The sequence below is a fragment of the Acinetobacter nosocomialis NIPH 2119 genome (genome assembly GCF_000368085.1).
Classification (GTDB): Bacteria; Pseudomonadota; Gammaproteobacteria; order Pseudomonadales; family Moraxellaceae; genus Acinetobacter; species Acinetobacter nosocomialis.
In genome coordinates this window covers 2,171,403-2,225,358 of the sequence record NZ_KB849239.1, presented here as the reverse complement: position 1 = coordinate 2,225,358, position 53,956 = coordinate 2,171,403, and the positions used below count along the sequence as shown (strand labels likewise).

Genomic DNA, 53,956 nt, shown 5'->3' with positions numbered 1-53,956 from the left:
TGGCAGGGGCGGCTGGATTCGAACCAACGGATGGCGAGATCAAAACCCGCTGCCTTACCACTTGGCGACGCCCCTAACTTGCAACTTTAAAATGATGTAAAGGAGATTCTTTTAAACTATGTACCAAGTAAGCTTTACATGGTGCACGTTTAAGAATGTCATCAACATTCATTTCATCGGTTACTTCAGTAAAAACACAAGCACCTGTACCTGTAAGCTTTGCATGACCAAATTGATCAAGATATTGCATTGCTTCTTCAACTTCAGGGTATAACTTTCTAGCCAAAGGCTCAAAGTTATTTCCAAAATTAGAAGGTTCTAACTGATAGGCGCAAAATTTAGTGGTCTTAGTGTCTCTTGTCAATGTTTTTTGTGAAAAAAGCAATTGAGTGCTGATAAAACAATCAGGTTTTAAAATAATGAACTGTTTTTGATCTAAGTCTATGAATGTTAAATGTTCACCAATACCTTCAGCCCATGCATTTTTACCATAAATAAAAATAGGAACATCAGCACCAAGTTTTACACCATAGTCAGCAAGCTCTGTCTGAGTTAGGCCACATTGCCATAATTGATTTAAAACAATGAGCGTTGTGGCGGCATTCGAAGAACCTCCGCCTAGACCTGCACCCATTGGAATATTTTTTTCAATGCTAATGTGTAGGCCACACAATTTTTTTGCATGCGGTTTTAATATTTGAGCAGCCCGATAAATCAGATTCTGCTCAAGTTGAACCTCACCTAAACCTTCAATCTGGATTTCATCTTTCTCAATAGGGGAAAAAGTCATCCAGTCATATAAATCAATGAGTTGAAAAATGGTTTGTAATTCATGGTAACCATTTTCACGACGTCCCGTTATATGTAAAAACAGGTTGAGCTTGGCTGGAGAAGGAACTCGAATCATAGATTTATATAGTTAGACTTAACGGTTTTGGATAACCATTGTAATACGGTTTTCTTTATCTTCAGCAAGCGCCTGCTTTAAAACCAGTTTATTTGGTAAAGTTTGTTCACCATCATAACTAAAATTAACCGTCCAACCATCTTCAATGAGTTGGCTCACACGGTTTGCATTATCTTTGCTAATTTGGGCATTTAAAGTTGCAGGTTTCGCTAAAATCCAGCTGGTTAAATGAGTAATTGGTGCTTGCCAACCAGTAGCACGCTCTAAAAGCTCTTCAGGAGATGCTGCTGTAATAACGCCAGTTTTAGCGCTGTTTAGAGTGACTTCACCCGGTTTTCCTTGAATTTGTGTTTTTCCAACACCTAAAATTCCACTTAACTCGATATCAAAATTATCTTGCTGTTGAACCCATGTGAAAAAAGCACTACCACTTTGTTGGGGAGTACGTACTCCAATTTTACCTTGCAAATTGAAGTGTTTTTCATCTTGTACTTGGTGGGTAACTGCGGGTTTAGGCTGAGTAAAATGCTGACAACCGGTTAAGAATAATACACTTGATCCACAGATCGCTGTGCACAGTTGGGCAAGTTTGCTCATAAATTTAACTCTTTTTTACAGATGTAGGTAAAATTAACGCATCAAGCTGATGCAATTGTGGATCATTCGCGTGCTTTTGTTTCAGTTGTTGTAACACGGTACTAAATTGAGTTAACGATCCTTGCATATACAATGCTTTAGCGTAACGAATGCCAATATTTATGTTATGGCTGAGTTCATATGCTTTGCCTAAAGCTTCCGCTGCTGCTTCATAATCATTTTGTAAAAATGCAATATAGCCTAGCGTATCAAGAATTGAGGCTTGTTCAGGTGCATATTCCAATGCTTGTTCAGCATACTGTCGTGCTTCTTTTAATCTACGGTTTTGTAAAGCCAACGTATACGCATAAGCATTTAGATAAGTCGGGCTATTCGGTTCTAACTGTAATAATTGCTTAAGTGTTTTATCAAGTTTGTCGCGGTCGGTATAAGGGTCTAATAATAAAACTTCTGCATAGATGAGTTCTGGATCATCTGGTAAGTTTTTGATCGCTTCATCTAATAAATTTAATGCAGCTTTTTTATTACCCATCTTCTTTAAAATTTCAGCTTGAGCTTGATAGAGAAAGCTTGCATGCTGCGGATAATTGACTCGCTCTTGAGTTAAAAAACGTAATGCATCATGTAAATTTTCTTGCTTATCATAAATCGCAATAAGATTACGTCTGGAAACAATGTAAAGACTACCATCTACTAAACGGTAATAGGCTTTAGCAGTCTCATAGTGCTGTTTTCGTTCAGCATTGATTGCTAGGTAGTAATACGCTTCATTTTGATACTTTGCAGAGTTGCGTAAATCAACCAAATATTGTTCAGCTTTATCATATTGCTTCAGGTCAATACTGGTTAAGCCCGCAATAAATAATGCTTCTTCAGCACGAGGATTACTCTCAATAATTTTTTCTAATTTTTCAAGAGCAAGCTGGGGCTGATTAATCTGAATGAGATATCGTACTTCAGCTAATCGTATATCTAGATTTTTCTTATATTTACGGCTGGATTTTGCATACCATTTTAAAGCACTTTCTTGATCACTTAGGGCAATCAACAGGTTGGCTTTCATTAAGATAAAACTGGTTACTTTAGGACGACGGCGTAGTGCACGATTAATGGTGTTTAGTGCTGGTTCTAATTGGCCATTTTGTGCTTCCAGATTAGCGATAAGCGCTAAAATAGAAGGATTTTCCTTTTCTGCACTTGAACGTAAAGCGGTTAATAAAACTTCTCGATCTTGTGCATTTTCGGGTGCAATACTTGCCAAAATTTGTTCAAGATCGGCAGTTGGATCTATTTTTAAAATTTTATCCAAAGTTTCAGCAGCAAGCTGATATTCATGTGTTTTTAATGCAATATGCGATAAATAAAATAAAGCAGGGACGTCTTTAGGCTCTTGAACTACCCAGTGTGTTGCAATATTTAGTGCAGCTTGTAAGTCGTTGTATTCAAGTGCAACATCTAAAGCGCGCTGTTTAATGGTTGTTGAGTTACTTCTAATTGCAAGTACGGTGTAATTATGCAGTGCCGTAGGAATATCGTCATAAGCTAAGGCAAATTCAGCGACCATACTCTGTTGCAGAGCCTGATCAAATGAATGCACGGCATAGGTCTCTTGCAACGGACGTGCATAGACATATGAGGACATGCTACCTAACAATAAGAATGTGGTAGAATACTGTCTTATCGAAGCACCGTTAAAATTAATACGGCTATTCATTTGACGCAATTTTTATTGATCCAAAGTAATGCTTTTTATGACACCGATGTTGCACAATAGCATAAATTTAGCGAAATGATGATCTGATATGTCTTTCTTTGCATTGGGTGTCAACCATCAAACAGCTTCTGTAGAACTCCGCGAGCAAATTGCTTTCAATGCAGAGCGATTAAGTAATTTGCTTGCCGAGCAACGCCATCATGAGTCTTTAAAAGACTTAGTGGTTGTCTCAACCTGTAACCGTACAGAAGTCTACGCCATGGCGGAAGATGCCGAAAGCCTTCTGAAATGGTTAGCCGATGCCAATAATATTGATGTAAAGCAGTTAATTCATCATGTTTATCGTTACGAGAATGCTCAAGCGATCACACATTTAATGCGTGTTGCAAGTGGTTTAGATTCCTTAATGTTAGGTGAACCACAAATTTTAGGGCAGGTAAAAAATGCTCTAGCATTGTCTAAAGAAGCGCAGACGGTTTCTCCTGAGTTAAACAGTGTATTTGAATACGCTTTTTATGCGGCAAAACGTGTGCGTACAGAAACAGCTGTAGGTAGTCATGCAGTTTCAATGGGTTATGCTGTTGCACAATTAGCCTTACAAGTCTTTAGTAAACCTGAAAAACTCACTGTTATGGTGGTTGCAGCAGGTGAAATGAATAGTCTGGTGGCCAAGCACTTAGCGGAAATGGGTGTTGCCAAGATTATTATCTGTAATCGTAGCCGTGAACGTGCTGACCTGCTAGCTCAAGAAATTGCCCATCAAGTTGAAGTTGAGATTATTGATTTTTCAGCTTTATCAGAAAATTTATACCGTGCAGATGTTGTTTCAAGTTGCACAGGTAGTTTGCATCAAGTTATTGCATATGCAGATGTCAAAACGGCATTAAAAAAGCGCCGTTATCAACAAATGTTAATGGTTGATTTAGCTGTACCGCGCGATATTGACCCTAAAGTGGAATCACTTGATGGCGTATATCTATATGGAGTTGATGACTTACAAAGTGTAATTGATGAAAACCTAGCCCAACGCCGTCAAGCAGCTGTTGAAGCTGAGGTGATGGTGAATCAATTAGCAACCCAATTGATTACACATCAAAAAGTCAAAGAAGCAGGCAGCACAATCCATGCTTACCGCCACCATAGTGAAGAATTTAGTCAGCAAGAACTTGCTCATGCTTTAGATGCATTGCACCATGGCGGCAATCCAGAGCAAGTACTCAAAGAATTTGCTCACCGCTTAACACAAAAGTTAATGCATCCAATGTCTATGTTGTTACGTGAAGCTGCTAAAGCAGAAAGTCCTGATTATTTCGAGTGGCTCCAACAGCATCTACAGGATGTATTTGATCATGAGCGAAAACCGAAACGTTAAGACAATAATCTTAAGCTAATTTGTTTGGTGAGCTCATTGAGTTGTTGTCTTAGGTTTCTTGACTCAACTAAAGAAATTTTAGATTTTAGCTTTTGACGTAAATATCTTTCTTGTAAGCCTAAGGCATATTCTTTAGCGAGTTTATCTGCTACTTCTGGTGCTTGAGTTAATGCCTGAATATTAGTTCTTTGCATAATATCTGCAATTTCATGGCAATAACTGCTACATGCACCTAACACATAATATGTCGCTAACTCTTGGTCATCAGGCAATTCATCAAATATACGATTTAGAATTGCTAATATTTTAGCCAATAACTCATCTTGTGGAATATAAGCCCGTAATCCTTCAAAATGAATATAAAGAAACGGATGGTGCATTAAAATTGCGACAGCAAAGTCTTCATCTTTTGTCTGAATATTAAAAGATAACGATGCATCATGACTAATTTGTGGGGTAAGGCGTTTACCTAACCCTAACTTTTCACGGAAAGATTGGGTTAATAGATAACGGAAAGATCCCTGTTTGGGTAATAACTCGGTAAGTTCTCTTAGTTCGCCCATGACAAGACTTTTGCCTTCAGGCGTACTAATGTCATGTTGGCCAGTAAGATGGGCAAAAACAAAGTCAGAGAGCAGGGGCGCTTGCTGTAAAAGTCTTTGGAAGTTTTCGAGGCCTTCACGTCGAATTAATGAGTCTGGATCGTGATCATTTGGTAATACAAAGAACTTAAGCTCACGTCCATCATTTAGAAGTGGTAACGCAATTTCTAAAGTTCGACGTGCTGCTTTTTGACCTGCTATATCGCCGTCAAAGGCAATTGTAATTCGATTATTTTGTTTAAATAAAATATTAAGGTGTTCTGTATTACTTGCCGTTCCTAAAGTCGCGACAGCGCCTGTAATACCATATTGCTGTAAAGCAATAACATCCATATATCCTTCAACCATTAACCAGTCGTTAGACTTTAATTTTCTACCTTCATATAAACCATAAAGTAATTGGTTTTTATGGAAAACTTCTGAGTCTGGTGAGTTGATGTATTTAGGTTTAATTTCGTCATTGAGTGCACGACCACCAAAACCAACTACACGACCCTTCGGGTCTCGAATTGGAAAAATGACACGATCACGTAAAAGGTCAAAGTCACGACCACTATCGCTTGAACGGATGAGGCCAAGTTGCTTTAAGCCCTCAATATCATAAGGAAAAGCTTTTTCTAGATGCTGCCAGTCTTCTGGTGCATAACCTAAACGCCAGAACTGAATAGTCTGGTCACTTAAACCACGTTGCTTAAAGTAATTTTTGGCTTTTTGACTAGTCGGTAATTGATGCTCATAAAACTGGGCAACATTTTCTAGAAGGTCGTATAAATTACCTTCTTGTACAGGTTCCTCAAAATTAAATGGCTGTTCGAACTGGGCAAAAGGATCATCAAAATACACTGGTTCAAGTGTATTGTACTGATCATCTACAGGTGCTTGAGTACTGGGTTCAACAACTGTTTTTGCTGGAACTGGTGGTTTGGTAACCTGGCGTGTATAAGACAGTTTTTTATTATCGGTATTATCTTTGGGTAATTCGACACCTGCATTGCTCGATAACTCTTTCATTACATCGATAAAGTTTCGGTTATCAATATCCATTAGGAAACGGATGGCATTGCCGTTTGCTTGGCAACCGAAGCAATGATAGTACTGTTTATCGCGATAAACATGGAAAGAAGGGGTTTTCTCTTGATGAAAAGGGCAACAACCAGAATATGTTCGTCCGGTCTTTTTCAATTTCACACGTTGACCAATCAGATCGACAATATCTGTCCGATCTAGAATCTGATCAATCGTATGCTGTGGAATTGCCATAATTCAGATAACCGTGTTTAAACTAATGATGCGATAGGTCAGATTATTCTGACATGATGAAACGAGATATGCCCGATAAATATTTTACTATTTTATAAAAACAAACAGGCAAGTCATATCACTTGCCTGTTTGTTGGTTATTTTTAAGCTGTTATGACTTATTGAGCAGCGTCGTCCGGTTCAGTTGAAGATGCTGCAGGTGCAGTGGTTGCACCTTCTGCTGCTTTTTCAGGCTTATCAAGTAAACCGAAGCTTAAACGGTTAGTCCAGCTACGTTCAGTTTTTGGAGTCTCAACCGGTGCTTTTGTTGTTTCTTGAGTTTCTTCTTTGCCAGAATTACCCATTAAACCAAAGCTTACACGGTTCAGTAGACTACGTTTAGGTTCTGTTTCAGTAGTCGTAGTATCAGGTGTTGTAGACTTAGATTCACGGCCGAGAATACCCAAGGTAGCACGGTTAATCCAGTTGCCTTCTTTACGGGCAGCACGCATGTTTACTGTGCCATTTTTATTAACAAGGCTAGGATAATTAAGCTTTAAAACTTCAATGTATTGTTGTGAAGTTGCTTTGTCACCCAACTGGTCATAGCTATATGCCAAAGTTGCTAATGCTTCTGGTATTTGAGGTGTTTGTGGATAGTGTTCAATAACCCATTGTGAACGCTCAGCTGCTGCAACCCATGCTTTACGTTTAACGTTAAAGCGTGCAGCATTCATTTCGCTTTCAGCAAGCTCTTGACCAATAAATTTCATACGCTGTGCTGCATCGACAGAATATTGGCTGCTTGGGAAGCGGCGAATCAGATCAACAAAGTTTTGATAAGCAACTTTTAAATAACTGATGTCACGGTGTGATTGTTGCAAAGATGTGTAGCGCAATAAACTGTCATAGTTCAGCTCCATGTTAGATACGCCACGTACATAGTAGGCATAATCTACATTTGGATGCTGAGGATTTAAACGAATAAAGCGTTCAGCTAGAGCAATCGCCCCTTCATAATCTTTTTGTTTAAATTTTGAATAGAGAAGTTCGAGTTGTGCTTGTTGCGCGTATTGTCCAGTTGGATAATAGGTGTCAATCGCTTCTAAAGATTTAGTAGCTTCAAGATATTGACCACGATCAAGAGATTTTTGGGCCTTTTCAAAATATGCTTGTTCACTAGATTGCGGGCCAGTATCGACCACTTCTTTTTTACTTGGATTGCTGCTACAGCCCACAAATGCAGACGCTACACCTAGAGATAAGGCAAGCATCGTAATTTTATAACGTGGTAGCGACATAAAAACTCCTCTGTTATGTTGGGCAATGAGCTACAATTGCGCTATTAAACCACTTTTATCTCAATGATCAAATGACTTCAGCACAATCTTCAAACACAAACTTCTCTGAAACCGACTTCAATTTACTTGAAGATTCTGAGGATGCAGATAACCATACTTCTGATACAACTGCAACACGTTTATCGTTGCAAGTTCAGTTAGATGAAAGCTACTTAGGGCAACGTATCGACCAAGTTGCAGCCATGGTGTGGAGTGAGTTTTCGCGTGAAAAGCTCAAGCAATGGTTGAAGGATGGCCATCTGTTGGTGAATGGTAACATTGTTAAACCTAAGCATCGTTGTGAAGGGACAGAGCTACTTACGCTCGAAGTTGAGCTTGAAGCTCAGACGACGAGTCAACCTGAAAACATTCCACTTAATATTGTTTATGAAGATGATGATATTTTAGTCATTAATAAACCAGTAGGGATGGTAGTGCATCCAGGAGCAGGTAATACCTCTGGAACTTTAGTGAATGCCTTGCTTTATCATTTTCCAAAATTGGCAGAACTTTCTCGTGCTGGTTTAGTACATCGTATTGATAAAGACACCAGTGGACTATTAGTTGTTGCTAAAACACTAGAAGCGCAATTTTCTTTAAGTAAACAGTTGGCAAATAAGTCGGTTTATCGTGTATATGACTTAGTTGTTTATGGAAATATTATTGCTGGCGGTACGATTGATGAGCCAATTAAACGCCACCCAGTTGACCGTGTGAAAATGGCGATTTTACCGGGTGGGCGTGATGCAGTGACGCATTACAACGTAAAAGAGCGTTTTAAAGATTTTACTCGTGTGCAAGCTCGTCTTGAAACAGGCCGAACTCATCAGATTCGTGTGCATTTTAGTTATATTGGTTACGGCTTGATTGGTGATCAGGTTTATATGAACCGTGTACGTGTACCTGCTGGTGCATCTGAATTACTCATTGAAACTTTACGTGGTTTCAAACGTCAAGCATTGCATGCAGCTAAGTTGGGTTTAAAACATCCGCGTACTGGTGAAGAAATGTTATTTGAAGCACCTTGGCCTGAAGATTTTACTCAGTTGGTTAATGTGCTACGTTCAGAAAACGCTGCATATTAAGGACATGCATATGGAATTTGTTCAAGGTTTACCGCAAGGCGTATTTGTAGGGCAGACACGTGTTCAACATCCTTTGGCTTTGCCAACGGACCAAACCGAATTAACTGGGTTTAATCTTGCTTTACACGTTAAAGATGAAGCTGCACGCGTTCAGCAGCATCGAATGATGCTTTTAGACGAATTTGCTCAGTTTGGTGTTAAGAAAATGACATGGATGACCCAAACGCATAGTACGATTTGTCATACGGTAAATGAACAAATTCCCTTTACAGCCTTAATTGGCGATGGATTGATTACTCAAACCAAAGGTCATGCGTTAATGATGATGACAGCCGATTGTTTGCCTGTAGTACTTGGTAACGCAGAGGGCACTGAAGTTGCCAACTTACATGCAGGGTGGCGAGGTTTGGCGGGCGGTATTATTGAAAATACAGTTGCTGCAATGCAAAGCCCTCCAACTTGGGCGTGGTTAGGAGCTGCGATTAGTCAACCTTGCTTTGAAATTGGAGCCGAAGTAAAAACTGCTTTTTGTAGTAAATATCCTGAATTGGAAACTGCATTTATTGATGGAGCAGCTCCAGATAAATTTCATGCAGATTTATACGCGATTGCTCGTTTTATTTTGCAAGGCCTTGGTGTTAAGCAAGTTTTAGGCGGCGATCAATGCTCATATCAACAGCAAGAAGAGTATTTCTCTTACCGCCGTGATGCTAAAACTGGCCGTATGGCAACTTTTGTTTTTATGTAATTTATAAAAATCGTATTTAATTTTAGAAGTACGATTGTTGTGATATTACTCTCTTATGTTATTTAAATTTAAAAATAATATAAGGGAGTTTTTTATTTTTTGTATTTTCAGTATTTACTTAAATAAACTGCTTAAAAGCTAATTTTTGATATTCTTAGATCACGGTTTAGCAACTTTTAATAAAATGATAAAATACAAAAAATCGCTCAAAATATTAAGCTTATGTCTTTGCCTGAAAAACATCTTTCTATTGTCTATCACAGTCCATATGGTCATACCGCAAAGGTAGCATCTGCTATTGCTGCTGGTGCACAAGTGATGGGTGTTAAAGTACATGTGATGAATATTGAGCACATTGACTGGGATGTTTTAGATGCCTCACAGGGTATTATTTTTGGTTCTCCAACATATATGGGGAGTGTAACTGCCGACTTTAAAAAGTTTATGGATAGTACCTCCAAACGCTGGAAAAATCGTTTATGGCAAGGCAAATTAGCAGCGGGTTTTGCAAATTCAGGTGGCCTGAGTGGTGATAAGCTAGCGGTTTTGCAACAACTTAATATTTTTGCGATGCAGCATGGCATGCTCTGGTCTGGTTTGCCTTTAATGACAACAGGCCATACCGAAACTGATTTAAACCGTTTATCGAGCTGTTTAGGGTTGATGACTCAATCAGATAATGCACCAGTTGAAATTACACCGCCACAAGGTGATTTAGATACTGCTAAATGGTTTGGTGAATATATTGCTGGACTTTTATATAGATTAAATTAGTAAAAAATAAAAAAGCCTCTTTATAGAGGCTTTTTAGTCTATTATTTATGAAATATACGGGCTTTATCACGTTGCCAGTCACGTTCTTTTTCAGTCGCACGTTTATCGTGGAGTTGTTTACCTTTCACGAGTGCAATTTCAAGCTTGACCAGATGACCTTTCCAGTAACATGCTAATGGAACGCACGAATAACCTTTTTGGTTCACTGCACCCATAAGCTTTTCAAGTTCACGACGAGATAATAATAATTTACGTGTACGTGTAGCTTCCGGCACGATATGTGTAGATGCAGAAAGGAGCGGTTGAATTTGTGCACCAAATAAAAATGCTTCACCGTTTTTAAAAATGACATAACTTTCTGTCAAACTCATACGACCAGCACGTAAAGACTTTACTTCCCAGCCGAGTAAAGACATGCCAGCTTCAAATTTTTCTTCGATAAAATAATCATGACGGGCACGTTTATTTTGTGCGATGGTTCCGCCATTATGTTTCTTTACTACAGTTGCTTTCGCCATAATTCAAACTTCCACAATTGCCCCTATTGTGCCGTAAACTGATGCCAAGGTGAAGTTTTTTCCCACATATCAATATTTCGCCTCATGTATAACTTTTGCTAAAATAGGTGCACAATACAATTAGAGTACTAGCGGATGTCTAAAACGCGTGTAATTTATCCTGGAACATTTGACCCTATCACAAATGGGCACGTTGATTTAGTTACTAGAGCATCAAGAATGTTTGATGAGGTCGTAGTAGCGATTGCAATTGGACATCATAAAAATCCTTTGTTCAGTCTAGAAGAGAGAGTTGCACTGGCACAGTCATCATTAGGCCATCTATCAAATGTTGAATTTGTAGGTTTTGATGGTTTATTGGTTAATTTTTTCAAAGAACAAAAGGCTACAGCAGTACTTCGCGGTTTAAGAGCAGTATCTGATTTTGAATATGAGTTTCAATTGGCTAATATGAATCGCCAGTTGGACCCACATTTTGAAGCCGTGTTTTTAACACCTTCTGAACAGTATTCTTTTATTTCTTCGACGTTGATTCGAGAAATTGCACGCTTAAAAGGTGATGTAACCAAGTTTGTTCCGCAAGCTGTGGTTGAAGCTTTTGAACGTAAACATCAACAAGGTTGGTAAAGTGTCGTTATATATCACCGATGAGTGCATAAACTGTGATGTTTGTGAACCAGTTTGCCCAAATGAAGCTATTTTTATGGGTGAAGTGATTTATGAAATTAATCCAGATTTATGTACCGAGTGCGTTGGTCACCATGATCAGCCACAATGTCAATTATTTTGTCCAGTCGACTGTATTCCTAAAGATCCGCAGCATGAGGAAACGGAAGAACAGCTATTAGACAAATATAAAAGATTAATTGCTCAAAAAAGCACAAGCAATTAGTGAATAAATTTGTTAATATGCGCCCTCGAAGTGAGCCGGATGGTCGCTGCTGTGGAGGTCTCCGTGACTGAAGCAGGAGAGGAAAGTCCGGGCTTCATAGGGCAGGGTGCCAGGTAACGCCTGGGCGGTGAAAGCCGACGGAAAGTGCAGCAGAGAGTAGACCGCCTCATTCGTGAGGTAAGGGTGAAAGGGTGCGGTAAGAGCGCACCGCGTGTCTGGTAACAGTTCACGGCATGGCAAACCCCACCAGAAGCAAGACCAAATAGGAATCCTAGGTGCGGCCCGTACTGGATTCGGGTAGGTCGCTTGAGCGTATGAGTGATTGTACGCCTAGAGGAATGACCATCCTCGACAGAACCCGGCTTATAGGCTCACTTCACCTCATTTTATTTAAAATTTTTCTTGACGCGCGGTAAAGAAGCTAAGATAATGCGCGCACAGTTTACGGCTATGTAGCTCAGTTGGTTAGAGCACCGCACTCATAATGCGGGGGTCACAAGTTCAAGTCTCGTCATAGCCACCATTTTACAGACCACGCTCCTGCGTGGTCTTTTTTTATGCTTATTTTTTGATTAAACACAGTTTGTAAAGACCGACTTTATAGTTCTGGCATTGTTTGTCTAACCCAATTTCTTCATGTTCTTATAACACTTAACAAGGATGTTGAAGACATGAAAAGGTCATTATTATTTTTAGGAATTCTAAGCTTAACTGCTGGAGCACAAGTTTCTGCGGCTGATTTGAGTTGGGGTGATCCAACTTTAGATTCGGGTCAATTTAAAGTGTCTGGTGCGGTACGTTCCCGTTATTTACATAAGGACTATGTGGTTGGGGCCAATGAAGGCTCTCAAAATGATGACTGGCGACTCACAGATATTAAATTAGTGTTGGGTTACGAAAATCCAGATTGGATTGCGGGCTTAGATGCTCGTTGTTACCAATATAATCGCCTGTGTGATGCAATTTTTCTAAAAAAAGCATGGGCAGGTTATAAACTGTCTGACCAACAAAGAGTTACAGTAGGTTTACAACCTGTTGATTTTGGCTTTGGAGAATTTTGGGGCAGCAGTTATTACGAGACACTTTTAAATACCGTTGGTTTAGAAGATATTGATAATTTAGGAATTAAATATAAATTTGCAGATGATAAATATAATTTGACCTTAGGTTTTTATCCATCTGATGGTGGAAATTATAAGGGTACTTCAAAGGACTCAAGCCGATATAGTGGTAATTTTGTTGAAGCTGATGACTTGTCCAATGGCACTAATATTGAAGAAAAAAATATGTGGATTGGCCGCGCATCTAGAAAATTTGAAATTGATAAAGCTCAAAATTTTTCAACAGAATTGGGTGGTTCGTTTTGGTATTCTGATTTAGAAAATAAAAGAACAAACATAGATGGACATCGTAAGTCATGGAATGTGTTTGCTCAAACACAATACCAAGCTTGGCAATGGATGTTCTTAGCAGGTAAGCAAGATGTCACGAATGGAGATGATTTATTTCCAAATAGTTCAACTATTGGTGCTTTCGACTATCCATATCAAGTAGCGAATAAGGGTAAGTATTTGGTTAATGAAATTAATTACACCTTCGCTCAGCCATTTCATCAACTTACCAATATTAAGCCTTATATTTCTCATAGTCGCTTTTTCAAAGATGAGGATGGCTATAAAGACTCTGAGCGTTTAATTGCAGGCGTTTATTTTAATTACAAAGCTATTGGTATTCAAGGTGAATATATTATGAGTAAAAATGATCCAATGGTAGGTGGTGGGGCAAATGGCCTTGCACAAGGTAGTAGTAATGACTGGGATAAACTGTTTTATCTTTCAATTGGATATTATTTCTAATATTTAAAAGCAAACGATTACCCTAAGTGAATAGGCTCACTTAGGGTTTTTTTATAGAAAGACTTTTTCAGGCGGTGGTTCTCGTTTGACGGCTGGTGAAATGAGTTGTCCGCGGTTTAGGTTTTGTACATGCTGTAAACGATTCAGTAATTCATTTTGAATAAACAAAATACAGGTTTGCAGTTTGGAAGAGCTTTTCAGACGGGATGGATAAACCGCCCATACATCTGCGTCTTGCCAATATTCAGGCAAAATATGCTGAAGTTGGCCGGTAATCAATTCATCTGCAACATCCCAAATCGAACGGAAAATAATACCGTGGCCTTCTATGGCAAGCTGATGAATAATCTCGCCGTTATTAGAAACAAAACGTGGTTTGATATGCACTGAAACATCTTCAGAAGCATGTCTAAATTTCCATAGTACAGATGATTGATCACGTTCACTAATCGTTAAACAGTCATGTGTTTGCAAATCTTCAATACTGTCAGGTACGCCGTGTTTAAGTAAATAGCTAGGTGCTGCACATAAAATTCGAAAATTAGAAGCTAACTTCTTTGCAATCATGTTTGGCGCAATTTCATTACCAATTCTGATGTCTAAATCAATACTGTGTTGAATCAAGTCCTTGGTATTGTCGATGGTGTCAAAATGTATTTGAAGCTTTGGATAAAGCATCATTAATTTAGACAAAATTGGTGCGATATGTTTTCTGCCAAAACCAAAGCTACTAATAATATCCATACGACCCGTAGGTGTACTGAGTGGGTTATTGACCAGTTCACAAACTTCATCAAATTCCTCAAGAATATTTGAAACTCTCTCAAGAATAAGTTTGCCATCTTCCGTCAGGCTAACGTGACGTGTACTGCGATGAAAAAGTTTGCAGCTTAACGTGTTTTCTAAAATATTAATTCGCTTGCTAATAAAAGCTGGCGATGTCCCAAGTTCCTCAGCAGATTCGACAAAACTTTTTAGTTTGGCGACTGTGCAAAAAACCTTTAAATCCGATAGGTTAGGTAGATTATTCACGATCCGTGTCCATTGGATTGATAGTTCCGTTGTTGATCATTTTTGCTTAAAACATCATGTTTAAGCCATACAAGGATATTAGTCGAAGGTGTGAAGGAAGCTTATGGCAAAAAGATATAAAGTTGCCACGATTGCAGGCGATGGCATTGGTTTAGAAGTTCTACCAGAAGGCATTAAGGTTGTAAAGGCAGCAGCAGAGAAGCATGGCATTGAGCTTCAGTTAGATGCTTTCGATTGGGCAAGCTGCGATTATTACCTTGAGCACGGCAAAATGATGCCGGATGACTGGTTTGAAACTTTGCAGGGCTACGATGCAATTTATTTTGGCGCTGTAGGCTGGCCAGATAAAGTGCCTGACCATATTTCGCTTTGGGGTTCACTGCTCCAGTTTCGTCGGGGTTTTGACCAGTATGTGAATTTACGTCCAGTACGCTTAATGCCTGGGGTGAAATGTCCATTAGTGGGTAAAAAACCGGGCGACATCGATTTTTATGTGGTTCGTGAAAACAGTGAAGGTGAGTACTCAGCCATTGGTGGCAAAGCTTTTGAAGGAACAGACCGAGAGTTTGTTTTACAAGAGGCTGTATTTACACGTCATGGTGTAGATCGCATTTTGCGTTATGCATTTGAATTTGCAAATCAACGTGATGCGAAAAAAATTACTGCAGCGACTAAATCAAATGGTATTGCTGTCAGCATGCCGTACTGGGATGAGCGCGTTGATGCGATGGCAAAACAATATCCACAAATTCAGGCTGATAAACAGCATGTTGATATTTTGGCGGCTCGTTTTGTGTTGCAACCTGAGCGTTTTGATGTGGTTGTGGCATCGAATTTATTTGGCGACATTCTTTCCGATTTAGGTCCTGCATGTACGGGAACCATTGGTTTGGCTGCTTCAGCAAATTTAAACCCAGAAAGAAAATTCCCATCACTGTTTGAACCTGTACATGGTTCAGCACCAGATATTTACGGTAAACAAATTGCCAACCCAATCGCTGCGATTTGGTCGGGTGCCATGATGTTCGAGTTCTTTGGTGAAGAAGACGAGCGTTGTATCCAAGCAGGTCAGGATATTATGCACGCGATTGAGAATGTCTTAATTAATGGGCCAAAGACAGCCGATATCGGCGGTCAGGCGAAAACTTATGAGGTAGGAGATGCAATTGCATCATGTGTAGCCCAAACTAAAATGGACGTATTCGCTATGGAATAACGCCATCCAAAAATGGATGTATGGATATGGATAATCAAAACACAAAAATTTATACGGATAAAGTTCTTGCCGTAACTAGCTTACTGTTTGTATTTATTTCAGTTGCTGGTTTGGCGATTTATTCGCAAGAGTCGATCAAGATTGCTGCAACGTGGATGCAATGGACGACATCGGTATTTACAACCCCAGTATTACTGTTTGCTTTTTTAGCCATCATTTTTACTTTTGGTCTTGCCTTTAGTAAATACGGAAAAATTAAGCTTGGAGAAGGAAAACCTCAATACAGCACAATGTCATGGATTTTTATGTTCATCTTGTCAGGTATTGGTTCTTCCACACTGTACTGGGGCTTTTTGGACTGGGCTTACTATTATCAAACTCCGGGTTTGAGCTTACCGCCTGAGTCAGCAGAAGCATTGAAATATAGCGTGGCTTACTCGTTTTTTCATTCTGGCTTAAGTGCTTGGGCAATTTATGCTTTGGCATCAATTTCTTTGTGCTACAGCTATCATGTGAGAAAAAACAAGGGATTAAGCTTAGCTTCAGTAATTGAGGCTGTGACAGGTTTTAAATCAACTGGCGTGGTTGGTCGTTTAGTCGACTTAATGTTCTTGCTTTGCATGTTTGGCGCATTGACGATCTCATTGGTACTCACTGCCGTGACATTTACCAATATTTTGTCTCAGCTCACAGGTATTCCAAATACCTTTATGACCAAGGTTATCATTATTTTGGCAGTTTCAGTTCTGTTCGCACTAAGTTCTTATGTAGGTATGGACAAGGGCATGCAGCGTTTAAGCCATATGGTGTGTTTGGGTGTAGTGTTATTTGCAATTTATGTACTTTGCTTTGGTCCGACTCAGTTCATTTTGAATAACTCATTAATGAGTTTTGGGTTAATGGCAACCAACTTTGTCGATATGAGTTTGTTTACCGACCCAATGGGTGACGGCAAGTTTACTCGAGAATGGACTGTTTTCTACTGGTTATGGTGGATTTCATATGCACCGGGTGTGGCACTCTTTGTAACGCGTGTTTCTAAAGGTCGTACCATTAAAGAAGTGATCTTTGCCATGGTAATTGGCGGCAGTGTCGGTCTTTGGTTCATCTTTGGTGTGTTTGAAAACTACAGCGTTTATAGCTTTATTCATGGGGCTGTCAATGTACCGCAAATCTTAAGTCAACAGGGTGGTGAGGTTGCGATTGGTCAATTGCTCAGTCTGTTACCTGCCGGAAAATTAATGATGTGGATTTTCCTCGGCATCATGGTGGTGTTCTTGGCAGCGCATATGGATGCGGTCGGATATGCGGTTTCAGCAACATGTACACGCGGTTTAAGTGAAGGACAAGATCCATCGCCAAACGCTCGTCTGTTCTGGTGTGTCATGCTGACTTTAGTTCCAATTGCTATGATTTTTAGTAAAGCACCATTAGACACCATGAAAACGGCAACTATTGTGACGGCTTTACCATTCATCGTGATTATTCTGATTCAAACCTATGGCTTAGTGAAATGGCTAATTCAGGATTATGCCAAAGTCCCATCGCATTTAATTGAGCAACAAGGTTATGATGATGCGGAAATTGGTTTAAACCAGTCTCAAGATGAACATGCAAAACGGATGCAGCTTGAGCTTGCAAGCTCAATCAAACTGGATAGAAAAACCAGCTAGAGGGAACGGTAATGACGACACGTGAACAGACTACTTATGTCTTAAGTGAAGAAATGCAAAGCCTAGTGTACTGGAGCAGCATTTATTCACCAGCAGATGCAAATATTGACTCAATTCGTGCAGCATATGACGCGATGTGCCGACACTACACTTTGCCACGTGATGGCAAGATTGAAGTAGAAGACCGAGTTGTTGCAAATGATGAGCATCAAGTTCCTGTTCGTGTGTATTTACCAAAAACAAATCGACCTGAAGCTGGTTGGCCAAGTGTGTTGTATTTACATGGCGGTGGTTGGATGGTCGGTGGACTCGATTCACATGAGTTTATTACCAGTTATTTATGTCAGGACTTAAATGCAGTTGTCATTGGTGTAGATTACCGCTTAGCACCAGAACATCATTTTCCTGCAGCTTTTGAAGATTGTTTAGCGGTATATCAATGGCTTAAACAGCATGGTTCAGCTTGGCAAATCGATAGCGAAAATATCGTTCTAGCAGGTGATAGCGCAGGCGGTAATTTAGCAGCCGCTCTTGCAGTAGATCTACAACATAGTGGTTTGCAAGCTCAAGGGCTGGCATTGGTTTATCCATGTTTAACGACAGCATTTGATACCCCAGCCGTGCAAAAGCACGCCCATGCACCGTTGTTAACGGCTGAAGATATGCATTTTTATTTAAAGGAATATGCACCGAATTCACAAGAGTGGCAGGATTTACGTCTAGCACCTTTATTGGCAACTGATTTTTCAGATATGCCTACAAGTTTTGTGGCAGTTGCAGAGTATGACCCTTTAAGTGATGACGGTTATCTCTTTACCCAAAAACTGGAACAAGCAGGCATCCCTAACGAATTTCATTTAGGTAAAGGTTTATTACATGGCAGTTTACGTCTGATGCGTGACTGTCCGGAAGTTCAACATTTATATCAAAACATGCTAAGTGCAATAAGCCGCATGTTGAGTAGTGCCGAAAAGACATCAATTTAATATCGAGTCATTTGGACGAAAAGAATTTAATGGAGTAAAAACATGAGTGCAGTTGAAAAATTACCTGAAGATTTTTGCGCAAACCCAGATGTTGCATGGACTTTCCCTAAAGTTTTCTATACTTCATCTCAAGTTTATGAGCATGAAAAAGAATCAATCTTTGCTAAAAGCTGGATTTGTGTTGCACATGGCAGTGAGTTGGCTCAGCCAAATGACTATATTACCCGTAAAGTAATTGGTGAAAATATTGTCATCATTCGCGGTAAAGATAGTGTTCTACGTGCGTTTTATAATGTGTGTCCACACCGAGGCCATGAGCTTTTAAGTGGCAGTGGTAAAGCAAAAAATGTCATTACTTGTCCATATCATGCATGGACTTTCAAGCTAGACGGTAGCTTGGCATTGGCACGTAATTGTGACCATGTTGAATCTTTCGATAAAGAAAACTCAAGTATGGTGCCTTTAAAAGTCGAGGAATATGCAGGTTTTGTTTTCATTAATATGGATGAAAATGCGACTTGTGTAGAAGACCAGCTTCCAGGCTTTGCTGAGCGTTTAAATCAAGCATGTAGCGTAATTAAAGATTTGAAATTGGCGGCTCGTTTTGTAACAGAAACGCCAGCAAACTGGAAAGTTATTGTCGATAACTACTTAGAATGTTATCACTGTGGGCCTGCACATCCGGGCTTTGCTGACTCAGTACAAGTCGACAAATATTGGCACACCACACATCAAAACTGGACATTACAGTACGGTTTTGCGCGTTCATCTGAGAAGTCATTTAAGCTTGATCCATCAGTAACAGATCCTGAGTTTCATGGGTTCTGGACTTGGCCTTGTACCATGTTCAACGTACCACCGGGCAGCAACTTCATGACTGTGATCTATGAGTTTCCAGTTGATGCAGAAACAACTTTGCAGCATTACGATATTTACTTTACAAATGAAGAGCTTACTCAAGATCAAAAAGATTTGATTGAGTGGTATCGCAATGTATTCCGTCCTGAAGATTTGAACTTGGTTGAAAGTGTGCAACGTGGTTTGAAATCACGTGGTTATCGTGGCCAAGGTCGTATTATGACTGACAAGCAACGCTCAGGGATTAGTGAGCATGGTATTGCCTACTTCCAACATTTAGTGGCGCAGCATCATAAATAAAACAAATGGATTTATTCAGGTGTAAAGATCACTTACACCTGATTCTTCAGTTAGGAAGATGATATGTCGAGTTTACAAAGTACTGAACTATTTCAGCAACAAGCCTATATTAATGGGCAATGGCTAGCTGCACAGTCGAATGCGACTGTTCCGGTGAGTAACCCAGCTACAGGGGAAGAAATTGGCACAATTCCGAATATGGGAGCGGCAGAGGCAACGCAAGCAGTTGAAGCTGCCTATATGGCTTTACAAAGTTGGAAAGCTTTAACTGCCCAAAATCGTGCTGATATCTTGTTGGCTTGGCATAAACTGGTTCTCGATCATACCGATGAACTTGCTTTAATCATGACCATTGAGCAAGGCAAGCCTTTAGCAGAAGCAAAAGGTGAGGTTCGCTATGCTGCATCATTTATTCAATGGTTTGCCGAAGAAGGCAAGCGTATTTATGGTGATGTGATTCCAACCGTAAATAAACAGCAGCGTTTTATTATTAGTAAAGAACCTGTGGGTGTCGTGGCTGCGATTACGCCGTGGAATTTCCCAATTGCCATGATTACCCGTAAAGCAGCGCCAGCTTTAGCAGCGGGTTGTACGGTCGTGATTAAGCCAGCCAATGAAACACCTTACTGTGCATTAGCGATTGCAAAGCTTGCAGAAAAGGCGGGTATACCAGCTGGTGTGATTAATGTTGTTACTGGTAAATCTCAAGAAATTGGCTCGGTATTTACTTCACATGAAAAAGTGAAGAAGTTAACTTTTACTGGTTCAACGCCAGTGGGCCGTTTACTAATGCAGCAGTGTTCAAGCACCATTAAAAAATTGGCGCTTGAGTTAGGCGGAAATGCTCCTCTGATTGTGTTTGATGATGCCGATTTAGATAAAGCTGTACAAGGCGCGATTTTTGCCAAGTTCCGTAATGCAGGCCAGACCTGTGTTTGTGCTAACCGCATTTATGTACATGACAATATTTATCAAGCTTTTGCCGAGAAGTTTGTACAAGAAGTACAAAAATTTAAAGTCGGTAATGGACTTGAAGATGGCGTACAAATTGGCCCATTAATTAATGAAAAAGCAGTTTTGAAAGCACAGCAGTTAATTGATGATGCGGTGAGTAAAGGTGCTAAGGTTGCCTGTGGTGGTAAGCAGCATGCTTTAGGTCAAACCTTTTATGAACCATCAGTTTTAACTAATGTCGACCGTACAATGGAAATTGTCCAAGAAGAAATTTTTGGTCCAGTTGCGCCGCTTATTCGTTTTACAGATGAAGCAGATGTGGTTGCTCAAGCAAATGACACGATTTTCGGTTTGGCAGCGTATGTGTATAGCGAAAATATTTCACGTTTATGGCGAGTGTCGGAACAGCTTGAATATGGAATGGTCGGTATGAATGCCACAGCAATTTCAAATGAAGTTGTACCATTTGGTGGTGTGAAGCAATCAGGCGTTGGACGTGAAGGTTCAAAATATGGTCTTGAAGAATTCATGACTATTAAATACATGTGTTTAGGGCTTTAAGGATAAGCCCTAACAACAAGAATATGCGGTAAAAGAAGGATTCTAATATGGCTAGTCATTATGAAATGTTCCCAGCAGTTGTTACTCGTGTGGAACAGCTAACCCCTTTAATCAAACGGTTTACGTTCAAACGTCAAGATGGGCAGAACTTTCCTCGATTTAGTGGGGGAAGCCATATTATTGTCAAAATGAATGATCAACTTTCCAATGCTTACTCATTGATGGGCTGTACGCAAGACTTATCAACTTATCAAGTCTGTGTTCGTAAGGATGTTGAAGGTAAGGGGGGATCAGTTTTCATGCATGATCAGTGCAATGAAGGCTGTGAAATCCAGATATCAGAACCAAAAAATTTATTCCCGCTAGCTGAAACAGGTACTAAACATATCTTAATTGCAGGTGGTATTGGTATTACACCGTTTTTACCGCAAATGGATGAGCTTGTGGCACGTGGTGCTGACTTTGAGCTACATTATGCTTACCGTTCACCTGAACACGCGGCTTTACTTGATGAATTAAAGCAAAAACATCCAGAGCACGTATTTAGTTATGTTGATTCAGAAGGCAGCATGCTTAACTTAGACGAATTAATTTCATCGCAACCAAAAGGCACACATGTATATGTATGTGGACCTAAACCTATGATTGATGCGGTGATTGATTGTTGTAACAAGCACCGTTACCGCGATGAATACATTCACTGGGAACAATTTGCCTCAACAGTTCCTGAAGATGGTGAGGCATTTACGGTGGTACTTGCCAAATCTAATCAGGAAATTGAAATACAAAGTAATCAGACTATTTTACAAGCCATTGAGACATTAAATATTGATGTGGAATGTCTATGCCGAGAAGGGGTTTGTGGTACATGTGAAACGGCTATTTTAGAAGGTGAAGCAGAACACTTCGATCAATACTTAAGTGATGCCGAAAAGGCTTCACAGAAGAGCATGATGATTTGTGTATCAAGAGCAAAAGGTAAAAAACTAGTATTAGATCTTTAATATATTTCTGTGGCCGATCAATTGTTTAAAGTATGAATTTGCTAAAAAATGAACAAATAATGATGATCTGAATCATATTTGTTCATTTGGTGGGCATTAAGAGTTTTGAAGTATTGACCTGCTATACAGAACTATAGATAATGCGCACACAGTTTACGGCTATGTAGCTCAGTTGGTTAGAGCACCGCACTCATAATGCGGGGGTCACAAGTTCAAGTCTCGTCATAGCCACCATTTTAAAAACCACGCTCCTGCGTGGTTTCTTTTTATCTATTTTTTACTCATTAAAATGTTTTTCAATCATATCGAGTGTTTTTGAGCTTTGATAAAAAGGAGCTAAGAGCGCTTGAAGTAACGGTTCCAAAATACCATGCTCATTAAAGGCATCCATAACCTTCGGATAAAAACGTAAAGCTTCAGTTTGTAAATCGGTTTCGGTTAAACCAATCTCACTTAACACTTCAAATAGGCTTTGGTCTTTATAAAAATCATAAAAAACTTCGACGCCATACAAAATAAGATCTTGCATAAATTGCGATTGACGTAATTCTTTCCAGTATTCATAAATTAAAACAAAGAACTCTTCCACATCGAGAGGAGTGAGCTGTTTCATAAACTCATACATTTTTTTATGTCTAATATCTTCCCAGATATGACGCACCAAGCTTTCTAAATCTTCAGCCGACAAAAGACTTAATTCTGTAAGTTGTTCATGAATAAAACTAGCAATCCAAGTTTCAAGTTTGTGCTCGAGACGTTGTTGCTGTAAAAACGAGAATTTTTTAAGTTTATGCTGCCATTCAAAATGGTAGTCATTCACTGTAGTGGCAGTTAGAAATTTAGGTAATTTTTGTTCTAAGGTTGAAGTAGCAATATATTGGCAAAGTTGTTGAACAGAAGGGCTGGTTCTTAAAAACTCATTTAGATATTGAGGGATATGCTCCATTTCCAAAAACTTGGAAAGCCACATTTCAAACTGGTGATCGGATACCAAGTCTTGTAGCTGAATTGGAGATTTCATGGCAGATAAATAAATACGCTGTGCAATTTCCCCAATAAACTCAAGTAAGCCTGCACCCAGCTGCATTTCAAAAGCATAGCGTTTCACAACGGCTTGTAATTGTTCTAAATCTACAACTTCATAAAGTTTAATTTCGTCAGCATGTTGCATAAACAGTTGAATGAACTGCTGGAAATAAATAGGTGAGTTTTCTATCGATAATTGTTTTTTGAAAAATTCCACCTGCTCAAGCAAAAGTGCTTGAGCAAGTGCTGTGGTTTTTGATGAGTTTTTCTGCTCAGTCATTCGCTGTCCAACCGTTGACAATCGGATAACGTCGTTCGCGACTAAATGCACGAGAAGTAATTCTCGGACCAATCGCACCTTGACGACGTTTGTATTCATTACGATCAACTAAACGGATGACTTTTTCAACAACTTCTTTATCAAAACCTTTGGCAATAATGTCTGCCTGACCTAAATCTTCTTCAATGTATGCATAAAGGATAGCATCCAATACATCATACGCTGGTAAAGAATCTTGGTCTTTTTGATCTGGACGAAGTTCTGCTGAAGGTGGGCGAGTAATCACACGCTCAGGAATAACCGGAGTTTCACTTAAGCTATTACGGTATTTTGCTAATTCAAACACGATTGTTTTATAAACATCTTTGAGAACAGCAAAGCCACCCACCATGTCACCATAAAGTGTGCAATAGCCAACTGAAAGTTCAGATTTATTACCTGTAGAAAGGACTAAATTACCAAACTTGTTAGATAAGCCCATAAGCAATGTACCACGAGCGCGCGCTTGTAAATTTTCTTCAGTCGCATCGGCTGGTGAATTACCAAAGAACGGATATAAAGTTTGCATGAAGCTATTTACGATTGAGTGGATTTCAGCAATACCGAAAGTCACGCCCATACGGCGAGCTTGTTCAGCTGCATCTTCTACACTAATTTGAGAAGTGTAGGTATAAGGCATCATCACAGCTTGAACTCTTTCAGCACCGATTGCATCAACTGCAATAGCGAGCGTAAGGGCAGAGTCAATACCGCCAGAAAGACCTAAAATTACTCCAGGAAAACCTGAGCGCTCTACATAGTCACGTGTTGCCATGACTAAGCCTTGATAGATCTCTGCAAAAGTTTCCAATGCAGGAGCAGACTCGGTGACCTTATATAATTTTGTATCGCGGTCAAATTCAGCTATATACAGGTCTTCTTTAAAGCTTGGCGCTTGTAAAGCAATTTCACCATTTTGGTTGCTGACAAAACTTGTGCCATCAAAAATTAAATCATCTTGCCCACCAACTTGGTTGACATAAACAATGTTTAAATGAAGCTGCTTTGCAAGCTCACTTAATGTCTGTTTACGATGCTGTGGTTTACCCACTTCATATGGAGATGAATTAAGCACAAGTACAGTATCAACATTTAATTGGCTTAATTGTTTTACTGTATTGATTGACCAGATATCTTCACAAATGAGTACACCAAACTTATGACCTAAGTACTCAAATACCAAGTGCTGATGGCCTTTTTGGAAATAACGTTTTTCATCAAAAACGCCATAGTTTGGCAAGTTATGTTTATTGAAGACACCTAAAACCTGACCGTCTTTCATGACAGCAGCTGAATTATAACGTTGACCATCTTCTGTCTGGTTTACGAAGCCGAAAACCATCACAATATCTTTAACTTCGCTAAGTTGAGCAAAAGCCTTTTGCATACGTTTATTTAAATTTGGACGTAACAATAAGTCTTCAGCTGGATAACCAATCACAGAAAGCTCAGGAAAAATAATCAGGTCAGCATCTTGTTTTTTCGCCTGATTTGCTTGCTCAATCATCTTTTGGGTGTTTGAGTCAATATTGCCAATATGCGGAGAAAACTGAGCAAGGGCAACTTTAAAACTTTTCATTCAAACCTAATCCTAGATCATAACGAATATAAATACACATAGTGTTGATTTTTATGAATATAATTTTTCAACGATGTGTATAGCACGATAATAAACAAGTAAAATAGTAAACAAAAATGTCAAGATCAATAATATATACCAATCACATATTTTCTGCGTAAAAATAACGAGATTTTCTGTATACAATAGAAACAAGCTTCATTATTTTTATTGTTTGTATACTGCCTTAACACTCCAAATTTTGGAATAAGTTTTTATACTTATTTTCAATAATTTGACATTAATAAACTCAGATCTCAACTTTATTTTCATATTTTTTTGTTTATAAATTTTCTGATTATAAGTTAGCAAAAAAGTTACGTTGAAGACGATCTTGATTATTTAGTTACAAATCAAAGTGAGGTGAACAAATAATATTTGGTAGCTTACCTGAACAGATATCTCTAGCAATTTCTCCTTGCTGCTCAATATTGTAAGAGCTAAAAGCTTTCTGAGGATGGTAAGTGTATTTATATGGGTTGTAATATTTAAAACTCAGATAGTAGGCCGTTTGTAGTAAAGCGCCTTTTAGTAGTACATGAATACCTCGTTGGTATTGCATGACATGAGCCAACTCATGAATAAAAATGCCTTGTATGAATTTAGACTCTAGCGCGTAATTACTACTGTAGTCAGAAAGATTGACATAAATATTTCCATTTGGAGCCATCAAAATTCCATGGGCTTGCCAAGGTAAGTAACGAGTAGCAATAATTTTAGGGCGGTCACAATCTAAAAAATCTCCAAAAACCTTTTGCGCTAAAGCTTTTTCTTCTGGTGTAAGAAATCGAATCGGATAGCTTTTTAAGTGACGAAAAATGAAAAGGGTGAAAATAATAAATTGTCGATATGTGACAAGTTTAAAAGCGTTGAGAGTGAACATAGTTTTGCTAGTAAATAAGTTCATCTGTTAATTTGTAGCATAACATACATCAACTATGTTGAAAGACAGACGCAAATAACTGTCATTTGTTTCGCATGCGGTAGTTAGGCTGTTTTACTTGGCAAATCTTCCATTTTTAATATCATCATAGGCTTGTAAAATCTCATCATAAGTATTCATTACAAATGGACCATGACCATTAATCGGTTCTGTAATGGGTTGTCCTGTCAAAATAAGTAACTTACAACTTTGTAAAGCCGTAATAGAGAAATGCTCTCCTTGGTTTGACATCACTGCTAAACCTTGTTCCTCTAGGACTTCTTCATCTTTTTGAAATTGTACTCGGCCTGAACGTAAATAAACTAAAGCTGTTTCACCAGATTGAGCAGGGAAAATGGCTTGCTGACCTGCGCGGAGCTCTACATCTAATAAGGTAATAGGTGTGTGAGTAAGCGCGGGTCCTATAACATGATTAAACCGCCCGGCAATAATACGTACAAATCCAGCCTCATTTTCCAGTTTTACCACTGGTATTTCAGCTTTCTTTAAACTTTGATAGTGTGGAGAATTCATTTTATCTGCTACTGGTAAATTGACCCAAAGCTGGATCATTTCAAAAGCACCGCCAGATTTAGAAAATTCTTCACTAAACAATTCCCGATGAATTACACCAGCGCCTGCTGTCATCCATTGCACATCGCCAGCACTTATAGACCCACCTCCGCCAGATGAATCTTTGTGTTCGAGTTCACCTGCATAAACAAGTGTTACCGTTTCGAACCCACGATGGGGATGATCATTGACTCCTCTACGTTTTATAGACGGTGCAATTTTTCCGGGGCCTAAATGGTCGAGTAGTAAAAAGGGGGAGAGTGTATTACCTAACTCATGGTAGGAAAAAACAGAAAGAACTGGATAAAAATCGCCGACTGCAAAACGAGTATCGTTACGATGAATAAAAGCCAGACTTTTCATGCTTTATCCTTACTGTTTATTGAATTTATAAAATAGATGAGGTGTTTTTATAAGAATGTATCAAGATTGCTGTAAAAGTCTTTTGCTCGGAAAAATAAATTATGAATAGGTTAAGCCAGTGAAATGAATAAAAGAATTCAGTTAAAAATCTTAGATAATAAAAAACCCCAGTTAAAACTGAGGTTTTACGACAACTAAAATCACAACAGCAAATAAAATTAAGGTTGGCATTTCATTGAAAAAACGCCAGAACTTATGTGATTTATAGTGAGCATTTCCAATAAGCTTTTTGCGATAGTAACCACAAACTAAATGATAAATCACTAATAAAGCCACTAATCCAACTTTTAAATAGAACCATGTGGCTTCATGGTAATGTCGAGTTGCATCGCCCCAGTCTACAAGAAAATGGGCGGTAATTAATGTGGCAATCATAGATGGCCACATAATACCTCGATACAACTTACGTTCCATCACTTCAAAGCGTTGATGACTTGCCGCATCCTCACTCATTGCATGGTAAACATAAAGACGTGGTAAGTAGAACAAAGCAGCGAACCAACAAACCACAGCAATAATATGTAATGCTTTTACCCACAAAAAAGCATCAGAAGGTGCATCCATCGTTAATCCTAGGTGGGATTATGCATCCCACTTCTTGAAAATTAGGCAAGCGTTTACACCGCCAAAGCCAAAACTGTTACTCATTACAGTATTCAATTTTGCATCACGTTTTTCAAGCACAATATCAAAACCTTCAGTGCCATCATCAAGTTCAGTCACGTTAATGTTTGGAGCAATAAAGTCATTTTGAAGCATTAATACAGAGTAAATTGCTTCATGAACACCAGCAGCACCCAAGCTATGACCAGTCATAGATTTAGTTGAGCTTAAAGGTGGAACTTTACCTTCACCAAAAGCACGTTCCATTGCTTTAAGTTCAGTAACATCACCAGCTGGTGTAGAAGTACCATGGGTATTTACATAGTCAATTTTTTCTACGCCGTGTTGTTTTGCTTCTTCAAGAGCCATCAAGATACAACGAGTCGCACCTTCACCGCTTGGAGCAACCATGTCTGCACCGTCACTGTTCGCAGCATAAGCAACAACTTCAGCAAGAATTTTTGCACCACGTGCTTGAGCATGTTCAAGAGATTCAAGAACAACGAAACCGCCACCACCAGCAATAACGAAACCGTCACGGTCTTTTGAATATGGACGAGATGCTGTTTCAGGTGTGTCGTTGTATTTAGAACATAAAGCACCCATAGCATCAAACAATAAGCTTTGAGACCAGTGATCTTCTTCACCACCACCAGCAAGCATAAGGTCTTGTTTACCAAGTTGAATAAGGTTATATGCATAACCAATTGCATCTGCAGAAGTTGCACAAGCACTTGCGATTGAGTGAGCAATACCTTGAAGTTTAAATGCAACACCCACGTTTGCAGTAATTGTGTTTGTCATGTTACGTGGCACGAAGAAAGGACCAACTTTACGAGCACCTTTAGTTTCTAAAAGCTCAGTCATTTCTACAACAGAAGCAGTTGAACCACCACCTGAACCGCCAGCAATACCATAACGTGGATTATCTGCTAAATCTTCTGCTTTTAAGCCAGCATGTTCAACAGCGGCAACAGCAGAGTTATAAGCGTACATTGCACATACGCCCATGAATCGTTTTAATTTACGATCAATATTGTCAAAATCTTGTTCTGCAGCAGCGCTGACATGACTCTTAAAATTGAGCTCAGCATAAGTTGGGTTAAAACGTGTCCCGGAGATTCCATTTTGAAGTGAATGAGTAACTGCTTCTAAAGAGTTACCGATACATGAGTTAATACCCATACCAGTGATTACAACACGTTTCATCTACAGGTCCCTTTATGGTGATATTTAAAGTCTATGAACATGAGCAGCTATTAAATGATAGGAGAATATAGCTGTAAGAACATTAGACATATGTTTTCGTTGTTACCATGATAGCAGAAAGGTTTTTTATTTCTTATGGCAAATCTTTATGTCAATTTTGCATTTAAAAAAAATAACCAAATACACAGTATGTTGCATTTAGGGTTAACTAAAATACACACATTCAAGTTGAGATAAATCCACATTCCACCTAGTATTTATCTCTAATTAGATAAATTAAAAAATCGAGGTACTGGATGACAAAATTTAATAATAATCAATCTGACAATTTGTTTTCTCAGGTCTTCGGAGTGGCTAAAAAGCTCAGTTCTACTGGTTTAAACATCTTGCAGCAAAGCCAAATAGGTGAGGTTAGTAAGTTGGCTGAGCCACTTGCAAGTGGTAAAACAGTAGAAGGTAATGCTAGAAGTAAAAGTCCGTTTGAAGTGGAACAGTATGAAAGTCCACAACAAATGTTACGTGAACATTTACCTAAAGTTACGCGTCAGGTGTTTGGTCGTCATTTTAGAAAGGTCAATGGTATTGCGACATTTATTTCACCTGACTGGAATGAAAAAATATCTAGCTATTTATTTGATTGGCTGAATGACTTTAGTTCAAAAAGTACGCTGACTGAAAAAATCTTAGAAGAGGCAGGAGCAAAAGACCTATTTGAGCTGACTAAAGATACTTCACGTTCACAACGTTTAAGTCAGGCTTTAATTGAACAAAATAAACTAATTGCAAGTATTCAAGGTGCAATTACGGGTGTATCGGGTATGGTCGGTGCAGCCGTAGATATTCCAGTTTCTTTAGTATTGGTTTTAAGAACAATTTATCAAACAGGACGATCACACGGTTTTGATTTGACTGAAGCCACTGATCAAGATGTCGTTGAATTTATTTTTAAAGAAGTTGATATTAGCCTGATTGCAGAGAAGCAGACAGTGCTTTTAGCACTTAAAGCTTTACGTAATATGTTAGAGACACAAGACATTCAACAGTTTCAGCAAGTACTTGGGTCTTCAAATGATATTGAGACCTTAAAAAGCTGGTTAGTCGATGAAAATGGTGAGTTCAAATGGAGCTGGTTAAATAAAGTTCCTCAACTTGCTGCGGTTGGCAAGTTTACTCCAGTTGCTGGTGCAGTACTTAGTGCTGTTTATAGCTGGAAGTTACAAGAAGATGTAGGCCATAAAGCACAAGCTATTTTTGGTGCAGCACGACATTATTTAAATGAACACCCAAGTGAGCATTTATCACCATTACAAGCTTACTATGCTGCAGTAACTCTTATTCAAAAGGCAAGTCCACGTCTTTTAAATGTTGGAGAAAATGGCAGTGTACATGCAGCACAACATCATAAAATTGAAAATCATGATGTAATTTCAAAAGTATCTGTTGTAGTCAAATCCAATACTTCTGAAAAAAGTGAACAAAAAGTGCAAGAAAATGTTCATAACGGTATTGAGCAGCTTGCAGAAAAACATGTGGTTGAGCATGAACACAGTGAACAAAAACCAGCACTAGAAATTGAAAATGATGAGGTTGTAGAGGATCAAAAGTACTCTTAACAATACAATTACAAAGACAGGGTTTGAAAATTAAGTTTCAGCCTTATTTAAATTTGTAAATCATCCTGTCAAACATTGATATGGTCAACATTTGGTAAGTATTGCCATGTTGACCATTTTTGCATCTTGGCTTACAATTATGTGCCCTTAAAAAGAGGTATTTTCTTTTTAAGGTTTTTTAATAACGGGAGAATTGCCATATGGCAACAACGAATCAGTTGATCCGTAAGGGTCGTACGACTTTGGTTGAAAAATCCAAAGTTCCTGCGTTGAAGGCTTGTCCACAACGTCGTGGTGTTTGTACACGTGTTTATACAACTACACCTAAAAAACCTAACTCAGCTATGCGTAAGGTTTGCCGTGTTCGCTTGACTTCAGGTTTTGAAGTATCTAGCTACATCGGTGGTGAAGGTCATAACTTACAAGAGCACAGTGTTGTTCTTATCCGTGGTGGTCGTGTTAAAGACTTACCAGGTGTACGTTACCATACCGTTCGTGGTTCTTTAGACTGTGCCGGCGTTAAAGATCGTAATCAATCACGTTCTAAATACGGTACTAAGCGTCCTAAGAAGTAATTCTAGGAAACTAGTCCAAAAGCCCTTTAGCGTTTCGCTTGTTTGAATTCTTCATAGATTTGTAATTCAAGCGACGTATAGTAAGGCCAGCGTCGTGTACATGACACTTGTACAAACTGCTGGATTATCCTGAAGTGTCATATTATTAGGTGTATTAAAATGCCAAGACGTCGCGTAGTCGCTGCTCGTGAGATCCTTCCAGATCCAAAATTTAGCAGCCAAACAATCGCTAAATTCATGAACCACGTAATGCAAGATGGTAAAAAATCTATTGCTGAAAGTATCGTTTACGGTGCTTTAGAACGCGTTCAAGAAAAAAACAAAGTAGACCCAGTTGAATTTTTCGAGACTACTCTTGAGAAAGTTCGTCCTATGGTCGAAGTAAAAGCACGCCGTGTTGGTGGTGCTACTTATCAAGTACCTATGGAAGTACGCCCATCCCGTCGTACTGCCTTAGCAATGCGTTGGTTAGTAGATGCTGCTGCTAAGCGTTCTGAAAAAACTATGGCTTTACGTCTTGCTGGCGAGTTGCTTGATGCAGCTGAAGGCAAAGGTGCCGCGATCAAAAAACGTGAAGACGTGCATCGTATGGCAGAAGCTAACAAAGCCTTCTCTCACTACCGTTTCTAAGCGGATAAAACAGTCCCTAATCAGGAGAATACTCATGCATACAGTAGCTAGATTCAACATTGCTCTCTACCAAAGTGGGGGCTTTGCGGGTATTTAAGTTGCCCCGTTTGAGTATTCGTGCGCATCAATTTAATTGATGCGCCCTGTTTTAAAGATAACATTTAGGAATGTAGACATCATGGCTCGCCAAACCCCAATTACTCGTTACCGTAACATCGGTATCTCTGCGCACATTGACGCAGGTAAAACAACTACAACTGAACGTATTTTGTTCTACACAGGTGTATCTCACAAAATTGGTGAAGTACACGACGGTGCAGCAACAATGGACTGGATGGAACAAGAGCAAGAGCGTGGTATTACAATTACCTCTGCTGCTACAACTTGTTTCTGGTCTGGTATGGCTAACCAATTCCAACAACACCGTATCAACGTAATTGATACACCGGGACACGTAGACTTCACAATTGAAGTTGAACGTTCTATGCGTGTTCTTGACGGTGCGTGCATGGTTTACTGTGCAGTTGGTGGTGTACAGCCTCAGTCTGAAACTGTATGGCGTCAAGCAAACAAATATAAAGTGCCTCGTTTAGCATTCGTGAACAAGATGGACCGTACTGGTGCAAACTTCTTCCGTGTTGTTGAACAAATGAAAACACGTTTGGGCGGTAACCCTGTGCCAATCGTTGTGCCAATCGGTGCTGAAGACACATTCCAAGGTGTTGTTGACCTTATCGAAATGAAGGCAATCATCTGGGATGAAGCTTCTCAAGGTATGAAGTTTGAATACGGTGATATTCCTGCTGACCTAGTTGATACTGCTCAAGAATGGCGTACTAACATGGTTGAAGCAGCTGCTGAAGCTTCTGAAGAATTAATGGACAAGTACCTAGAAGAAGGTGATCTTTCTAAAGAAGACATCATCGCTGGTTTACGTGCTCGTACATTAGCTTCTGAAATTCAAGTAATGCTTTGTGGTTCTGCGTTCAAAAACAAAGGTGTTCAACGTATGTTGGACGCTGTAATTGAATTCTTACCATCACCTACAGAAGTTAAAGCGATCGAAGGTATCCTTGACGATAAAGACGAAACTAAAGCGTCTCGTGAAGCATCTGACGAAGCTCCGTTCTCTGCACTTGCGTTCAAAATCATGAACGACAAATTCGTAGGTAACTTAACATTCGTACGTGTTTACTCTGGTGTTCTTAAACAAGGTGATCCGGTTTATAACCCAGTTAAAGCTAAGCGTGAACGTATCGGTCGTATCGTGCAAATGCACGCGAACGAGCGTCAAGATCTTGATGAAATCCGTGCAGGTGATATCGCAGCGTGTGTAGGTCTTAAAGACGTTACAACTGGTGATACATTATGTGATGAGAAAAACATCATTACTCTTGAGCGTATGGAATTCCCAGAGCCAGTAATTTCATTGGCTGTAGAACCAAAAACTAAAGCAGACCAAGAAAAAATGTCTATCGCTTTAGGCCGTTTGGCGAAAGAAGATCCATCGTTCCGTGTTCGTACTGATGAAGAATCTGGTCAAACAATTATTGCTGGTATGGGTGAGCTTCACCTTGACATCATCGTTGACCGTATGAAGCGTGAATTCGGTGTTGAAGCGAATATCGGTAAACCAATGGTTGCTTATCGTGAAACGATTAAGAAAACTGTTGAGCAAGAAGGTAAATTCGTACGTCAAACAGGTGGTAAAGGTAAGTTCGGTCACGTATATGTTCGTTTAGAACCGCTTGACGTTGAAACTGCTGGTAAAGAATACGAATTCGCTGAAGAAGTTGTTGGTGGTGTAGTACCTAAAGAATTCTTCGGTGCAGTTGATAAAGGTATTCAAGAACGTATGAAGAATGGTGTCTTGGCTGGTTACCCAGTTGTAGGCGTTAAAGCTGTTCTTTTCGACGGTTCTTACCACGATGTCGACTCTGACGAATTATCGTTCAAAATGGCTGGTTCTTATGCCTTCCGTGATGGTTTCATGAAAGCGGATCCTATCCTTCTTGAACCTATCATGAAAGTTGAAGTAGAAACTCCAGAAGACTACATGGGCGATATCATGGGTGACTTAAACCGTCGTCGTGGTATGGTTCAAGGTATGGACGATCTTCCTGGTGGAACAAAAGCAATTAAAGCAGAAGTTCCTCTTGCTGAGATGTTTGGTTACGCGACTCAAATGCGTTCTATGTCTCAAGGTCGTGCGACTTACTCAATGGAATTTGCTAAATATGCTGAAACTCCACGTAACGTGGCTGAAGGCATCATTGCTAAATTCCAAGCTGGCGGTAAAAAAGGTGACGACGAGTAATCTTTCGATTACTATAAGCCCTAACTAATTCTTAGTTGAAAACCAAGTGCTCATGGGGTGACCCTCCATGAGTAGTTAATAAAGGAAGATCATCATGGCTAAAGCCAAGTTTGAACGTAATAAACCACACGTAAACGTGGGTACAATCGGTCACGTTGACCATGGTAAAACAACTTTAACTGCTGCGATTGCAACTATTTGTGCAAAAACTTACGGCGGTGAAGCGAAAGATTACTCGCAAATCGACTCAGCACCTGAAGAAAAAGCACGTGGTATTACAATTAATACTTCACACGTAGAATACGATTCTCCAATTCGTCACTACGCACACGTTGACTGCCCGGGCCACGCCGATTACGTTAAAAACATGATCACTGGTGCTGCTCAGATGGACGGCGCGATCCTTGTATGTGCTGCGACTGACGGTCCAATGCCACAAACTCGTGAACACATCCTTCTTTCTCGTCAGGTTGGTGTACCTTACATCATCGTATTCTTAAACAAATGCGACCTTGTTGACGACGAAGAATTACTTGAATTAGTAGAAATGGAAGTTCGTGAACTTCTTTCTACTTACGACTTCCCAGGTGATGACACTCCAGTAATCCGTGGTTCAGCTCTTGCTGCTCTTAACGGTGAAGCAGGTCCTTACGGTGAAGAATCAGTTCTTGCTCTTGTAGCAGCTCTTGACTCTTACATCCCAGAACCAGAACGTGCTATCGACAAAGCATTCTTAATGCCAATCGAAGACGTATTCTCAATTTCTGGTCGTGGTACAGTAGTAACAGGCCGTGTAGAATCTGGTATCGTTAAAGTTGGTGAAGAAGTAGAGATCGTTGGTATTAAAGATACAGTTAAAACAACTGTAACTGGCGTAGAAATGTTCCGTAAACTTCTTGACGAAGGCCGTGCAGGCGAGAACTGTGGTGTATTACTTCGTGGTACTAAGCGTGAAGACGTACAACGTGGTCAAGTACTTGCTAAACCAGGTACAATCAAGCCGCACACTAAATTCGACGCAGAAGTATACGTACTTTCTAAAGAAGAAGGTGGTCGTCACACTCCATTCTTAAATGGTTACCGTCCACAGTTCTACTTCCGTACAACTGACGTAACTGGTGCGATCCAGTTGAAAGAAGGCGTTGAAATGGTAATGCCAGGTGACAACGTTGAAATGTCAGTAGAATTAATCCACCCAATCGCAATGGACCCAGGTCTACGTTTTGCGATCCGTGAAGGTGGTCGTACTGTAGGTGCTGGTGTTGTTGCGAAAGTAACTGCATAATCACTTTTCAGTGAAAAAAGCGCTCCTTTTGGGGCGCTTTTTTTATGTTTAATTGTTCGACAATTCAATAGAAAGCTGGCCTTAACTGATACTTCAATGTCCCTATTTGCACTTAAGCCTTTTTATTAACTTTGTATGATAAGAATCAAGAAAACGAACAATAAAGTTTAAGTAACTACGGTTACTAGCAAGGAGCTTTCACTATGAACGCTAAAGTAAATATTACGAATCGTGCCGGAGCAAGCTTTCCTGTACGTCGTATGAACTTTGACTTTAATGATGTACCAGAATACTGGATGAATGGTTCTGCTGGCCTTACACATTTTATGACAGCATTATCAGCACTATTTCCTGCTGGTGAAAAGTTCTTTATTGATAGTGTACGTGCGGTGCGTTATCACCCAGCGATTAAAAACAATGAAGAGCTACAAAAAGAAATTAGTGCTTTCATTGGTCAAGAGGCGATGCATACTCAAGAACATGTGAACTTTAATGCATCTGCACAAAAGTTCGGTCATGATGTAGAGTCGTTGGAAAAATTTACTGATACAGCTATTCAGACTGCGCGTAAAACTTTTGCAAAGATCGTAAAACCATTTGGTATGACGCAAGAAATGGTAGATTTAACTGCGACTACGGCTCTTGAGCATTTTACTGCAACGATTGCATCTCAGCTTTTAGTTAATACTCATATTCAAGAGCTTATGACAGACAAAACAATGTCAACTATGTGGTATTGGCATGCAATAGAAGAAAATGAACATAAAGCCGTAGCTTTTGATGTATACGAAGGCGTATTTGGCAAAGGTGTTAAAGCTTATGCATTACGTACAAGTTCACTTGTATTTGCGATGGCGCTTATTTTCGCAATTCAATCTTCGTTTGTACTCCGTCTTTTAAGAGAAGATAAAAAATTAAACTTAGATGAATTGTCTGTGATTTATAAATATGGTTATAGCCCGTCGAAAGGCATTATTACGGGTATGGCTAAAGAGATGTTGGCTTATTTTAAACCAGGCTTTCATCCTAATGATTTAGATACAGTTAGCCTATTAAAATCATGGAAAGCCAAACTTGGACTTTAAATTAAAAATAAAGTGAAAAGGACTGTTAGCAGTCCTTTTTTATTGTCTTGAAACCACTGCTCATTTTTAAAATTGATATATGTTCATTTTGCTCCAGAAAGGGGCTAGTGATGACCTCATCTGATAATTTGCTGTCCTCATCTGCACTTAAATAGCGCTTTCAAAGGCGTATTATTATAAATATTAAGAAAATAAATAAGGATATAAGTGAATTGATGATTCACTTAAAGGAGTCTGACATGAATGCTAAAGTAAATATTTCTAATCGTGCTGGAGCAAGTTTCCCTGTACGTCGTATGGACTTTGAATTTGCTCAAGTCCCACGTTATTGGGCAAATTACGATGCAGGATTAACTCACTTTATGACAGCATTATCGGCTCTTTTTCCTGAAGGCGAGCAGTTCTTTGTAAATAGTACACGTGCAGTACGAAATGATCCAAAGCTTGCTGACCCGGCTCTTCAAAAAGAAATAAGTGCTTTTATTGGTCAAGAAGCTATGCATTCTAAAGAACATTTAGCATTTAACGCTTCTGCGCAAGCGTATGGGTATGATGTTCGCAAAATGGAAAAGCAAACTGGTACAGTTATTAAAATGGGTACAGCAGTTGTAACCAAGTTAATGAAACCTTTTGGCTATACTAAAGAAATGATTGATTTGACAGGTACTTGTGCTTTAGAACATTTTACATCGACGATTGCCGCTGAACTTTTACAAAATCCTGAAATTCAGGCCATGTTCCAAGATGACACCATGTATCACTTATGGATGTGGCACGCAGTAGAAGAAAATGAACATAAAGCTGTTGCGTTTGATGTGTATACAAGTATGTATGGGCAAGGGCCAAAAGCTTATTTTATGCGCTCAACCGCTTTAATTATTGCGATGGCATTAATCTTCGCTACACAATCTTATTTTACTGCTAAGTTACTTAAGACTGATGACAAGCTAACTTGGAAAGATACGAAGTACATGCTCAAGTTTATGTACGGTCGTAAAGGTTTTATGACCCGTCAAATTCCTGAGTTACTTGATTTCTTAAGACCAAAATTCCATCCAAATGATTCAGATACGACAGCTTTATTGGCCACTTGGCGTGAAAAGTTAGGGCTTTAAAAAAACTGTTCGGAAAAAGAGCAATTTAATTGCTCTTTTTTTTACTCGTTTTTTCTATTTAAGTTTCTATAATACGTTTACTTTGAAATCTAAAAATGTGCTGAAACTCATGATCCGTACTATGCAAGCCTCCGATATTGATAGTGTTGCCCAAATTGAGAAGCTTGTTCAAACACATCCATGGTCTAGGCAGCAATTTGTAGAATCTGTGAACTCTTATCAGTGTACGGTAATTGAGTTAAATAATAAGGTCGTCGGTTTTTGTATTTTACAACCTGTGTTAGATGAAGCGAACTTATTGCTTATGGCAATTGATCCTCAAATGCAAGGTAAAGGTTTAGGATATCAATTGTTGGAAACCTCGATTGAGCGGTTAGAAAATCAACCTGTACAAATTTTTCTAGAGGTTCGTGAAAGTAATAAAGCAGCCATTGGTTTATACGAAAAAACAGGTTTTCATCAAATTGATGTGCGTCGCAATTATTACCCAACTCAAGAGGGTGGGCGTGAAAATGCCGTTATTATGGTAAAAAGCTGTACCGACGATTTTGCGTCTTTATTCTAAAATGGCTGTCTTGTTGTTTTAACAACAAGACAAAATCACATTATTTAATAATTAAATTATTCCATTCAGAAGGTAACGTTGTCATGAGAGAGTTACCTAACTGATTAATCTCCTCTGGCGATAATGATCTATTTAAGCGGCGCCATTGCCCATCTAATAAAAGTTCTAGTGGAGTATATTGAGATTTATAATTCATTTTGGCTGAGTGAGGTACCCAATAGCCTAAATAAAGATATTCTAAACCAAGTGATTTTACATATTCGATCTGATTCAAAATTGAATAAACACCTAAAGATCTGCGGTGCTCGTCTGGGTCGAAAAATGTATAGACCGCAGATAATCCATCATCCATTAAATCACATGTAGAAACGCTAATAAGACGATTGTCTTTCCATAGCTCTAAGAAGAAACTATCTGTACAACTATGAACTAGGAATTTTTCAAATTGATCTAAACTTGGCGGAAACATATCACCATCGGCATGGCGTTCGTTAATGTAACGTTCATATAAATCATAATGAATTTGTGCAGCTTGCCGTGTTGGCAGAACAGTCATGGTAAGGTCTTGATTCCGCTTCCATGCTTTTTTTTGCATACTGTTCATTTGGAAGTCGGCAACTGGAACACGACAAGACAAACACTGTCTGCATAAATGACATTCAGGACGATATACAAAGTCACCACTACGACGAAAACCTAATCGCGATAACTCTGAAAGAGTCACCACATCAATGCGATGAATCGGGTCTAAAAAGACCATACGTGCTGACTTATTTTCTAAATAGCTGCAATCGTGAGGTGGAGTAATATAGTACTGCAGATCATTTAAAAGGGACTTCGGGTGATATGATTTCATGATTGGTCCCTCCTGTTATCATTCCATTAATTTTGCATTTAATGCTATTGTTTTACTTGAAAATACACGTTCTTGATACTTTTTCCAATTGATAGAGGGGTGAATAATTACATCTTGTAACGATTTAAGATATTCCTGCCGAGAAAGTGTACAAGCCCCCAAGCTAATTAAGTGACTATTTACCAGTTGGCAGTCGACCCAAGGAAGCTGATTTTCTTGACCGATTAACATTAAAGTATAAAAAGCCATTTTAGAAACATCGGTTTGAGTACTAAACATAGACTCGCCAAAACAACCCTTACCAATCGTAACTCCATATAAACCGCCTACCAGCTGTTTGTCTTGCCAAACTTCTATGCTGTAGCCATAACCTGAATTAAACAACGCGCAGTAACCTTGAATAATATCTTCGCTAATCCAAGTTTCGTTAGCATAACTTCGAGGTAGTGAACATGAACGAATGACTTGTTCAAAAGCACGGTTTACCGTAATGGTGTAATCGTGCTTTTTCATGTTCCGAATGAGCGATTTACTTGGTTTATAGTTTTGAGGGTAAATCACACAGCGTGGTTCAGGACTCCACCAACAAATAGGTTCATCTTCATTAAACCAAGGAAAAAGTCCGTGAGTATATGCTTCATAGAGGGTAGAAGGGGAGAGGTCAGCACCAATGCAAATTAGACCATGACCATCTGGATCGGCTTCCTCTGGATCTGGAAAAATATATTGAGATAGAGGTAGTATGTTCATAAAACTAAAATAATGTGTGCTTAAGGGTTATGCTATAAAAATTAATTTGAGGCAGCCAGCAATTATTATAAATGATAAAAAAACAGCCGTTTTATAACGGCTGTTTGAAATATCTAAACTTAAAGATTATCTAGATATTTTTCTGCATCTAATGCTGCCATACAGCCTGAACCAGCTGAAGTAATGGCTTGACGGTAGATACTGTCAGCAACATCACCCGCAGCGAAAACACCTGCTACAGAAGTTGCTGTTGCATTACCTGAAGTACCGCTTTGTACTTGAATATAGCCATCACGTAAGTTCAACTGGCCTTCAAACATTCCAGTGTTTGGCTTATGACCAATGGCAACGAATAAGCCTTGAACTTGTACATCTTGTTTGCTTTCATCTTTTGTAGATTTTAAGCGAACACCTGTTACGCCAGTATTGTCACCAAGGACTTCTTCAACTTCATGATTCCAGATAATACTGATCTTGCCTTCTTTTTCTTTAGCAAATAAGTGATCTTGTAAAATCTTCTCAGAGCGTAAAGAATCGCGGCGATGAACCAGTGTTACATGTTCAGCAATATTTGATAAATAAAGCGCTTCTTCAACAGCGGTGTTACCACCACCTACAACCATTACTTTTTGGTTTTTATAGAAGAAGCCATCACATGTTGCACATGCGCTCACGCCTTGGCCCATAAACTTTTGTTCAGACTCTAAACCAAGATATTGAGCTGTCGCACCAGTTGCAATAATTAATGCATCACAAGTGTACTCATCCATATCACCTTTAAGAACAAAAGGACGTACATTTAAGTCCACTTCATTAATATGGTCATAGACGAGTTCAGTACCGAAGCGTTCAGCATGTGCTTGCATACGGTCCATTAAAGCAGGACCAGTCAAACCTTCAGGATCGCCCGGCCAGTTGTCAACTTCGGTTGTCGTTGTAAGTTGGCCGCCAAGTTGTAAACCAGCAATAAGTGTTGGTTTAAGATTTGCACGTGCTGCATATACAGCTGCACTATAACCCGCAGGACCAGAACCGAGAATAATTAACCGAGAATGACGAGCACTCATTGAGGGTATCCTTATTTATTTCGAGAATTTTGAAAATTATACGTGAAATTGCCGACCAATAGCGTGAAATCAATGTGGATAATATTGATCAGGACAATCGAATTAAGTTATATAACAATATAGAAGAGCCTTATGTTAACAACAACTGTAAAGAATCATGCACCTTTTTTGTAAGAACAGGTGCATAATATAAAGTTCATTCGTTGAAGATCTGAAATGTAGGTCTTCACATCTCTAAACCAATAATTAAATGGGTTACAGGACAGTATATGACTGCGGTGTCAAGTGTTTATGCACAGCGCTTATTGATGACATTATTCTTGGTCTCTTTTGGTATTTATATGTTTCTGGCGACAGTAACGTATACGCCATTTGATCCGGGCTGGATGCATATTTCAAGTGATACTCAGCAAGTATCCAATGCAAGTGGTATTGCCGGTGCATGGATTGCAGATTTGCTGTTTGGCTTTTTAGGTTGGGCAAGTTTACTTATTCCAATTTTCTTATTTGTTGAAGCTATTCAAGTCTGGTGGCCGCATAGTTTTCTAAACCGTCCATTCCGTTATGCTGCTCAGTTCTTCTTAATTCTTGTTGTGTCTAGTTTGCTTTACTTACACTGGAATGTACCTGCAGATACTTTAGATAATGCGGCAGGTGGGATTATTGGTTATGAATTAGGGCAGAGCTTATCTCAACTGTTAACAATTTATGGTGCGACCTTATTTTTATTGGTTTTCGGAGTGGTATTGTTCACTTTGGCATTTGGGGTGCAGTGGAGCAAAACATGGGTTACGCTCAAAGCAATGCCGAGTTATTTACAAGATTTATTCTATAAGAATGTATCGCCAAATGAATCTGCTTATGATTTAACTACACAGCCTGCAAATAAAACAGCAACGGTAAAAGTTGCCGAGATGCCTAAAGCTGAAGTTAATGATGAAGCAGAGCTAAATGTTCAGCCAGAAAAAACTCAAGCCAAAGCTAGCTCTACACGACACGATGAAATGGCGGAGCGTTTATTTGCCGATGTGTTAGCGAAAGAGCAAAGTCAGTCTGAAACTGTTGAAGAAAAACCAGCGCCTCAGCCAGAAAACTTTGAGCGTACGCTTGAACAAGCTCAACAGCTTAAAAAAGACAGTGAGCGTTTAGTAGCGACAGGTGAGGTTTGGCGTGCCCTACAGCGCGATGATGCAAGTCATAAGCAAGAAATTGATGCACTGTTAAGAGCTGCGGATGATTCAAATGAACATCCAAGTCATGAGCAATTCCAAGAAACGGCTTATCAGGCTAAACAAGCACAACCTCAAGCATCGAATATTCATCAAGGCTTAGATTGGAATGATGATGAGATTTTTGATGAATTGCTTGCAGCAGTTCCAAATAGTAAAACTGCTACTGATGTACATACTCCGTTCGTTCAAGATCATCATGTTGAATCAGCAGTAGCACCGCAAGCACCTCATACATCAGTTGAAACATCTGTACCTGTATCGAATTTAAATCAGTCACCTAAAAACTTATCAAATGAACAAGTATTTGATGATTTCGATGATTTATTAATTGATGAAGATATTGCTCCAGCACCTCAATCGGTCAAAGCAAGTAGCTATGCGCAATCTTCAGCATTTGTAAAAGCTCCTATTCAAACTACGATTGGTGCAGAGAAGCTTTCAAAAGAAGAATTTATTGAAGCTTGGCAAGAAACTGCTGGAAAGCCAGAAGACAATCTTGAGGATGAATTCGATTTTGATGCGCCATTAACAGATGCATCAGGTCGACCAATGTCGCGTGCAATGCAGGTAGCCAAAAAGCGTTTAGATTTACCAACATTACCGGGCTTTGAATTACTTGATAAGGTTGACCCAAATAAGAAAGTTAACTTTACCGAAGAGCAGCTTTCGCGTTTGTCTGAATTGCTTGAGATTAAATTACAAGAATTTAATGTGAAGGCGCAGGTTGTTGAAGCTCAGCCGGGTCCAGTTGTTACACGTTTTGAATTAGATTTAGCACCGGGTGTGAAAGCATCTAAAGTGACTAATATTTCCCGTGACTTGGCGCGCTCAATGTCTATGGCATCAGTACGTGTTGTGGAGGTTATTCCGGGTAAACCATATATTGGTATTGAAGTACCAAATAGTGCCCGTGAAATGGTACGTTTAATTGAGCTGTTGGAAACACCAGCATATCGTGACCCAAGTGCTCTGATTAGTATGGCAATGGGTAAAGATATTTCGGGTAATCCGGTACTAACAGACTTGGCAAAAGCACCGCATATGTTAGTTGCGGGTACAACTGGCTCGGGTAAATCTGTTGCCGTTAACTCGATGATTTTGTCGATGTTACTTAAATATACGCCAGATCAATTACGTTTAATTTTAATTGACCCGAAACAGCTTGAATTGGCTAACTATAACGATATTCCGCATTTATTAACGCCTGTAGTCACTGACATGAAAGATGCAGTTAGTGCATTAAACTGGTGTGTAAATGAAATGGAACGCCGTTATAAGCTTATGTCGTTCCTTAAAATTCGTAAGTTAAGTGACTACAACCGAAAAGTTGAAGAAGCAATTGCGAATGGAGAAGACTTGATTGATCCAACATGGAAACCAAGTGATTCAGCGACACAAGAGCGTGCACCTCGTTTAACGCCATTACCATCAATTGTGATTGTGGCAGATGAGTTTGCCGACATGATCATGCAGGTAGGCAAGAAAGCAGAAGAAATGATTACGCGTTTGGCGCAAAAATCTCGTGCTGCTGGTATTCACCTATTGCTTGCAACTCAACGTCCATCGGTAGATGTCATTACAGGTCTTATTAAAGCCAATATTCCAACGCGTGTAGCTTTACGTGTAAACAGTAAAATCGACTCACGTACTATTTTGGATGCAGGTGGTGCAGAAGACTTGTTAGGTCATGGTGATATGCTGTTCTTAGGGCCAGGTAAGATTGAGCCAGAACGTGTACATGGTGCATTTATTAGTGATGATGAAGTTAACCGAATCTGTGATGCATGGCGTGAACGTGGTGAACCAGACTACGTAGATGAGATCTTAACACCATTTGATGAAGAGCCAGCTTCGCGTGGCTTTGAAGAGGGGGATGGTGCTTCAGACCGTGATGCACTTTATGATCAATGTGTATCGTTTGTCCTAGAAACTCGTAAGGCCTCTACATCATCATTACAGCGTAAGTTTAGCTTAGGTTATAACCGTGCTGCACGTATTATCGACCAAATGGAAGAGAACGGTATTGTCAGTGCTATGGGCGCCAATGGTAAGCGAGATATTTTAGTTTAATATCTACATTTAAAATTAAGCCTCTTCGGAGGCTTTTTTATGGTTAAAAATAATCATTATTCAGTGGTAGTTTGAGATTTTATCAAATAGTAAAAAATGCTAATGTGTGCTTCTAAATAAAAAACAATGAAACAAATCAGGAGGACAACATGTTAGTTGCATTAATTACGTTAGCTTTTATTCATTTTTGTGCGCTTATTACTCCAGGGCCTGATTTTTTTCTGGTATCACAGACCGCAGTGAGCCGCTCTCGTAAAGAAGCCATGTTGGTTGTGGCAGGAATAACAGCAGGTGTTATGTTTTGGGCTTCTTTAGCATTGATGGGCTTAAATATTATTTTTGAGAAAATGGCTTGGTTAAAGCAAGGGTTACTCATCGCAGGTGGTTTATACCTATGTTGGTTAGGCTATCAAATGTTGCGTTCAGCATTTTCAAAAGATCAGCAGCAAGAGGTTACAGCTGTTGAGTTGCCTAAAGCACCTTACTTATTTTTTATGAAGGGATTACTCACCAATTTATCGAATCCTAAAGCCGTGATTTATTTTGGTAGTGTATTCTCTTTATTTTTAGCTAACCCTCAGCTTGATCAAGTTCATTGGTTGCTTTTTATTATTGTGTCGGTTGAAACGATTTTATGGTTTTGCTTTGTGACTTTTATTTTCTCGTTACCGAGTTTCAGAGTGGCTTACCGTAATTTTTCAAAATGGATTGATGGTATTTCCGGTGGTATTTTTACCGTATTCGGTATTTTTCTGATTGGAAATCGCTAAATCCAGATAATAAAAAAGCCTCTTAAAGAGGCTTTTTAAATCACTAAATTTTAGTATTTTTAAAATATCAATAAGTTAAATTTTAGATCACTTATACAGGAATCATATAATAAAACTGATAAGAATCAGTAGCCACATAATAGAACCTATAATAATTAAAGTGATTTGAGATGTATTGAATTTCTCTTGCTCAATTGTCGTTTCTATTTGTTTTTGTGCATAGTTCAGTGCTTTAAATGCTGGTATTAAGAATATAATATCGCAGAGAGAGATGAGCCAATAGGGCTCTGGTAAGTAAACCAGTAAATTCGTAATTAGATATGCTAAATACATCCAGCCTGACGAGAAGTCATGAGGATATTCTTGTTCTTTTGAATAGGTTTTTATTCGACTAAATAGTGAATATAAAAAGAATATAGAAAAAACTGCACGGGCAGCAGGCATAATATTTAATTTATCTTTGATTAGAAAAAATCGCCATGCTTTAAATATCCACCAAATTTGGTATAGGCCAAAGGAAATTATGGATAGAACGATAAACTTATTAAGGCTAATAACTTTTAAATTTTCTATATGATTTGATTGGATAGATTGTGTTTGATTTAAATTAATAGGTTCTGGATTCATGAATTTGTATTTGGAATGAAATAGTGCTGATGACTTTAAGATTATTTTTTATAAAAGTAAATAATTTAAATACTTGAATAAACCACATAATCTATCTACTAAGTTTTACCAAGATAGATTATGTAGTCTTATTCAAATAAAAAAAGCTTAAGCAAATTTTGCTAAAACTTCTAAAAACGGCGCTGATTGACGCGGAAACTTAGCAATCACGTCGTGAATGCGTTCGCCTTCAGGATTTGTTGCATTGATATCTCGCCCATCTGCAACGAATTTAGTCAAAAGACGTTCATAGTCATTTGGACGCATATGTTTGAAAGCATGGTAGAGCACATGAAAGTCTGCGTTCACACCATTTGGAGGAAGTTGGTTGAGGTAGGCAAAAACACGCTCATCGGACCATTCTTCATTGAAAGTTGCTGGCTGTGATAATGCCATGACAATCTCCTCATTTTAAAAAAGGCAAAATAACTTGCGTTATTTTGCCTTGATTCTGATTTATTGAATAGTCAGAAATAGAATTATCGTTCTTCAGGTAAATTGATATTCATTTCTAACATTTCGATATTTGCTTCAGAACGAACTTGCATTTGGATATGCTGTTCGCCTACACCACTTACATAACGACTGACCACCTGCATGATTTCTTTCTTCATTTGGTCAATCTTGTCTTGGCTTAAACGACGGCCTAAACCTTGTTCTGATGCAACAATAACTTTTAAACGATCTTTGGCAGTTTGAGCACTTGATGGTTTTTCTTCACTGCTAAATAATTTACTCCAGAATCCTGCCATATCTACGCTCCAAATAGTCGTGCTAACCAGCCTTTAGGTTGAGCTGTGATGTGTCGATAAGGGCGGTCTTCGCCAAGAAAGCGAGCAACCAAGTCATCATACGCTTGGCCAGCTTTAGTTTCTGAGTACAGAATAACTGGCTTACCTTCGTTTGATGCTTGTAATACACTTGGACATTCAGGAATAACACCTAATGTCGGTACGCGTAAAATATCTTTAGAAATATCATCAATCGTCAGCATTTCCTGACGGTCAGCACGTTCAGGGTTAAAACGTGTAATACATAAATGCTTACGTATACGTCCTTCGTTGTGTTCAACTTTTTTAGTTTTGCTGTCTAACATTCCGATGATGCGGTCAGAGTCACGTACTGAAGAAATTTCAGGGTTTGTCACAATGATTGCTTCATCTGCATGGTACATTGCTAAAATCGCACCACGCTCGATCCCCGCAGGTGAGTCACAAATAATGTAATCAAATTCTTGAGAAAGCTCATCAATTACACGAGCAACACCTTCGTCGCTCAAAGCATCTTTATCACGGGTTTGTGAAGCCGGCAAAATGTAAAGGTTTTCGATATCTTTATCGCGAATAAGGGCTTGTTGCAGACGTGCTTCATTATTAATTACATTGACGAAATCATAAACAACACGACGCTCACACCCCATAATTAAATCAAGGTTACGTAAGCCTACATCAAAGTCAATCACAACAGTTTTATGACCACGAAGGGCTAAACCTGTTGCAAAAGATGCACTCGTTGTAGTTTTACCTACACCACCTTTGCCTGATGTTACGACAACAATTTTGGCCACCGAATCCACTCCTATTATGGTCATACATACACCCTTAAAAGGGCTGTTTTTTGGTGATTTGCTTAATAAACTAAAGTTCTAGAGCTTCAAATTCAAGCTCTTGCTTTTCATTTAAATAAATATGTACTGGCTTTTTTACCACATGTTTAGGGATATCATCTGCGACACAATATGTTCCGGCAATGGAAACGAGTTCAGCCTCTAAAGATTGGCAAAAAATGCGTGCAGCAGCGTGCCCACCCGCACCAGCAATGACTCTACCACGAACCGTGCCATAAATATGTATATTTCCTGAAGCAATCACTTCAGATCCACTATTCATGCCAGCTTTTAAAATAATATCGCCTTGGTCTTGTACAAGAGATTGGCCTGTACGCAAAATTTCATCATGATAAGAGGTAATATGGGCAACTGCATTATTATTTAGTGGTTTTTTTGTTTCTGTTGAAGCTTGTGCAGGGGCAGCTTTCTCTACAATTGCAACTTGCTCCGCAGTTGCTTTAATGCGTTGTAATGGCTGGTCTGCCGGTAATACAGGGAACTGAATGGCGCGTGCTTCATCACCTAAAATACCGTCAATAACCGCCATAGGCTGTAAACCTAAGCTGACTAACAACTGAATTAAAGCAATGAGCTCTTGCTCAACAGTACTATCTATAATAACGACAGTTCCCTGATAGGAACCTTCATTTAGAATATTTGATAATTGCTGGCGGATCACATCATGATCATTCGTATCGAAGGTTATCCTGCTAAAGTTAACCATTCTGCCGGTAATCCGGATATCAGCCATAAGTCTTCCTTCAAGGCGTTAAAACGAGCTGTAATATCGTTAAGTTTATTGTAAATAGAGCAAATGCTAGAACAAATCGTGCCAATTCTCTAGCGTGTTTCATAAAAAATTAAGTAAATGCTTATTCTTTGATTCGATCATGCTCCGCAAGGGTTTGTTGCCACTGTTTGACTTTAACTTGTTTGCGAATTGCTTCGAGACTTTCAAACACTACAGACTCTACAAGTTGTTCAAGCTCACGGTTATTAATATTCACGTTACTTATTTTTTCTGAAATTAATTGATAAGTTGCATTGGGCTGTTCTTTTGACCCTTCAATTAAAGGTTCAATTAAACCTGCACTGATATTTTCCCCAAGTCTTTGACCAATACTTTGTATTTGCTGTTCAATACGGCCTCCGACTAAAGGAATTAAGCGTAATAATTGGGTTAATTCTGGCGTATCTTCTATGGCTTGATCAACAATTTGTCCAACACCTTTTGTAATTGCGGGCTTTTGTTCTTTTAATGCTGTAGCTAAGGATTCTTGTAATATGGAGGTCAGGGTAACCGTAAATTGTTCACGATGATGGTTAACCAGCTCATGAATAATTTGCTTATGTGTTGAGCTTGTTTGAAGCTCATTACGAATGCCATCAATAACCGTAATAACCACGCGATCAGATAGCTCTTCCATAACGACACGATAATAAAATAAACCGTTTTTTCTCCAGCTTTCAGGAATAACCGGATAGCCTAACTCATATAAGCGATAGGCAATAATGCCGGCACGAAACAAACGTAAAAAACGCAATTGCGGAATGATGGCTAAAATTTCATACCAGTGAATAAATGGAAAGAAGAACCAACGTTTATGGTGTTTATAAACAATAGAAATGCCCCAACGGACAAAAAATTCAGTAATTAAAAAGCCAATAAACCAAGCTTCTGTCGTAATTACCCATGGGTGTAAATAGGTTTTATAAAAGCTGAGTACTTGGGGCAAGTGAATATGTTCGAAAAACCATGCCCCAATACTGCTCATTAAAAAGAAATTTGCTGCAAGACAGAACAGATTGAAAATAATAATAAACACCATAAAGATGTCATAAACCAAAAACAGCTTAAATGAAATGCTGTTTGGGTCCATATGGTAATATTGTGCTTGTTTTCTGGAACTGTTTTGCATAGCTATAAATGCTTTTAATGAGTTGAAGTAGTATATCGAGCTTTCATTTGTTCGATGAGTTGATCTTTTTCAGTCCAGAGTTCATGTACCCATTGTTGAAAACGCTCACGGTAAACTGGGTCATCTTCGTAGTTACCGCCGAGTACCCAAGCTGGTATTTCAATTTTACGAAGATTTACCGCAATTTGTGAAACATCACCTAACCAGAAATCGCCATAACCTGGTACACCGTCAGGGTAAACAATCGTCATATCAACTAAAGCATCAATTTTGTCGCCTAAAATATTTAAAGCCAGTGCCAAACCACCTGCTTTAGGTTTTAGTAAGTGTTTATATGGCGAATTTTGTTGATCATGTTTTTCCTGAGTAAAGCGTGTACCTTCCAAATAGTTTAATAATGTAAAAGGTTGGCTTAAGAGCTGTTCGCATGCTTTACGTGCTTCCATCATATCGCGGTCTTTTAATTCAGGGTTTTTCGCGATTTGCTCTTTGGTATGACGTTTCATCATTGGGAAGCCTAAAATTTTAAAGGCTTGACCAACGAATGGAATAAAGATGAGTTCCCACTTGGTAAAAAAACGGGTAAGTGGCATACGGGTTAAGCCGAAATACTGGTTTACAGTCGTATCAACCCAACTTTGATGGTTACAAGTCATTAAGTAACGGCCTTGCATACTTAAATCAAGACCTTCATCGATCGTAATGTCCCATTTTAAATTAGGTAGAACATGGTCAATGAGCCAATTGTTGACACTGAGCCAGCTATTTGTAATTTGAATGTTGGTTTCATCTACTTTGGATGATTTTTTAAATAACTTGGTTAAACCCAAAGCCAATACAGGTGGTCCATGAAAAAAGGTGCTACCTGTAATGACTGTACCGACAGTGAGTCCACGTGTAATTTTTTTTAGCGCAGATTGCTTATTGGGTGCAGTTGACATATAAATGGCCCCGAATATCCAAAATCCATAGAAAGTTGTTCAACTATAACTATCATGAAATGAAATACAACGGTATCTTAGACAACAATGAAGAAATTGTGATGAGTGCACGTCTTAAAGTGCATCAAAATATTACAAAAAACTAACTAAACTGTTTATTATTAACAAAATATCAATGTTTTATACTTCCTTTTTGTTTCATTATTCATCCAGACAACAAAACACACAAAGTGAGGAGGCATGCAATGCGTGCATTAGTTATTTCAACAGTCGTAGGGGCAGCAGTAGTACTTTCTGGTTGTCAGACAACAGGTAACAACCTTGGTGGAATTGAATACGATAAAGCCGCATTAGGTACATTAATCGGCGCAGCAGCAGGTTATGGTATTTCTAAATCAAGTGCAAACTCTAGCCGTCAAAACAACCGTGCTGCGGCAATCGGTGCAGTTCTTGGTGCAGCTGGTGGTTTATATCTTGACCAAAAAGAGAAAAAATTACGTGAACAAATGGCGGGTACTGGTGTAGAAGTAGGCCGTAACCCAGATGGTTCTGTTCAATTGATCATGCCTGGTAGCATCACTTTTGATACGAACAAATCAAATATCAAGCCAAACTTCTATGCAACTTTGGACAAAGTAGCGCAAACATTGGCTGAAGATAACAAGAGTGCGATTTTAGTTACTGGTTACACAGATAACACAGGTAATGACTCTATCAATATTCCATTATCTCAAGCACGTGCTCAATCAGTTAAAATCTATTTAGCTGGTAAAGGCGTTTCTTCAAGCCGTATCGATGCACAAGGTTATGGTTCTTCTAACCCAATCGCAGACAACTCAACTGCTTCTGGTCGTGAACAAAACCGTCGTGTAGAAATCAGCATTTATGCTAAACAATAAGATTTAATTTATTGTTTCAAAAACCACCTTCGGGTGGTTTTTTTATGGGTGCAGTACAAGAAATAATCACGACATTCTGCGGCGCATAAATTGCATTATTAGACATCATTTATACATATCCGTAGATTTACTATTGGGATTCTAAAAAAGAGATGACTATAATCATGCTCGAAAAATTAAGAGGTAATACACGATGTCATCTGCCAGTCAATTGAACGACAAGCAAGAAGAAGCCATGAAATATACTCAAGGCCCTTTATTGGTGCTTGCTGGTGCTGGTTCAGGTAAAACATCGGTAATTACTCGTAAAATTGCCTATTTGGTGCAACATTGCCGTATTCCAGCGCATCGTATTACAGCGATGACCTTTACCAATAAAGCTGCACGTGAAATGAAAGAGCGTGTAACCAAGCTTTTATCACGCGAAGAAGCAAAAGGTTTATCAGTCTCGACTTTCCATACTTTTGGTTTAAATCTTTTACGTTTAGAACTTAAAAATTTACCTTTAAAAGCCAATTTTTCGATTTTGGATGCAGATGACTGTAAACGTATTTTGATGGATCTGATGCATCGCGATAATTTATCAGGTGCAGAGAGTAAAGAGTTAATTGCCAAGGCAATGAAGAAAATCTCAGATTGGAAAAATGATCTGATTTTGCCAGAACAAGCACATTCGACGTGTGAAACACCCGAAGATGTTCAATTTGCCCATCTTTACCAACTTTATGAGCGTAATTTACGTGCCTACAATGCAGTCGACTTTGATGATCTAATTGTTATGCCAACACGATTACTGCAAGAAAATGCAGAGGTACGTGATAAATGGCAAAACCGTGTTCGTTATTTATTGGTCGATGAATATCAAGATACCAACACTGCACAATATATTTTAGTGAAACTATTGGTTGGTGTAATGGGGCAGTTTACTGCCGTTGGTGATGATGACCAGTCGATTTATGCATGGCGAGGGGCGAAGCCTGAAAACATGGCTTTGCTTAAACAGGATTTCCCAAATTTACATATTATTAAGCTTGAGCAAAATTACCGTTCGACCAGCCGTATTTTGAAAGCTGCAAACTGTGTGATTCAAAATAACCCGCATATTTTTGATAAGAAATTGTGGAGTGATAAAGGCCATGGCGAGGTCATTAGAATTATTACTTGTCGTAATGATGACGATGAAGCTGAACGTGTAGTTAAAGACTTACTGACTCATAAACTGATGAATGGTAAGAACTGGAAAGATTACGCTGTGTTATACCGTGGAAACTTTCAGGCGCGTGTATTAGAAACCCAGCTTCGCCAAATGCAGATTCCGTATAAGCTCTCTGGCGGTACATCATTCTTCGCTCGTGCAGAAATTAAAGACGTAATGAGCTACTTGCGTCTTATTATTAACCCTGAAGATGACAGTGCTTTCCTACGTATCATTAATACGCCTAAACGTGCGATTGGCCCAGTTACTCTTGAGAAGTTAGGTTTATTTGCGCAAGAAAATAATTTGTCTTTACTTGGTGCTTCTTCTGACCAGCGTTTAAGCATGGTCCTTCCTAAAAAAGCAGAAACTCAATTGCATGAGTTTGCTGACTTTATCGCAACGTTTACTCGTGAGTTGTTAGAAGACGATGAGCCTGTGCCTAAAGTTCGTCAAATGATGAATGAGGCAGGTTATATCGACTATATTCGTGAGCAGTCTGCAACACCTGCTCAAGAGAAAAGTAAGCTCGATAACATCGAGAATTTATTTACCAGTATTCAAAATCTGATTAATCGTGCAGAAGATGTTGATGAAAAGAACATTGAAAGCGTTATTCGAAAACTGGTCTTGCTCGATTTGTTAGAACAACAGCAAGAAGAAGAGGACACTGACAAAGTAAACCTACTTACTTTGCATGCAGCAAAAGGTTTGGAGTTCCCATTTGTGTATATTATGGGACTTGAAGAAGAGCTTTTACCGCATAAGAACTCGATTGCAGCTGAAACCATTGAAGAAGAACGCCGTCTTATGTATGTGGGAATTACCCGTGCGCGTCAAGGCTTAACTTTAACTTTGGCAGAACAGCGTAAAAATGGTGGTCAAATGAAACAAATGACCCCAAGCCGTTTCCTGGATGAGCTTCCACAAGACGAGCTCGAATGGTTAGGTCGTAAAAAGAAAATTGCAGCAAATGTTGACCCTAAAGAACAGGCTCAACAATATTTGGCAAATTTAAAAGCTTTATTAAAGCGTTAATTTTTTTAATTTTTAGGAAATCCCATGAAAGTTCAAGTTAAATTGCTCGATCCACGTTTAGGTAAAGAATGGCCTTTACCTTCGTATGCAACAGCAGGATCAGCAGGTTTAGATTTACGTGCCTGTTTAGATGAAGCAATTGATATTGAACCAGGCCAAACTGTATTAGTTAAAACAGGTATGGCAATTTATATTCATGATGTGAATTTTGCTGGTTTAATTTTACCGCGTTCAGGTTTAGGCCATAAACACGGTATTGTTCTGGGTAACCTGGTCGGATTAATTGACTCAGACTATCAAGGCGAATTGATGGTTTCAGTTTGGAACCGTGGTCAAACCGCATTCCGTTTAGAACCAGGTGAACGTTTAGCACAATATGTTTTAGTCCCAGTTGTTCAGGCTGAGTTTGAACAAGTAGAGGAATTTGAAGAAACTTTACGCGGTGCTGGTGGCTTTGGTCACACTGGTAAACAATAATTAACTTATAAAAAATAATGAAAAGAAACGCCTGTTTTACAGGTGTTTCTTTTTATACCTTGAATGTTACAATGAATTATATTACAACACGCTTTACTCATACTCTTTTAACTTTTTTAGCAAATACCTTTTTGAATACTCTATATTTTTGCGATAGATCAGATTGATCTTTAAATAGAAGATACGCTATGAATGTAAGACACTCATTCCCAAAAAATATTTTCCGTGCTTACGATATTAGAGGCAAACTTTCTTATTTAACTACGGATGTCGTCCGTTCAATTGCCTATGGATTGGCACAACAATATAAACAAGCAGAACAAACTCAACTGGTCATTGGTTATGATGCCCGTCTCACAAG

At 39.0% G+C, this 53,956-nt stretch carries 50 protein-coding genes, 3 tRNA genes and 1 other RNA gene (1 of these 54 running past the window's edge); 30 read left to right on the top strand and 24 right to left on the bottom strand.

All coding sequences use genetic code 11. From position 1 onward, the window contains the following. The 4 genes from F984_RS14240 to F984_RS14225 all read right to left on the bottom strand — a co-directional run bounded on the left by F984_RS14240 (position 1) and on the right by F984_RS14225 (position 3,218). Positions 1–75: transfer RNA gene (locus F984_RS14240), tRNA-Gln, on the bottom strand. Next, positions 74–907 (bottom strand): 4-(cytidine 5'-diphospho)-2-C-methyl-D-erythritol kinase, encoded by an 834-nt coding sequence (ispE, locus tag F984_RS14235; RefSeq protein WP_004710292.1) that lies wholly within the window; start codon positions 905–907, stop codon positions 74–76. The genes F984_RS14240 and ispE overlap by 2 nt, the downstream gene beginning before the upstream one ends. An 18-nt stretch (positions 908–925) precedes the next feature. Beyond that, positions 926–1,504, bottom strand: a complete 579-nt coding sequence (gene lolB / locus F984_RS14230) for a lipoprotein insertase outer membrane protein LolB (RefSeq protein WP_002050400.1) — start codon at positions 1,502–1,504, stop codon at positions 926–928. A 4-nt stretch (positions 1,505–1,508) separates the two neighbouring features. Then, the gene (locus tag F984_RS14225) at positions 1,509–3,218 is read right to left on the bottom strand and encodes a tetratricopeptide repeat protein (RefSeq protein WP_004710290.1); all 1,710 of its coding nucleotides are present in this window, start codon (positions 3,216–3,218) and stop codon (positions 1,509–1,511) included. A gap of 88 nt (positions 3,219–3,306) precedes the next feature. Here F984_RS14225 and hemA point away from each other — a divergent pair, with 88 nt between their 5' ends. Next, positions 3,307–4,590, top strand: coding sequence for a glutamyl-tRNA reductase (gene hemA / locus F984_RS14220; RefSeq protein WP_004710288.1), 1,284 nt, complete (start codon positions 3,307–3,309; stop codon positions 4,588–4,590). Here hemA and F984_RS14215 read toward each other — a convergent pair. Next, positions 4,587–6,452 carry a DNA primase gene (locus F984_RS14215; protein ID WP_004710286.1) on the bottom strand — a complete coding sequence of 622 codons (1,866 nt, stop codon included), beginning with the start codon at positions 6,450–6,452 and terminating at the stop codon, positions 4,587–4,589. The two genes, hemA and F984_RS14215, sit on opposite strands and share 4 nt — an antisense overlap. 158 nt (positions 6,453–6,610) lie before the next feature. Continuing rightward, a complete protein-coding gene (locus F984_RS14210; protein ID WP_002050442.1) occupies positions 6,611–7,732 on the bottom strand; it encodes an outer membrane protein assembly factor BamD in 1,122 nt (373 codons plus the stop codon). 71 nt (positions 7,733–7,803) lie between these two features. On the opposite strand from F984_RS14210, the gene rluD reads away from it, so the two are divergent. The 3 genes from rluD (at position 7,804) to F984_RS14195 (ending at position 10,378) form a co-directional block, all read left to right on the top strand. After that, a complete protein-coding gene (gene rluD / locus F984_RS14205) occupies positions 7,804–8,856 on the top strand; it encodes a 23S rRNA pseudouridine(1911/1915/1917) synthase RluD (RefSeq protein ID WP_002050385.1) in 1,053 nt (350 codons plus the stop codon). Positions 8,857–8,866: 10 nt separating this feature from the next. Next, positions 8,867–9,604 carry a peptidoglycan editing factor PgeF gene (gene pgeF / locus F984_RS14200; protein ID WP_004710282.1) on the top strand — a complete coding sequence of 246 codons (738 nt, stop codon included), beginning with the start codon at positions 8,867–8,869 and terminating at the stop codon, positions 9,602–9,604. Between the two features lie 222 nt (positions 9,605–9,826). After that, positions 9,827–10,378: a flavodoxin family protein gene (locus tag F984_RS14195; protein WP_004710280.1), complete on the top strand. Its 552-nt coding sequence runs from the start codon at positions 9,827–9,829 to the stop codon at positions 10,376–10,378. Positions 10,379–10,419: 41 nt separating this feature from the next. On the opposite strand, the gene smpB is transcribed toward F984_RS14195, so the two are convergent. Beyond that, positions 10,420–10,896, bottom strand: coding sequence for an SsrA-binding protein SmpB (smpB, locus tag F984_RS14190; RefSeq protein ID WP_001029798.1), 477 nt, complete (start codon positions 10,894–10,896; stop codon positions 10,420–10,422). Positions 10,897–11,031: 135 nt separating this feature from the next. Here smpB and coaD point away from each other — a divergent pair, with 135 nt between their 5' ends. The 5 genes from coaD (at position 11,032) to F984_RS14170 (ending at position 13,644) form a co-directional block, all read left to right on the top strand. Continuing rightward, positions 11,032–11,523, top strand: coding sequence for a pantetheine-phosphate adenylyltransferase (gene coaD / locus F984_RS14185; RefSeq protein ID WP_000047853.1), 492 nt, complete (start codon positions 11,032–11,034; stop codon positions 11,521–11,523). A gap of 1 nt (position 11,524) precedes the next feature. Next, positions 11,525–11,788 carry a YfhL family 4Fe-4S dicluster ferredoxin gene (locus tag F984_RS14180; RefSeq protein ID WP_001979799.1) on the top strand — a complete coding sequence of 88 codons (264 nt, stop codon included), beginning with the start codon at positions 11,525–11,527 and terminating at the stop codon, positions 11,786–11,788. A gap of 27 nt (positions 11,789–11,815) precedes the next feature. Next, an RNA gene (gene rnpB / locus F984_RS22200) (RNase P RNA component class A) lies at positions 11,816–12,170 on the top strand. A 64-nt stretch (positions 12,171–12,234) separates the two neighbouring features. Further along, positions 12,235–12,311, top strand: a tRNA-Met gene (locus F984_RS14175). A gap of 148 nt (positions 12,312–12,459) precedes the next feature. Continuing rightward, positions 12,460–13,644: a porin gene (locus tag F984_RS14170; RefSeq protein WP_004710277.1), complete on the top strand. Its 1,185-nt coding sequence runs from the start codon at positions 12,460–12,462 to the stop codon at positions 13,642–13,644. Between the two features lie 51 nt (positions 13,645–13,695). Here the strand turns inward: F984_RS14170 and F984_RS14165 are convergent, their stop codons facing one another. After that, positions 13,696–14,676, bottom strand: a complete 981-nt coding sequence (locus tag F984_RS14165) for a LysR family transcriptional regulator (RefSeq protein ID WP_004710275.1) — start codon at positions 14,674–14,676, stop codon at positions 13,696–13,698. 103 nt (positions 14,677–14,779) lie between these two features. On the opposite strand from F984_RS14165, the gene F984_RS14160 reads away from it, so the two are divergent. The 7 genes from F984_RS14160 to F984_RS14130 all read left to right on the top strand — a co-directional run bounded on the left by F984_RS14160 (position 14,780) and on the right by F984_RS14130 (position 22,462). After that, positions 14,780–15,892 (top strand): tartrate dehydrogenase, encoded by a 1,113-nt coding sequence (locus tag F984_RS14160; protein ID WP_004710273.1) that lies wholly within the window; start codon positions 14,780–14,782, stop codon positions 15,890–15,892. Between the two features lie 20 nt (positions 15,893–15,912). Next, complete coding sequence (locus F984_RS14155) at positions 15,913–17,565, top strand: BCCT family carnitine transporter (RefSeq protein ID WP_006581588.1); 1,653 nt, start codon at positions 15,913–15,915, stop codon at positions 17,563–17,565. Positions 17,566–17,576: 11 nt separating this feature from the next. Further along, positions 17,577–18,551, top strand: a complete 975-nt coding sequence (locus F984_RS14150; protein WP_004710268.1) for an alpha/beta hydrolase — start codon at positions 17,577–17,579, stop codon at positions 18,549–18,551. 42 nt (positions 18,552–18,593) lie between these two features. After that, positions 18,594–19,709 (top strand): carnitine monooxygenase subunit alpha, encoded by a 1,116-nt coding sequence (cntA, locus tag F984_RS14145; protein WP_004710265.1) that lies wholly within the window; start codon positions 18,594–18,596, stop codon positions 19,707–19,709. A 63-nt stretch (positions 19,710–19,772) separates the two neighbouring features. Beyond that, positions 19,773–21,224: an NAD-dependent succinate-semialdehyde dehydrogenase gene (locus F984_RS14140; protein WP_004710264.1), complete on the top strand. Its 1,452-nt coding sequence runs from the start codon at positions 19,773–19,775 to the stop codon at positions 21,222–21,224. A 47-nt stretch (positions 21,225–21,271) separates the two neighbouring features. After that, positions 21,272–22,228 (top strand): carnitine monooxygenase, reductase subunit CntB, encoded by a 957-nt coding sequence (gene cntB / locus F984_RS14135; protein ID WP_004710262.1) that lies wholly within the window; start codon positions 21,272–21,274, stop codon positions 22,226–22,228. 157 nt (positions 22,229–22,385) lie between these two features. Next, positions 22,386–22,462 (top strand) — tRNA-Met (locus F984_RS14130). Between the two features lie 43 nt (positions 22,463–22,505). On the opposite strand, the gene F984_RS14125 is transcribed toward F984_RS14130, so the two are convergent. The 6 genes from F984_RS14125 to F984_RS14100 form a co-directional block, all read right to left on the bottom strand. Beyond that, complete coding sequence (locus tag F984_RS14125; RefSeq protein ID WP_004710260.1) at positions 22,506–23,534, bottom strand: hypothetical protein; 1,029 nt, start codon at positions 23,532–23,534, stop codon at positions 22,506–22,508. Then, entirely contained in the window at positions 23,527–25,152 is a 1,626-nt protein-coding gene (locus F984_RS14120) for an NAD+ synthase (RefSeq protein WP_004710259.1), read from the bottom strand. The genes F984_RS14125 and F984_RS14120 overlap by 8 nt, the downstream gene beginning before the upstream one ends. Positions 25,153–25,537: 385 nt before the next feature. Beyond that, the gene (locus F984_RS14115) at positions 25,538–26,098 is read right to left on the bottom strand and encodes a hypothetical protein (RefSeq protein WP_006581592.1); all 561 of its coding nucleotides are present in this window, start codon (positions 26,096–26,098) and stop codon (positions 25,538–25,540) included. Between the two features lie 90 nt (positions 26,099–26,188). Continuing rightward, positions 26,189–27,049 carry a pirin family protein gene (locus tag F984_RS14110; RefSeq protein WP_004710255.1) on the bottom strand — a complete coding sequence of 287 codons (861 nt, stop codon included), beginning with the start codon at positions 27,047–27,049 and terminating at the stop codon, positions 26,189–26,191. 171 nt (positions 27,050–27,220) lie between these two features. Continuing rightward, the gene (hemJ, locus tag F984_RS14105) at positions 27,221–27,673 is read right to left on the bottom strand and encodes a protoporphyrinogen oxidase HemJ (RefSeq protein ID WP_002050435.1); all 453 of its coding nucleotides are present in this window, start codon (positions 27,671–27,673) and stop codon (positions 27,221–27,223) included. Positions 27,674–27,691: 18 nt separating this feature from the next. After that, positions 27,692–28,921 (bottom strand): beta-ketoacyl-ACP synthase II, encoded by a 1,230-nt coding sequence (locus F984_RS14100; RefSeq protein ID WP_002050356.1) that lies wholly within the window; start codon positions 28,919–28,921, stop codon positions 27,692–27,694. 296 nt (positions 28,922–29,217) lie between these two features. Between F984_RS14100 and F984_RS14095 the strand changes: the two genes are divergently transcribed. The 8 genes from F984_RS14095 (at position 29,218) to rimI (ending at position 38,106) form a co-directional block, all read left to right on the top strand. Beyond that, a complete protein-coding gene (locus F984_RS14095; RefSeq protein WP_004710252.1) occupies positions 29,218–30,534 on the top strand; it encodes an EcsC family protein in 1,317 nt (438 codons plus the stop codon). Positions 30,535–30,734: 200 nt separating this feature from the next. Then, positions 30,735–31,109 carry a 30S ribosomal protein S12 gene (gene rpsL, locus F984_RS14090; protein WP_002050319.1) on the top strand — a complete coding sequence of 125 codons (375 nt, stop codon included), beginning with the start codon at positions 30,735–30,737 and terminating at the stop codon, positions 31,107–31,109. 159 nt (positions 31,110–31,268) lie between these two features. Further along, positions 31,269–31,739, top strand: a complete 471-nt coding sequence (gene rpsG / locus F984_RS14085; RefSeq protein ID WP_001138055.1) for a 30S ribosomal protein S7 — start codon at positions 31,269–31,271, stop codon at positions 31,737–31,739. Positions 31,740–31,917: 178 nt separating this feature from the next. After that, on the top strand, positions 31,918–34,056 hold the full coding sequence (gene fusA, locus F984_RS14080; protein ID WP_002050327.1) for an elongation factor G: 2,139 nt from the start codon (positions 31,918–31,920) through the stop codon (positions 34,054–34,056). Positions 34,057–34,150: 94 nt separating this feature from the next. Next, entirely contained in the window at positions 34,151–35,341 is a 1,191-nt protein-coding gene (gene tuf, locus F984_RS14075; protein WP_002157016.1) for an elongation factor Tu, read from the top strand. Between the two features lie 203 nt (positions 35,342–35,544). Beyond that, positions 35,545–36,426, top strand: a complete 882-nt coding sequence (locus tag F984_RS14070; protein WP_004710249.1) for a metal-dependent hydrolase — start codon at positions 35,545–35,547, stop codon at positions 36,424–36,426. A gap of 239 nt (positions 36,427–36,665) precedes the next feature. Continuing rightward, entirely contained in the window at positions 36,666–37,541 is an 876-nt protein-coding gene (locus F984_RS14065) for a metal-dependent hydrolase (protein WP_002052039.1), read from the top strand. A 109-nt stretch (positions 37,542–37,650) separates the two neighbouring features. Next, complete coding sequence (gene rimI / locus F984_RS14060; protein WP_004710246.1) at positions 37,651–38,106, top strand: ribosomal protein S18-alanine N-acetyltransferase; 456 nt, start codon at positions 37,651–37,653, stop codon at positions 38,104–38,106. Positions 38,107–38,146: 40 nt separating this feature from the next. Here rimI and F984_RS14055 read toward each other — a convergent pair whose 3' ends face one another. From F984_RS14055 to trxB, 3 genes are all read right to left on the bottom strand, one after another. Further along, positions 38,147–38,962 (bottom strand): arginyltransferase, encoded by an 816-nt coding sequence (locus tag F984_RS14055; protein ID WP_002052085.1) that lies wholly within the window; start codon positions 38,960–38,962, stop codon positions 38,147–38,149. An 18-nt stretch (positions 38,963–38,980) separates the two neighbouring features. Then, positions 38,981–39,712, bottom strand: a complete 732-nt coding sequence (gene aat / locus F984_RS14050) for a leucyl/phenylalanyl-tRNA--protein transferase (protein ID WP_004710244.1) — start codon at positions 39,710–39,712, stop codon at positions 38,981–38,983. 119 nt (positions 39,713–39,831) lie between these two features. Further along, the gene (gene trxB, locus F984_RS14045) at positions 39,832–40,779 is read right to left on the bottom strand and encodes a thioredoxin-disulfide reductase (protein WP_002052068.1); all 948 of its coding nucleotides are present in this window, start codon (positions 40,777–40,779) and stop codon (positions 39,832–39,834) included. A gap of 269 nt (positions 40,780–41,048) precedes the next feature. Here trxB and F984_RS14040 point away from each other — a divergent pair, with 269 nt between their 5' ends. Both F984_RS14040 and rhtC read left to right on the top strand, forming a co-directional pair. Continuing rightward, positions 41,049–44,081 carry a DNA translocase FtsK gene (locus F984_RS14040; protein WP_004710242.1) on the top strand — a complete coding sequence of 1,011 codons (3,033 nt, stop codon included), beginning with the start codon at positions 41,049–41,051 and terminating at the stop codon, positions 44,079–44,081. 149 nt (positions 44,082–44,230) lie between these two features. Further along, a complete protein-coding gene (gene rhtC / locus F984_RS14035) occupies positions 44,231–44,851 on the top strand; it encodes a threonine export protein RhtC (protein WP_002052086.1) in 621 nt (206 codons plus the stop codon). A 102-nt stretch (positions 44,852–44,953) separates the two neighbouring features. Here rhtC and F984_RS14030 read toward each other — a convergent pair whose 3' ends face one another. From F984_RS14030 to F984_RS14000, 7 genes are all read right to left on the bottom strand, one after another. After that, the gene (locus F984_RS14030; protein ID WP_004710239.1) at positions 44,954–45,478 is read right to left on the bottom strand and encodes a hypothetical protein; all 525 of its coding nucleotides are present in this window, start codon (positions 45,476–45,478) and stop codon (positions 44,954–44,956) included. Between the two features lie 147 nt (positions 45,479–45,625). Further along, positions 45,626–45,913, bottom strand: a complete 288-nt coding sequence (locus F984_RS14025; RefSeq protein WP_001218560.1) for a PA4642 family protein — start codon at positions 45,911–45,913, stop codon at positions 45,626–45,628. Positions 45,914–45,996: 83 nt separating this feature from the next. Further along, entirely contained in the window at positions 45,997–46,269 is a 273-nt protein-coding gene (minE, locus tag F984_RS14020) for a cell division topological specificity factor MinE (protein ID WP_000896934.1), read from the bottom strand. A gap of 2 nt (positions 46,270–46,271) precedes the next feature. Further along, entirely contained in the window at positions 46,272–47,084 is an 813-nt protein-coding gene (gene minD / locus F984_RS14015; protein WP_001074362.1) for a septum site-determining protein MinD, read from the bottom strand. A gap of 70 nt (positions 47,085–47,154) precedes the next feature. Further along, a complete protein-coding gene (gene minC / locus F984_RS14010) occupies positions 47,155–47,877 on the bottom strand; it encodes a septum site-determining protein MinC (RefSeq protein WP_002052013.1) in 723 nt (240 codons plus the stop codon). A gap of 121 nt (positions 47,878–47,998) precedes the next feature. Continuing rightward, complete coding sequence (locus tag F984_RS14005) at positions 47,999–49,045, bottom strand: hypothetical protein (RefSeq protein ID WP_004710238.1); 1,047 nt, start codon at positions 49,043–49,045, stop codon at positions 47,999–48,001. Positions 49,046–49,059: 14 nt separating this feature from the next. Further along, positions 49,060–49,986, bottom strand: a complete 927-nt coding sequence (locus F984_RS14000) for an acyltransferase (RefSeq protein ID WP_002051994.1) — start codon at positions 49,984–49,986, stop codon at positions 49,060–49,062. A 245-nt stretch (positions 49,987–50,231) separates the two neighbouring features. On the opposite strand from F984_RS14000, the gene F984_RS13995 reads away from it, so the two are divergent. The 4 genes from F984_RS13995 to F984_RS13980 form a co-directional block, all read left to right on the top strand. Next, a complete protein-coding gene (locus tag F984_RS13995; protein WP_002052040.1) occupies positions 50,232–50,885 on the top strand; it encodes a YiaD family glycine zipper/OmpA-like lipoprotein in 654 nt (217 codons plus the stop codon). A 193-nt stretch (positions 50,886–51,078) separates the two neighbouring features. After that, complete coding sequence (locus F984_RS13990) at positions 51,079–53,118, top strand: UvrD-helicase domain-containing protein (RefSeq protein WP_002052000.1); 2,040 nt, start codon at positions 51,079–51,081, stop codon at positions 53,116–53,118. Positions 53,119–53,142: 24 nt separating this feature from the next. Continuing rightward, positions 53,143–53,595 carry a dUTP diphosphatase gene (gene dut, locus F984_RS13985; RefSeq protein ID WP_004710234.1) on the top strand — a complete coding sequence of 151 codons (453 nt, stop codon included), beginning with the start codon at positions 53,143–53,145 and terminating at the stop codon, positions 53,593–53,595. A 188-nt stretch (positions 53,596–53,783) separates the two neighbouring features. Further along, a protein-coding gene (locus F984_RS13980; RefSeq protein ID WP_004710232.1) for a phosphomannomutase/phosphoglucomutase crosses the window boundary here: on the top strand, positions 53,784–53,956 show its 5' end (the start). It continues 1,246 nt past the right edge of the window; the window shows 173 of its 1,419 coding nt (coding positions 1–173); the start codon lies at positions 53,784–53,786; its stop codon lies off the right edge, out of view.

What these genes read in the sequence shown, in the direction of transcription:
- ispE (WP_004710292.1), bottom strand. Translation starts at nt 907, where the DNA reads ATGATTCGAGTTCCTTCTCCAGCCAAGCTCAACCTGTTTTTACATATA.
- lolB (WP_002050400.1), bottom strand. Translation starts at nt 1,504, where the DNA reads ATGAGCAAACTTGCCCAACTGTGCACAGCGATCTGTGGATCAAGTGTA.
- F984_RS14225 (WP_004710290.1), bottom strand. Translation starts at nt 3,218, where the DNA reads ATGAATAGCCGTATTAATTTTAACGGTGCTTCGATAAGACAGTATTCT.
- hemA (WP_004710288.1), top strand. Translation starts at nt 3,307, where the DNA reads ATGTCTTTCTTTGCATTGGGTGTCAACCATCAAACAGCTTCTGTAGAA.
- F984_RS14215 (WP_004710286.1), bottom strand. Translation starts at nt 6,452, where the DNA reads ATGGCAATTCCACAGCATACGATTGATCAGATTCTAGATCGGACAGAT.
- F984_RS14210 (WP_002050442.1), bottom strand. Translation starts at nt 7,732, where the DNA reads ATGTCGCTACCACGTTATAAAATTACGATGCTTGCCTTATCTCTAGGT.
- rluD (WP_002050385.1), top strand. Translation starts at nt 7,804, where the DNA reads ATGACTTCAGCACAATCTTCAAACACAAACTTCTCTGAAACCGACTTC.
- pgeF (WP_004710282.1), top strand. Translation starts at nt 8,867, where the DNA reads ATGGAATTTGTTCAAGGTTTACCGCAAGGCGTATTTGTAGGGCAGACA.
- F984_RS14195 (WP_004710280.1), top strand. Translation starts at nt 9,827, where the DNA reads ATGTCTTTGCCTGAAAAACATCTTTCTATTGTCTATCACAGTCCATAT.
- smpB (WP_001029798.1), bottom strand. Translation starts at nt 10,896, where the DNA reads ATGGCGAAAGCAACTGTAGTAAAGAAACATAATGGCGGAACCATCGCA.
- coaD (WP_000047853.1), top strand. Translation starts at nt 11,032, where the DNA reads ATGTCTAAAACGCGTGTAATTTATCCTGGAACATTTGACCCTATCACA.
- F984_RS14170 (WP_004710277.1), top strand. Translation starts at nt 12,460, where the DNA reads ATGAAAAGGTCATTATTATTTTTAGGAATTCTAAGCTTAACTGCTGGA.
- F984_RS14160 (WP_004710273.1), top strand. Translation starts at nt 14,780, where the DNA reads ATGGCAAAAAGATATAAAGTTGCCACGATTGCAGGCGATGGCATTGGT.
- F984_RS14155 (WP_006581588.1), top strand. Translation starts at nt 15,913, where the DNA reads ATGGATATGGATAATCAAAACACAAAAATTTATACGGATAAAGTTCTT.
- F984_RS14150 (WP_004710268.1), top strand. Translation starts at nt 17,577, where the DNA reads ATGACGACACGTGAACAGACTACTTATGTCTTAAGTGAAGAAATGCAA.
- cntA (WP_004710265.1), top strand. Translation starts at nt 18,594, where the DNA reads ATGAGTGCAGTTGAAAAATTACCTGAAGATTTTTGCGCAAACCCAGAT.
- F984_RS14140 (WP_004710264.1), top strand. Translation starts at nt 19,773, where the DNA reads ATGTCGAGTTTACAAAGTACTGAACTATTTCAGCAACAAGCCTATATT.
- cntB (WP_004710262.1), top strand. Translation starts at nt 21,272, where the DNA reads ATGGCTAGTCATTATGAAATGTTCCCAGCAGTTGTTACTCGTGTGGAA.
- F984_RS14125 (WP_004710260.1), bottom strand. Translation starts at nt 23,534, where the DNA reads ATGACTGAGCAGAAAAACTCATCAAAAACCACAGCACTTGCTCAAGCA.
- F984_RS14120 (WP_004710259.1), bottom strand. Translation starts at nt 25,152, where the DNA reads ATGAAAAGTTTTAAAGTTGCCCTTGCTCAGTTTTCTCCGCATATTGGC.
- F984_RS14115 (WP_006581592.1), bottom strand. Translation starts at nt 26,098, where the DNA reads ATGAACTTATTTACTAGCAAAACTATGTTCACTCTCAACGCTTTTAAA.
- F984_RS14110 (WP_004710255.1), bottom strand. Translation starts at nt 27,049, where the DNA reads ATGAAAAGTCTGGCTTTTATTCATCGTAACGATACTCGTTTTGCAGTC.
- hemJ (WP_002050435.1), bottom strand. Translation starts at nt 27,673, where the DNA reads ATGGATGCACCTTCTGATGCTTTTTTGTGGGTAAAAGCATTACATATT.
- F984_RS14100 (WP_002050356.1), bottom strand. Translation starts at nt 28,921, where the DNA reads ATGAAACGTGTTGTAATCACTGGTATGGGTATTAACTCATGTATCGGT.
- F984_RS14095 (WP_004710252.1), top strand. Translation starts at nt 29,218, where the DNA reads ATGACAAAATTTAATAATAATCAATCTGACAATTTGTTTTCTCAGGTC.
- rpsL (WP_002050319.1), top strand. Translation starts at nt 30,735, where the DNA reads ATGGCAACAACGAATCAGTTGATCCGTAAGGGTCGTACGACTTTGGTT.
- rpsG (WP_001138055.1), top strand. Translation starts at nt 31,269, where the DNA reads ATGCCAAGACGTCGCGTAGTCGCTGCTCGTGAGATCCTTCCAGATCCA.
- fusA (WP_002050327.1), top strand. Translation starts at nt 31,918, where the DNA reads ATGGCTCGCCAAACCCCAATTACTCGTTACCGTAACATCGGTATCTCT.
- tuf (WP_002157016.1), top strand. Translation starts at nt 34,151, where the DNA reads ATGGCTAAAGCCAAGTTTGAACGTAATAAACCACACGTAAACGTGGGT.
- F984_RS14070 (WP_004710249.1), top strand. Translation starts at nt 35,545, where the DNA reads ATGAACGCTAAAGTAAATATTACGAATCGTGCCGGAGCAAGCTTTCCT.
- F984_RS14065 (WP_002052039.1), top strand. Translation starts at nt 36,666, where the DNA reads ATGAATGCTAAAGTAAATATTTCTAATCGTGCTGGAGCAAGTTTCCCT.
- rimI (WP_004710246.1), top strand. Translation starts at nt 37,651, where the DNA reads ATGATCCGTACTATGCAAGCCTCCGATATTGATAGTGTTGCCCAAATT.
- F984_RS14055 (WP_002052085.1), bottom strand. Translation starts at nt 38,962, where the DNA reads ATGAAATCATATCACCCGAAGTCCCTTTTAAATGATCTGCAGTACTAT.
- aat (WP_004710244.1), bottom strand. Translation starts at nt 39,712, where the DNA reads ATGAACATACTACCTCTATCTCAATATATTTTTCCAGATCCAGAGGAA.
- trxB (WP_002052068.1), bottom strand. Translation starts at nt 40,779, where the DNA reads ATGAGTGCTCGTCATTCTCGGTTAATTATTCTCGGTTCTGGTCCTGCG.
- F984_RS14040 (WP_004710242.1), top strand. Translation starts at nt 41,049, where the DNA reads ATGACTGCGGTGTCAAGTGTTTATGCACAGCGCTTATTGATGACATTA.
- rhtC (WP_002052086.1), top strand. Translation starts at nt 44,231, where the DNA reads ATGTTAGTTGCATTAATTACGTTAGCTTTTATTCATTTTTGTGCGCTT.
- F984_RS14030 (WP_004710239.1), bottom strand. Translation starts at nt 45,478, where the DNA reads ATGAATCCAGAACCTATTAATTTAAATCAAACACAATCTATCCAATCA.
- F984_RS14025 (WP_001218560.1), bottom strand. Translation starts at nt 45,913, where the DNA reads ATGGCATTATCACAGCCAGCAACTTTCAATGAAGAATGGTCCGATGAG.
- minE (WP_000896934.1), bottom strand. Translation starts at nt 46,269, where the DNA reads ATGGCAGGATTCTGGAGTAAATTATTTAGCAGTGAAGAAAAACCATCA.
- minC (WP_002052013.1), bottom strand. Translation starts at nt 47,877, where the DNA reads ATGGCTGATATCCGGATTACCGGCAGAATGGTTAACTTTAGCAGGATA.
- F984_RS14005 (WP_004710238.1), bottom strand. Translation starts at nt 49,045, where the DNA reads ATGCAAAACAGTTCCAGAAAACAAGCACAATATTACCATATGGACCCA.
- F984_RS14000 (WP_002051994.1), bottom strand. Translation starts at nt 49,986, where the DNA reads ATGTCAACTGCACCCAATAAGCAATCTGCGCTAAAAAAAATTACACGT.
- F984_RS13995 (WP_002052040.1), top strand. Translation starts at nt 50,232, where the DNA reads ATGCGTGCATTAGTTATTTCAACAGTCGTAGGGGCAGCAGTAGTACTT.
- F984_RS13990 (WP_002052000.1), top strand. Translation starts at nt 51,079, where the DNA reads ATGTCATCTGCCAGTCAATTGAACGACAAGCAAGAAGAAGCCATGAAA.
- dut (WP_004710234.1), top strand. Translation starts at nt 53,143, where the DNA reads ATGAAAGTTCAAGTTAAATTGCTCGATCCACGTTTAGGTAAAGAATGG.